This window comes from Gemmiger sp. An194, from assembly GCF_002160145.1.
In the GTDB taxonomy this organism is placed as follows: Bacteria; Bacillota; Clostridia; order Oscillospirales; family Ruminococcaceae; genus Allofournierella.
Window position 1 is genome coordinate 1 of sequence record NZ_NFKA01000010.1, and the last position, 57,671, is coordinate 57,671.

At 60.1% G+C, this 57,671-nt stretch carries 41 protein-coding genes, 2 tRNA genes, 3 other RNA genes and 1 pseudogene (1 of these 47 running past the window's edge); 14 read left to right on the plus strand and 33 right to left on the minus strand.

The features are described from left to right. Window positions 1-140: 140 nt before the first annotated feature. On the minus strand, window positions 141-653 hold the full coding sequence (locus B5F28_RS07765) for a hypothetical protein (protein ID WP_087294980.1): 513 nt from the start codon (window positions 651-653) through the stop codon (window positions 141-143). Between the two features lie 185 nt (window positions 654-838). On the opposite strand from B5F28_RS07765, the gene B5F28_RS07770 reads away from it, so the two are divergent. The 4 genes and pseudogenes from B5F28_RS07770 to B5F28_RS07785 all read left to right on the plus strand — a co-directional run bounded on the left by B5F28_RS07770 (window position 839) and on the right by B5F28_RS07785 (window position 6,183). Beyond that, window positions 839-1,528, plus strand: a complete 690-nt coding sequence (locus B5F28_RS07770) for a LysR substrate-binding domain-containing protein (RefSeq protein ID WP_158097548.1) — start codon at window positions 839-841, stop codon at window positions 1,526-1,528. A 345-nt stretch (window positions 1,529-1,873) separates the two neighbouring features. After that, entirely contained in the window at window positions 1,874-2,896 is a 1,023-nt protein-coding gene (pheS, locus tag B5F28_RS07775) for a phenylalanine--tRNA ligase subunit alpha (RefSeq protein WP_087185090.1), read from the plus strand. Between the two features lie 12 nt (window positions 2,897-2,908). Beyond that, entirely contained in the window at window positions 2,909-5,350 is a 2,442-nt protein-coding gene (gene pheT, locus B5F28_RS07780) for a phenylalanine--tRNA ligase subunit beta (RefSeq protein ID WP_087294984.1), read from the plus strand. Window positions 5,351-5,484: 134 nt separating this feature from the next. Next, a pseudogene (locus B5F28_RS07785) lies at window positions 5,485-6,183 on the plus strand (DUF6198 family protein). A 109-nt stretch (window positions 6,184-6,292) separates the two neighbouring features. On the opposite strand, the gene B5F28_RS07790 reads toward B5F28_RS07785, so the two are convergent. Beyond that, on the minus strand, window positions 6,293-6,703 hold the full coding sequence (locus B5F28_RS07790) for a hypothetical protein (RefSeq protein ID WP_087294986.1): 411 nt from the start codon (window positions 6,701-6,703) through the stop codon (window positions 6,293-6,295). A gap of 347 nt (window positions 6,704-7,050) precedes the next feature. On the opposite strand from B5F28_RS07790, the gene B5F28_RS14455 reads away from it, so the two are divergent. Further along, complete coding sequence (locus B5F28_RS14455; protein WP_143424712.1) at window positions 7,051-7,632, plus strand: hypothetical protein; 582 nt, start codon at window positions 7,051-7,053, stop codon at window positions 7,630-7,632. Window positions 7,633-7,742: 110 nt separating this feature from the next. Here B5F28_RS14455 and B5F28_RS07805 read toward each other — a convergent pair whose 3' ends face one another. Beyond that, on the minus strand, window positions 7,743-13,967 hold the full coding sequence (locus tag B5F28_RS07805) for a CehA/McbA family metallohydrolase (protein WP_087294992.1): 6,225 nt from the start codon (window positions 13,965-13,967) through the stop codon (window positions 7,743-7,745). A gap of 461 nt (window positions 13,968-14,428) precedes the next feature. On the opposite strand from B5F28_RS07805, the gene B5F28_RS07810 reads away from it, so the two are divergent. From B5F28_RS07810 to B5F28_RS07820, 3 genes are read left to right on the plus strand one after another with little or no spacing between them, the layout of a single operon-like run. Beyond that, entirely contained in the window at window positions 14,429-14,725 is a 297-nt protein-coding gene (locus B5F28_RS07810) for a helix-turn-helix domain-containing protein (protein ID WP_087294994.1), read from the plus strand. Continuing rightward, complete coding sequence (locus B5F28_RS07815) at window positions 14,718-16,595, plus strand: HsdM family class I SAM-dependent methyltransferase (protein ID WP_087294996.1); 1,878 nt, start codon at window positions 14,718-14,720, stop codon at window positions 16,593-16,595. Before B5F28_RS07810 ends, B5F28_RS07815 begins: the two co-directional genes overlap by 8 nt. Next, window positions 16,576-17,541: a restriction endonuclease subunit S gene (locus tag B5F28_RS07820; RefSeq protein ID WP_087294998.1), complete on the plus strand. Its 966-nt coding sequence runs from the start codon at window positions 16,576-16,578 to the stop codon at window positions 17,539-17,541. The genes B5F28_RS07815 and B5F28_RS07820 overlap by 20 nt, the downstream gene beginning before the upstream one ends. 115 nt (window positions 17,542-17,656) lie before the next feature. Here B5F28_RS07820 and ssrA read toward each other — a convergent pair. The 6 genes from ssrA to ffs form a co-directional block, all read right to left on the minus strand. After that, window positions 17,657-18,006, minus strand: a transfer-messenger RNA (tmRNA) gene (ssrA, locus tag B5F28_RS07825). A 56-nt stretch (window positions 18,007-18,062) separates the two neighbouring features. After that, window positions 18,063-18,530 carry an SsrA-binding protein SmpB gene (gene smpB / locus B5F28_RS07830; protein WP_058965841.1) on the minus strand — a complete coding sequence of 156 codons (468 nt, stop codon included), beginning with the start codon at window positions 18,528-18,530 and terminating at the stop codon, window positions 18,063-18,065. 78 nt (window positions 18,531-18,608) lie between these two features. After that, entirely contained in the window at window positions 18,609-19,208 is a 600-nt protein-coding gene (gene recR / locus B5F28_RS07835) for a recombination mediator RecR (RefSeq protein ID WP_087295000.1), read from the minus strand. Window positions 19,209-19,220: 12 nt separating this feature from the next. Beyond that, entirely contained in the window at window positions 19,221-19,559 is a 339-nt protein-coding gene (locus B5F28_RS07840; RefSeq protein WP_087295002.1) for a YbaB/EbfC family nucleoid-associated protein, read from the minus strand. Window positions 19,560-19,577: 18 nt separating this feature from the next. Beyond that, complete coding sequence (dnaX, locus tag B5F28_RS07845) at window positions 19,578-21,413, minus strand: DNA polymerase III subunit gamma/tau (RefSeq protein WP_087295004.1); 1,836 nt, start codon at window positions 21,411-21,413, stop codon at window positions 19,578-19,580. Between the two features lie 84 nt (window positions 21,414-21,497). Next, an RNA gene (gene ffs / locus B5F28_RS07850) (signal recognition particle sRNA small type) lies at window positions 21,498-21,596 on the minus strand. 190 nt (window positions 21,597-21,786) lie between these two features. Here ffs and B5F28_RS07855 point away from each other — a divergent pair. The 3 genes from B5F28_RS07855 to B5F28_RS07865 all read left to right on the plus strand — a co-directional run bounded on the left by B5F28_RS07855 (window position 21,787) and on the right by B5F28_RS07865 (window position 23,841). Beyond that, window positions 21,787-23,055 (plus strand): amidohydrolase family protein, encoded by a 1,269-nt coding sequence (locus B5F28_RS07855; RefSeq protein WP_087295006.1) that lies wholly within the window; start codon window positions 21,787-21,789, stop codon window positions 23,053-23,055. A 399-nt stretch (window positions 23,056-23,454) separates the two neighbouring features. After that, window positions 23,455-23,530: transfer RNA gene (locus tag B5F28_RS07860), tRNA-Ala, on the plus strand. A 235-nt stretch (window positions 23,531-23,765) separates the two neighbouring features. Further along, a tRNA-Ala gene (locus B5F28_RS07865) sits at window positions 23,766-23,841 on the plus strand. A gap of 127 nt (window positions 23,842-23,968) precedes the next feature. On the opposite strand, the gene B5F28_RS07870 is transcribed toward B5F28_RS07865, so the two are convergent. From B5F28_RS07870 to gdhA, 8 genes are all read right to left on the minus strand, one after another. Then, the gene (locus B5F28_RS07870; RefSeq protein WP_087295008.1) at window positions 23,969-24,997 is read right to left on the minus strand and encodes a WG repeat-containing protein; all 1,029 of its coding nucleotides are present in this window, start codon (window positions 24,995-24,997) and stop codon (window positions 23,969-23,971) included. A 145-nt stretch (window positions 24,998-25,142) separates the two neighbouring features. Next, entirely contained in the window at window positions 25,143-25,628 is a 486-nt protein-coding gene (gene rlmH, locus B5F28_RS07875) for a 23S rRNA (pseudouridine(1915)-N(3))-methyltransferase RlmH (protein ID WP_087295010.1), read from the minus strand. A gap of 5 nt (window positions 25,629-25,633) precedes the next feature. Continuing rightward, window positions 25,634-26,422, minus strand: coding sequence for an MBL fold metallo-hydrolase (locus B5F28_RS07880; protein WP_087295012.1), 789 nt, complete (start codon window positions 26,420-26,422; stop codon window positions 25,634-25,636). Window positions 26,423-26,498: 76 nt separating this feature from the next. After that, the gene (locus B5F28_RS07885) at window positions 26,499-27,782 is read right to left on the minus strand and encodes a UDP-N-acetylglucosamine 1-carboxyvinyltransferase (protein WP_087295014.1); all 1,284 of its coding nucleotides are present in this window, start codon (window positions 27,780-27,782) and stop codon (window positions 26,499-26,501) included. Between the two features lie 330 nt (window positions 27,783-28,112). Then, window positions 28,113-29,936: a peptidoglycan DD-metalloendopeptidase family protein gene (locus B5F28_RS07890; protein ID WP_087295016.1), complete on the minus strand. Its 1,824-nt coding sequence runs from the start codon at window positions 29,934-29,936 to the stop codon at window positions 28,113-28,115. Window positions 29,937-30,251: 315 nt separating this feature from the next. Next, window positions 30,252-32,048, minus strand: a complete 1,797-nt coding sequence (locus tag B5F28_RS07895) for a peptidoglycan DD-metalloendopeptidase family protein (RefSeq protein ID WP_087295018.1) — start codon at window positions 32,046-32,048, stop codon at window positions 30,252-30,254. A 166-nt stretch (window positions 32,049-32,214) separates the two neighbouring features. Beyond that, entirely contained in the window at window positions 32,215-33,075 is an 861-nt protein-coding gene (locus B5F28_RS07900; protein WP_087295020.1) for an RluA family pseudouridine synthase, read from the minus strand. 118 nt (window positions 33,076-33,193) lie between these two features. Continuing rightward, window positions 33,194-34,543, minus strand: coding sequence for an NADP-specific glutamate dehydrogenase (gene gdhA / locus B5F28_RS07905; protein WP_087295022.1), 1,350 nt, complete (start codon window positions 34,541-34,543; stop codon window positions 33,194-33,196). Window positions 34,544-34,844: 301 nt separating this feature from the next. Here gdhA and rnpB point away from each other — a divergent pair. Beyond that, window positions 34,845-35,182, plus strand: an RNA gene (rnpB, locus tag B5F28_RS07910) — RNase P RNA component class A. Between the two features lie 50 nt (window positions 35,183-35,232). Here rnpB and B5F28_RS07915 read toward each other — a convergent pair. The 16 genes from B5F28_RS07915 to B5F28_RS07990 form a co-directional block, all read right to left on the minus strand. Further along, a complete protein-coding gene (locus B5F28_RS07915; RefSeq protein ID WP_087295024.1) occupies window positions 35,233-35,487 on the minus strand; it encodes a pro-sigmaK processing inhibitor BofA family protein in 255 nt (84 codons plus the stop codon). Continuing rightward, window positions 35,484-35,768 carry a hypothetical protein gene (locus B5F28_RS07920; RefSeq protein WP_087295026.1) on the minus strand — a complete coding sequence of 95 codons (285 nt, stop codon included), beginning with the start codon at window positions 35,766-35,768 and terminating at the stop codon, window positions 35,484-35,486. Before B5F28_RS07920 ends, B5F28_RS07915 begins: the two co-directional genes overlap by 4 nt. Window positions 35,769-35,901: 133 nt before the next feature. Further along, on the minus strand, window positions 35,902-36,579 hold the full coding sequence (locus tag B5F28_RS07925) for a cyclic nucleotide-binding domain-containing protein (RefSeq protein WP_087295028.1): 678 nt from the start codon (window positions 36,577-36,579) through the stop codon (window positions 35,902-35,904). A gap of 9 nt (window positions 36,580-36,588) precedes the next feature. Next, complete coding sequence (locus tag B5F28_RS07930; RefSeq protein ID WP_087295030.1) at window positions 36,589-37,758, minus strand: MFS transporter; 1,170 nt, start codon at window positions 37,756-37,758, stop codon at window positions 36,589-36,591. Window positions 37,759-37,896: 138 nt separating this feature from the next. Further along, on the minus strand, window positions 37,897-39,993 hold the full coding sequence (rnr, locus tag B5F28_RS07935) for a ribonuclease R (protein WP_087295032.1): 2,097 nt from the start codon (window positions 39,991-39,993) through the stop codon (window positions 37,897-37,899). Between the two features lie 91 nt (window positions 39,994-40,084). Continuing rightward, on the minus strand, window positions 40,085-40,336 hold the full coding sequence (gene secG / locus B5F28_RS07940) for a preprotein translocase subunit SecG (protein ID WP_087295034.1): 252 nt from the start codon (window positions 40,334-40,336) through the stop codon (window positions 40,085-40,087). Between the two features lie 146 nt (window positions 40,337-40,482). Continuing rightward, complete coding sequence (locus B5F28_RS07945) at window positions 40,483-42,732, minus strand: DNA gyrase subunit A (protein ID WP_087295036.1); 2,250 nt, start codon at window positions 42,730-42,732, stop codon at window positions 40,483-40,485. An 18-nt stretch (window positions 42,733-42,750) separates the two neighbouring features. After that, complete coding sequence (locus B5F28_RS07950; RefSeq protein WP_087295038.1) at window positions 42,751-44,727, minus strand: DNA gyrase/topoisomerase IV subunit B; 1,977 nt, start codon at window positions 44,725-44,727, stop codon at window positions 42,751-42,753. A 374-nt stretch (window positions 44,728-45,101) separates the two neighbouring features. Continuing rightward, entirely contained in the window at window positions 45,102-46,103 is a 1,002-nt protein-coding gene (locus tag B5F28_RS07955) for a hypothetical protein (RefSeq protein WP_087295040.1), read from the minus strand. Between the two features lie 21 nt (window positions 46,104-46,124). Beyond that, window positions 46,125-48,209 carry an ATP-dependent zinc metalloprotease FtsH gene (gene ftsH, locus B5F28_RS07960; protein WP_481808390.1) on the minus strand — a complete coding sequence of 695 codons (2,085 nt, stop codon included), beginning with the start codon at window positions 48,207-48,209 and terminating at the stop codon, window positions 46,125-46,127. A gap of 155 nt (window positions 48,210-48,364) precedes the next feature. After that, window positions 48,365-48,910: a hypoxanthine phosphoribosyltransferase gene (gene hpt, locus B5F28_RS07965; protein WP_087295044.1), complete on the minus strand. Its 546-nt coding sequence runs from the start codon at window positions 48,908-48,910 to the stop codon at window positions 48,365-48,367. Between the two features lie 6 nt (window positions 48,911-48,916). Next, on the minus strand, window positions 48,917-50,302 hold the full coding sequence (tilS, locus tag B5F28_RS07970; RefSeq protein ID WP_087295046.1) for a tRNA lysidine(34) synthetase TilS: 1,386 nt from the start codon (window positions 50,300-50,302) through the stop codon (window positions 48,917-48,919). Further along, window positions 50,292-51,689, minus strand: a complete 1,398-nt coding sequence (dnaB, locus tag B5F28_RS07975) for a replicative DNA helicase (RefSeq protein ID WP_087181990.1) — start codon at window positions 51,687-51,689, stop codon at window positions 50,292-50,294. Before dnaB ends, tilS begins: the two co-directional genes overlap by 11 nt. Window positions 51,690-51,854: 165 nt before the next feature. Further along, complete coding sequence (gene rplI, locus B5F28_RS07980) at window positions 51,855-52,298, minus strand: 50S ribosomal protein L9 (protein ID WP_087295048.1); 444 nt, start codon at window positions 52,296-52,298, stop codon at window positions 51,855-51,857. A gap of 75 nt (window positions 52,299-52,373) precedes the next feature. Beyond that, entirely contained in the window at window positions 52,374-54,359 is a 1,986-nt protein-coding gene (locus B5F28_RS07985; protein WP_087295050.1) for a DHH family phosphoesterase, read from the minus strand. Between the two features lie 28 nt (window positions 54,360-54,387). Next, the gene (locus B5F28_RS07990; RefSeq protein ID WP_087295052.1) at window positions 54,388-56,220 is read right to left on the minus strand and encodes a ribonuclease J; all 1,833 of its coding nucleotides are present in this window, start codon (window positions 56,218-56,220) and stop codon (window positions 54,388-54,390) included. 452 nt (window positions 56,221-56,672) lie between these two features. On the opposite strand from B5F28_RS07990, the gene rnhA reads away from it, so the two are divergent. Both rnhA and mnmA read left to right on the plus strand, forming a co-directional pair. Next, entirely contained in the window at window positions 56,673-57,122 is a 450-nt protein-coding gene (gene rnhA / locus B5F28_RS07995; protein WP_087181994.1) for a ribonuclease HI, read from the plus strand. 33 nt (window positions 57,123-57,155) lie between these two features. Next, window positions 57,156-57,671 carry the beginning of a tRNA 2-thiouridine(34) synthase MnmA gene (gene mnmA, locus B5F28_RS08000; protein WP_087295055.1) on the plus strand. It continues 555 nt past the right edge of the window, so the window shows 516 of its 1,071 coding nt (coding positions 1-516); its start codon is at window positions 57,156-57,158; its stop codon lies off the right edge, out of view.

Genomic DNA, 57,671 nt, shown 5'->3' on the forward strand with positions numbered 1-57,671 from the left:
TATTGTAGCAAAAGGAGGTTCTTTTTTTACCGTTTCAACGCTCGTGCTCTTCTCGTCCACAAGCATAGCTTGTGGTTTTCTAGTTAAATCAAAAGGAGCAGCTTTCCGGCACAAACTGCCGGAAAGCTGCTCCTCTTTTTTCAAACCACAACCATCTGGTTTTCCTGCTCCAGATATCGGCAGAACACAAACACCGCGCAGATCGCCCAGGGCTCAAATTCCGGGCCGCATTCGATCCGCCAGCCTCCCGCAATGCCCCGGTGCAGCACACAGAGAGCCACCTCTCCCTGCCGGTTTTTCATCAGATAATTTTCGCAGCTTACCATCTCCAGACTGTAGGTCTTTTTCTGCCAGGTCAGCTCTGCCCGGTCCACCTCCGGCGTGCGGTTCAGCGGCCAGCCTGCCTGCGCCGGTTCCTGTCCCCGGCGGTAGCAGGGCACCGCCCGCATCAGCTGCTGCCCCTTTTTGCCGCGCAGGCAGTATTCCCGGCCGCTGCAGCGCTCCTCCGGATGCTCCAGCGGCTGCGCCCACACCTGATATTCCGCCGTTCCCTGGCTGATGGTGTGCCGGCTGCCGCACAGCCATCCCCCGATTCTGCAAACCGGCTCCTTTTCGCCCCGGTAAAGAACTCCGCCCTTCATCAGATACTCCATCCTGCAATCCCCCTCATCAATGAATAACACACCAGGCCTGCCGCTCCGCAGCAAACCATTACTCCAATGGGATTCGGCTTTTTCCAGCGCATGGCCGCAAACGCTGCCGCAAACAGCACGGTGGCCACCCAATCCACCCCGCCGGACAGCGCCTGAAGCAGCAGGCCGGGCAGCTGCTTCAGCAGGTGGACCGGATAGAAAAGAGCCTTCTGGGCTGCGACGACGTGGGCCCGCTGCGGGTGGGGTCCACCGTGACCATCGGCTCACAGTTTCTGCCCTGCTATGTGGACACCTATCAGAACCTGCGGCCCCAGACGCGGGTACAGGTGTGCATCAGCCCGGGTGAAACGCTGGAGCAGCGTCTTCTGCACAATGAACTGGACCTTGCCCTCATCGAAGGCGGCGTGCACTCCCATGAGCTGATCGCCGAGCCCTATCTGGAGGACACACTGTTGCTGATCTGTGCTCCGGGGCGGCCCTTCGCCTCCGGCCAGACCGTGACACTGGAGCAGCTGCGTGGTCAGCCCTTCCTTTTGCGGGAAAAGGGCAGCGCCACCCGGGAAACCTTTGATGCCGCCGCACCGGCCGCCGGCTTTTCGGTAGAGCCCGCCTGGGAAGCCAGCAGCACCACCGCCCTTGTCAATGCCGCGGTGCACGGGCTGGGCATCGCGGTGCTTCCCCGGCGCATGCTCTGGGGTCCGCTGGAGCGAGGGATCGTCGCCTCCTTCCGGGTGCCGGAGCTGGACCTGCACCGCCGGTACTGGATCGTCTACCACAAGGACAAATTTCTCACCGCCGCCGCCCAGCATTTCATCACGCTCTGCAAAAATTACGAGCTGGATTACCCCGCTCCCCATTACAACGGATTGTACTGATGATCCCTCTGTCCCCCGCCCCTTGACAGAAGCTTTCCAAACGAGTATACTTTATAAAGTTAAAATGCTGAGATGGAGACAGCGCACCGCACCCCTGGGTACAGAGAGAAGGTTCACCGGCTGAAAGGCCTTCCGAACAGAGCGATGCGAATTCCCTCCGGAGCAGTTCGTGCCAACGGGCCCTTGCGGCCTCAGTAGTGCGGAACGGTTCGCCCCGTTACCGGCGCCGAAAGTGCCGTCGCGTTTTGCGGCGGAATATGGGTGGTACCACGGAGTTTACAGCTTCGTCCCGTTGTGTTTGCGGGGCGGGGCTGTTCTTTTTTATCATCGAAAATGAGGTGTATTATGGAAGCAAAGATCAATGCTCTGAAAGAGCAGATGGAGATTTCGCTTGGCGCTGTGCAGTCTCAGGAAGAGCTGGCCGAATTCTGGCAGGCTTACCTGGGCAAAAAGGGCAGCATCGCCGGGCTGATGAAGGAGCTGGGCAAGGTTTCCGCCGAGGAACGGCCCGCCATGGGTAAGTTCATCAACCAGTTCAAGGCCTACGCCGAGCAGCGCTACCAGGAAGTGCGCGCCGAGATGGACCGCAAGGAGCTGGAGGCCCGCAACAAAAACGAGCAGGTGGACATCACCATGCCCGCCGTGAAGCGGCCCATGGGCTCGCTGCATCCCATCACCATCGTGAAGGACCAGATGGTGGACGTGTTCGCCGGCATGGGCTTTGAAATTTACGAGGGCCCCGAGATCGAGGACGACGACCACAACTTTACCCGGCTGAACGTGGCGAAGAACCACCCCGCCCGTGACATGCAGGATACCTTCTACGTGGCCGAGGACATCGTGCTGCGCACCCACACCAGCCCCGGACAGATCCGCGTGATGGACGCCGAAAAGCCCCCCATCAAGGTGCTGGTGCCCGGCCGCGTGTTCCGTTCTGACAGCGACGCCACCCACTCCCCCATGTTCCATCAGATGGAAGGTCTGGTCGTGGACAAGAAGATCACCCTGTGCGATCTGCAGGGCATGCTGGATGAGTTCGTGAAGAAGATTTTCGGCAGCGAGGTGAAGACCCGCCTGCGTCCCAGCTACTTCCCCTTCACCGAGCCCAGCGTGGAGGTGGACGTGAGCTGCTTCGAGTGCGGCGGCAAGGGCTGCTCGCTGTGCAAGGGCACCGGCTGGATTGAGGTTCTGGGCGGCGGCATCGTGCACCACAAGGTGCTGGAGAACTGCGGCATCGACCCCAACGAATACTCCGGCCTGGCCTTCGGCATCGGCATCGAGCGTATCGCCATGCTGAAATACGGCATCAACAACATCGGCCTGCTTTATGAGAACGATCTGCGGTTCCTGAAGCAGTTCAAGGACTAAGGAGGCAAACCCATGAAAGTACCATTCAGCTGGCTGAAGGAATATGTAGACATTGACGTAACCGCCCAGGAGCTGGAGGAAAAGCTCTTCAGCTGCGGTTTTGAAGTGGAAGAGCTGATCCCCGTTGGCAAGGACATCTCCGGCGTGGTGGTCGGCCACGTGGTGGAGTGCGAGAAGATTCCGGACACCCATCTGTCCCTGTGCAAGGTGGATGCAGGCACCGGCGAGCTGCTGCAGATCTGCTGCGGCGCGGACAACGTGCAGGCGGGCGGCAAATACCCCTGCGCTCTGGTGGGCGCCACCGTGCTGGCCACCGGCAAGGACCACAAGACCGTGGAGGGCGTTCTGACCATCAAGAAGGGCAAGCTGCGGGGCTACGAGAGCTGCGGCATGCTGTGCAGCGGCGTGGAGCTGGGCCTGAACGACGATCTGTACCCCGGCGCCGATTATTTCGGCCTGCTGGTGCTGCCTGAGGATGCACTCGTTGGCGCGGATGTGAAGCCCCTGCTGGGCATGGACGATTACATCTTCGACATCTCGGTCACCGCCAACCGTGCGGACTGCCAGTCCGTGCTGGGCATTGCCCGCGAGGTGGCCGCCGTGCTGAACAAGCCCCTGAAGATGCCCGCCACCGACTACACCACCAGCGATTACACCTACCCCGGCCTGAACATCACCGTGGAGGCGCTGGACCTGTGCCCCCGTTACCTGGGTCACGGCGTGCGCAACATCACCCCCGGCCAGTCTCCCCAGTGGATGCGCCGGTACTTGGCTCTGTGCGGCCTGCGCAGCATCAGCAACGTGGTGGACATCACCAACTTCGTGATGCTGGAGATCGGCCAGCCCATGCACGCCTTTGACATGTCCACCCTGGAGAGCACCCAGATCATCGTGCGCCGCGCCCGCAACGACGAGTCCATCGTCACCCTGGACGGCAAGGAGTTCCAGCTCAGCGACAGCAATCTGGTCATCTGCGACGGCGCAAAGCCCGTTGCCCTGGCCGGTATCATGGGCGGTCTGAACAGCGAGATCACCGAGAACACCACCCAGCTGCTGTTCGAGTCCGCCAAGTTCATGCGGGACAACATCCGCAAGACCTCCCGCAGCCTGGGCCAGAGCACCGATGCCTCCAGCCACTACGAGAAGGGCATCTCCGAATACACCTGCGAGCTGGGCATGGCCCGCGCCCTGCACCTGATCCAGGAGCTGGGCTGCGGCGAGGTGACTGCCAGCGCCTTCGACGTGAGCGCCGGTGCTCCCCGTGAGGGCAAGCGGTTCACCGCCACCATCAGCGGCATCAACCGCATTCTGGGCATCGAGGTGCCCGCCGAGGCCATTCTGGACATCCTGCGCCGTCTGCAGTTCGAGGTGAAGCAGGACGGCGACGTACTGGATGTGACCGCGCCCCGCTACCGTGAGGACATTGAGATCGGCGAGCCCGACCTGGCCGAGGAGGTCATCCGGGAATACGGCTACGAGCATATCGTGCCCACCTTCCTGCAGGCCTCCAGCGTGACCAACGGCGGCCTGAACGCCGCCCAGCAGCGCCGTGCCAAGCTCAAGCGCACCCTGTGCGGTCAGGGCTACTACGAGATTTCCACCCTGGCCTTCTACGCAGACGCCGATCTGGACGCGCTTCATCTGGCCGAGGACGCTCCCGAGCGCCGGGTGATTCGTCTGCTGAACCCCATTACCTCCAACCTGACCATCATGCGGCCCCTGCTGGCTCCCTCCATGCTGAACACCGTGGTGGAGAACCTGAAGAAGGGCAACAATGCCGGCCGCATCTTTGAGCTGTCCAACGTGTACGCACCCAAGGAGCTGCCCGTGACCCAGCTGCCGGACGAGATTCCCCACCTGGGCTTCGCTGCCTTCGGCGACGACGAGGACTTCTTCACCGTGAAGGGCACCATGGAGGCCCTGGCCGAGGCCTTCGGCGTGCGCTTTGACTATGAGCGCGCCGAGGATGTGCCCTACCTGCACCCCGGCATCTCCGCCTACATCCTGTGCGACGGCAAGCGGGTGGGCGTGTTCGGCAAGCTGGCTAATCAGGTGACCGGCGAGCTGAAGCTGCCCAAGGACAGCAAGGCCAACCACAAGATCTTCCTGGGCGAGATCGACTACAACGCTCTGTGCGCGCTGCTGCCTGAGAGCATGCGCTACCAGCCCATCTCCGAATTCGCCACCGTGACCCGTGACCTGGCGCTGGTGGTGGAAGAGGGCATGACCTGCGGCACTCTGGTGGAGACCATCCGCTCCGCCTGCAAGCAGGTGGGCGACGTGGAGCTGTTCGATGTGTACCGCAGCGAGCAGATCGGCGAAGGCAAGAAGAGCATGGCCTTCAAGATTTTCTTCGTTCCCGAAGACAAGGCGCTCACTCCCAAGGACATCGACCGCTTTATGAACAAGATTCTGGGCAACCTGAAGCACAAGCTGAACATCGACATGCGCTGATTGGCCTGCCCGTTCTACCGGTTCATCCCCGGCAGCTTCGCACCGTTTTTTCGGTGCGAAGCTGCTTTTTGTTTGCCCCCGCCACGGGACAGCGGCCGATGCTTTGATTCCAAGCAAGAAAGAAGATCATTTTATTGAACAAGCAGAGTTTTTACCGCATTTTCTTTTATATTCTGGGCCTTCTGATCCTGGCCCTGGGTCTGACCCTGAACACCAAGGCCGGGCTGGGCGTTTCCCCCATCATTTCGGTTTCCTACAGCGTTGCCCAGATCTTTGAGCTGAACTTCGGCAACACCACCCTGTTCCTCTACTGCGTGTTTATGCTGGTCCAGCTGGTCCTGCACGCCATTCAGTGGAGGCTGCACCCCGAAACCGATTACCGCCTTGTGCTGCTGATGGACGTGCTGCAGATTCCGCTGAGTCTGGTATTCACCCGGTTTCTCAACCTGTTCGGCGCCTTTTTCCCGGATCTTTCCGCCGGGGCTGACGGCTGGACCGACCGGCTCCCCCTGCGCCTTGCGGTGCTGCTGGCCATCCTGTGCACCGGCGTGGGGGCGGCGCTGTCGCTTTCTATGCGCATCGTGCCCAATCCGGGCGACGGCATCGTGCAGACTCTTGCGGACTGAACCCACCAAAGCGTGGGCCTTACCAAAAACTGCTTTGATCTGTGCAGCATCACTCTTACCATCCTGCTGGGTCTGCTGCTCACCGGGCATCTGGTGGGCATCGGGCTTGGCACGGTGCTCGCGGTGGTTGGCGTGGGCCGTGTGATCGCCCTGTTCCAGCATCTGGCGGACAAAAAAATTGCCCGGCTCTCCGGCATGGCCGCCTGAGTTTTTTCTTCCTGCCGCTGCATCCAAAAACGCCTGCCCGGCTTATATTTTCCGGGCAGGCGTTTTTGGATGATATTGATGGGTTCAATCACTGAGGGGGGACACACGGTCACTCCAAGATTTCTGCGGAAAAGCCGCCTTTGTGCTGGTCAGCGGTGAAGCGCACAACCACATCTCCGGGTACATCCACATCAAAGGCTGAGGTTTGGAGATCTTCCTGTGCAAATAGAATTTCTCCATCGGCGCTTTTGATCTGGAGCGCGCAGCTGCCCGCATCGGTCTGCACCGTTACGTGAAGTGTAGCAGGCTGCGTGGTTGGGTGTAAGGTCCGCTGCTGCCAGCCATCCCATAAAATATAATCCGCCGACCAGCTTTGAGCATTGCTTTTTTCCCAATAGCCAATTTTCAGATGCGCGGAAGATTTCTGAACTCCAATGCCCAGAGTCCCCATCACCTGGAGGAGCAAAACGATCCCCACCAAGATAAGAACCGCCGTTTTAAAATTCATTTGTTTTCGCATTCTCTTCCCTCCTGCTTCCGGAATCCGGCCGTCTGTTTGCTCACAGCAGTCACCTTTATTATAAAAGTCACCCCGATTTTTTACAATCTGCAGGCTACAGTTCGTCGCAGCAGTTTCTCCTTCCAGACGCTGGAAATCATCATCCAATTATGGTACACTATGGATAGCAATACGCCGCTGAGATGCTCCGGCAAGTCCACAAACGGTTCCTGCGTTTTCCCTTCCGGCCAAAAAGTGCGCAGAATGGGCAAGAACGTTGGGGTGGACCATCCCACTTTTGACAAAAAGGCATTGACTTCTGCCTCCTGTTTGTTAAAGTATTTTATTTTTCTATTGAGGTGATTTTCATGAAATTTTCCTGCACTCTTCTGGCTGCGGTTTTGGCCCTCACTCTGTCCGCCTGCTCGGCTCCGGCTTCTAGCACACCTGCCTCCAGCGTACCGGCTTCTGCCCCGGAATCCTCCAGCGCGCAGTCCACTGCTCCCGCATCCTCCAGCGAAAAAACCTCCTCGCCGGAATCCTCCAGTGCCATTCACTTCGATTATTTCTATGTTACCGAGTCCGATTCTTCCGCCTCGGATTTGACAGACGCATCTGTCTCCGCGCCAGATCTTCCAACCCCCGATTCCGATGCCTTCACTCGCTTTGAGGCCGGGCTTTCCAACCTTGGGATCTCCTTCTCCGAGCGTGTCACCATGGACGCGACATATGTCGGCGGCGAAGCCGGATACAAGTACAAGTGCGACGGCTATAAGATTGAGCTGTATCAGTTCGACCCGGAGTCCGACGCATACAAGAAGGCGGAATCCGAAGGCATTGTGACCCTGGATGGCTTCGGCGATTTCTCGGTCCTTGCCCACGACGGCCTGGTGCTGCTGAACAACGGTTCCCTTCCTCAGGAGGTCATTGATCTGTTCAACGCCTTATAAGCTTTCGGTCACAGTAAGCCTCGGCAAAAAAGCAGCCCGCGCAGGACGCGTTCAACGCACCTGCGCGGGCTGTTTTTTTACGGTTGAGCCGTTATCCGGTCAATCCGGGGTCATTTGGTTTTGTTGTGCTGCACATTCCGGGTGCGGCGGCTGATCTCCAGTGCAGCAAGGGCTGCCACTGCCAGCACGACCACCGCGCCTGCAACCAGCATCACATTGCCGTCGCCGGTCTGGGCACCACCGGTGATAACCGGAACCGGTGTCGCTGCCGGGGCATTGGTGCTGCCACCGCTGCTGCCACCGCTGCCCTGGCCACCGTCAGCCTTTTCGGTCACCTTCCAGCTCAGGCCAATGGGCGACAGGCTCTTGACCACAAAACGGATGCCCGTCTCGGTCTCGTAAACCTGCAGGGTCTCCACATCGCCGGGCTTATGGCCATCCCGCTCTTCCGTGAACATGTGGGTCACCACGAAGTCGTGGGTGTCCCGGCTGGTTCCTGCGGGATAGGGCAGCTCGACCACCACACCGTCCTTGGGGAAGTTGGCCGGGTCCACCGGTACCCACTGCCCCAGAGCGTTGCGGGTCATCAGCGTAATGTCGTATACCAGCATGTTTTCCGCCTTCAGGCCGGACAGCACTGTGGCCGCCACGCGGTACAGCTCATTCTTGATCTTTTCCGCAGTGTTGAAGGCAGTGTTTTTCAGCGATTCCGGAACGTTCACAATGCCCTGCTGGATATCCAGCGCCAGGTCGGTGCCCGGCTTCGGGGTTTCCTCAGGCTTCGGGCTGGTTTCCGGCTGCTGGGACGCCGTGCAGATCACATCGCTGCGATCCCGCACGCGAATGCGCGGGAAGGGACCTTCCGGTGCATTGAAGGTGTTGTCGTAGGAGGCAAGGCCGGTGACCGTGATCTCACAGCCCTCTTCCAGATCCTTCACATCCTCCGCGGTGTCGATGTAACCGTCGATGAAGACGCGGCCCAGATTACCGGCGGCATCCTTCACCATGATGGTCTGAACCAGACCGTTCTCCTTGGCAAAGGATTCCACGGTACCCTTCAGGGTGACCAGACTGCCCAGGACCGAACCGTCGTTCAGCTGGCTGGCTGTGATCTGTTTGGGCGCGGGGGCGCTCTGCTCGCCGATCTTCTCGATCTGCATCACGTTGATCTGCCGTTCTCCCTGGTAGGAGGAGGTGGTGCCGGTGATGCGGACCACATCGCCCACCTTGTAGTTGCCCGCCACCGGGAAGGCGTTGACGCCTGCGGTGTCGTCCTGCAGGTAGATGCAGTCGAAGAAGGCGGTGTTCTTGTCATAGCCGGAGGCATTGGAGGTGACCACACCCTCAATGGTGAACTTGACGCCCTCCAGCTCCTCGGCCTGTACCTGCGCAATGGGGCTGATTTCCACCGGGTTCAGGCTGCTGACCAGATTTGCACAGATATTGTAGTTGGAGTAGTTCTTCTCAGCGGAGCTGTCCTCCACTTCGGCCTGGACCTCAAAGTTGGACATAAAGGCCGCACCGGATACCAGAATCATGCCCTTGCCCTCCAGCTGCTCGCTGGCCAGAACCATCAGGCGGTTATCGCCCTCTGCCACCGGATACTTGGGCATTGCCTCGCCGCCCAGTCCGTCCTTGTCGCTGTCCGTGGAGTAGGTGGTGGCGTGGCCGTAGACCACCGGCGATACCGTTGCGGGAAGCTCACTGGTGGGGTTGCCGTTCTCATCCACCACGTAGACGGAAGCGCCGCCATACTGGCTGAACAGCTGGGAATACATGTTGTCGTTGGGATGCTCTGCGTCGTACTCCACACCATCCATCAGGAAGCTGTCCCAATTGTAGGTGGAGAAGTACAGCCGCTGGGTCTGGCCGCCGTTCAGGGTGTCGTCGTTGGTGGCATCGTCACCGATGCGCAGCGAGGAGCCCAGGGCCTCCAGCACCTTGTTCTGCTGAGCCGCCATATGGTCGGCTGCGTCAAATGCTGCGTAGCTCTCGTAGTAGTCGGACCAGCCGGCCAGAACCACCACGCCGCCCGCGGCGTTAAATTTCTGAATGGCCTGGATTTCCTCATCCGAATAGGTTGCATAGGGATCGCGCAGGGCATTGCCGTCGCGGCGGGAGGGCGCGGTCAGGATCAGCGCCTTGTACTTGCCGCCTTCGTTGGCGCAGGCCTCCAGCAGCTGCTCGCTGGTGTTCAGCTGCACGGTACGCACCGAGTAATCCGCCGCCAGCGCGCCGAAGTTGCCCATAGAGTCCTTATAGTTGCCCGCCACATATTCGTTGTAGTGGGAAGCATCAATGCCGATGTACACCAGTTTGGAGGCATCCTGCACATCCAGAGAAACGTCCTTGGTGTAGGTGTAGGAAATACCGTCCACCTCCAGCTCCACGGCCACGGTGATGGTCATAACGCGGGCCACGGTGGGGGTGTAATCCCATTTTACCTCCTTGGTGGAGGAGGCATCCAGGGTGCCCAGATCCTTCTGGGTGTCCAGAACCTGCCCGTCGCAGCTGTAGGTCACCGACTTGATGGTGGCCGCGCTCAGCTCGCTGTTGAACAGGCTGGTGGTCAGGGTCAGCGCTTCACCGGTAACCGGGATCGCGGTGCCGCATTCCACGGAGGAAACGCCCAGCTTCATGGTTTCGCCCACCCAGACAGGCGCGGTCACGGCAACATCGCCGTCGCCCTGGGTCACACGGATGAAATAGTAGCTGTAATCCGCCGGGATGGCGCATTCCATGGTTCCGGAGGCGATCTCCGCCGGGGTCCAGGAATGGGCCACGGTGCCGGAGTTGACCACCACTTCCACCTTGGAGATGGAATCGCTGGTGTCCGGGTCATAGACGCTCACGTCGATCTCCACGGTCTCGGGAACCTCTTCGATGATGGAGCCCATCACCTGATCGTTCAGGGTGTAGCTGATTTCCAGGTTCTTGTCCTCCGAGGCATACACGCGGTAGGCGCGGATAGCCTCGTAGATGCTCTCCTCGGTGAGGGCATCGGCCAGGATCACATCGCGGGCATCGTTGGCGTTGCCCCATTTGCCCTTGTGGTTATCCTGGTTGTTGGTGGGGGCCACATGCCAGCCCTTGTCCAGGGCCATGGTGTAGTACTGGTAGCTGGGGAAGTAGCCGCCGGAGCCGATGGCGCCTTCGCCGTTGCCCACCTCCAGCAGATAAACGCGGCTGTCGATCACTGCATCGTAATAGGCAAAGTCCGCAAAGGTGCCGAAGGTGGTGCCGGGATGGTTGAACTGGCTGATGGCATCCACGCCCTCCGGCTGGCTCAGCAGCTTGTAGTAAGCCTGCAGGCCCGCGTCGCCGGTCTTGTTGTTCAGGGTGGTGTTGTTGCGGGACACAATGCCGGGGGTATTGAAGGTGTTCATGTGGCCGGGACCGCCGGACCAGGTCATCTCAAAGCCCGCCAGCGCCAGCACATCGGACTGGCTGGCGTTGAACTCGGCCACAGTGTTCTTGTATTCCGCCCACAGCTGCCGGCTGTATTCCGTGGCCAGGCTCATGTCGTACAGAGCGCCTTCCGGGTTGGCCTCGCCGGACTTGTCAAAGTAGTTGGAGTGGTCGGTGAAGGCCACAAAATCCACCTGCTCATTGTCGTGCAGGTTCTTCACATAGTTCAGTGCATCCTGCAGGGTGCCGGAACCATCGGAATAATTGGTGTGAGAATGCAGCTGGCCGAAGTACAGCTGATATTCCGCTTCGCCCACGGTGAAGTTCCAGCTGCGTTCCACGGTCTTGCCGGTTTCGGTTTCAAGCTTTACCGTCACCGATGTACGGCCCTGGGCCAGGTCTGCATCGGGGGTATAGACCGCCTGATCCGCTTCCACCTTGGGGGATACCTCTTCCCCGTTCACGGTCATGGTAACGGAGGGGTTCTTGCCCGCGTTGGCAAACTTCACGCCGATCTGGGGCCGAAGTTCTTCGCCGGTCTGGCTGTTCGCCGCCGGGAATACCTCGGTGATCACCGGTTCGTTCTTGACCTGAATGGAAACGGTTCCCTCAAAGGCCACGCCTTCCTTGTCCGTACCGGACACGGTCACCTGGATGGTCTTCTCTTCCGTCAGCTCTGCGGCAGGAATGGTGATGGAATAGCCCGCCTCATCCAGCTTGGGCTCCTGGGTCTTGCCCTCATAGCTCGCCTGAATGCTCTGCACGCCGAACACGGAATCCACTGCAAAGAACAGGCTGTAGTCCATACCCACATTTGCATCGGTGGGAGTGCCGAAATCCACCTTGGGCATGTTGACCACGCCCTTGGTGACCGACACACTCGCTGCCACCGGATAGAACCGGAAGGTGAAGATATCCTTATCGGTCACCTTATTCATGCTGTAGGTCTTGTAGCTGCTGCTGAAATACTCCAGGAACTGGGAGTATTTGCCGTTGAATTTTGCGGTGCGGCTTTCCAGGGTATAGCCGCCGTTGTACTCGGCCAGCGTCCAGTCCGCGTCCTCGCTGGCCTCCTTGGAGTAGAAGGCGTTGTTGCCGGTGCCGTTGGAGCACAGGTAGCCGTCATATTCCGTCTTAAAGCGGTAATAGTCGCCGTTCTTCTCCACGGTGAAGACGCGGGCGCCATTGCTGATCTCCATAATGGTCTTTGCTTCGGTGGCCGGCGCACTCAGAATGGAGGGGCTGGTCTCGTTGCCGTCCGGCCCGGCCAGCACGCCCTTGGCGGACAGGTTGTAGATCACTACCTGGTCGCCATCCTCCAGCGCACCCTGTCCCGGTTCGGGATCGGGAATTTCGCCGGTTACCTTGTAGAAGGCCAGTGCAAACAGTCCTTCGCTGCCTGCACCGATTTTACCGTAAGAGCTCCAGTTGTTTTTGTCGGCGTACCATTCCATATAGGAATTGCGCACCGTGTTTTTGATGTAATACAGGCCCTCGCCTGCCTCCTCCAGCACCCAGCGGTCATTTTTCTCGCCCAGGGGCATGCTGGAGAAGGAATCGCCCATACCGATGTTCTGGCCGTTGTAGGCGAAGGAGAAGCTGCCGTCGCCGTTGTCCTTTACGGTCCACACATCCGCCTCCGAGAAGCCGGTCAGCTGACCATCGCTCAGGGTCACATCGGTGCCGTTGTTGTAAAAGCCGTTGTAGGTAGCAGAAAGCGCCTTATTGTAAGCGGGGTTGTAGATAACCACCCGGTCGCCATCCGCAATGGGGCCCTGGGGCTCCACCGGCTGGCCGCTTTCCTTCACGATCTCATTGGCATTGGTGTTGCGCAGCTGCAGAGTCGTATTATAAACGCTCACCGCCGCGCTCACGGTGATGGTATCGTCCACCGCAACAGCCCAGCTGCCATCCTGCTGCTTGTCCACCACCGCTTTGTAGATCTGGATGGTGTTGGTGCCGTCGGTCACGGTGATGTTCGGCTGAGAGTATGCGCCGTTGTTATCGTACACCTCGGTCACGGTCAGATGCTCCAGCTTCACATAGCTGCAGATGTCGGCCGTGGTCAGCGCATCCATGGTGGTGGTCTTTGCCGCCAGCGTCATGCCTTCGCCCTTTTCAAAGGTCGCGTTGTTCAGCTGGGGCAGGCCGTTGTAGTCCCCTCTGGTTCCGGTGGCGGTAACGGTATCGCCCAGAGCAATGCCGTCAGCCGCGCCGCGGGCGCAGATCGCTCCGGTGGTATCCTGCAGATAGATATTCTGCCCGTCCACCAGAGTGACCACACCGGTCACCCGCAGATCAGCGGTGCCGCTTGGTGCCGCCAGTGCTTCTGCAATGGTGATGGAAACAGGCGTTTCCGGATCGGGTTCAGGCGTTACAGAACCTGCCGGTACCTGATACAGAGTGAAGTTGCTGGGGTATCCGTTGGGATTTCCATTGATCGTATCATTTTTGTAAGCACGGAATTTATTGTCTGAACCGGTGTTGGATGCCAGACGGGTTGTGTCCTCCCCCACGCCGGAAAACTGGAACGCGCCATTTTCAAAGGTGACCGCCCAGCGGTAATCTCCGGCTTGGATTCCATTGGTGTTGCCGCCCTTGGGTGCAACGGTTACTCCGTTGGAATCAGTCAGAGAAACGCCGTCGGAATTCACATCCAACGTCCAGACCAGTGCTGCTTCCGGACCAGACAGAATTGCTGTCTCATCCGTCCCGGCCGCAGTCAGCCATGTACCGTCGAGCACACCCACTGCTTGCCCGTTTTCGCAAAGCAACACATACTGACCGGTAACCAGCTCGTCGGCACTGGTCAGCTTATGAATTTCCGATTCTGCTCCCGATTCTGCGAATACTGTTCCCGGAACAAACGAGAACAGCATGGCAACGGTAAGCAGCAACGAAACAACTCGCTGCAGCAATTTGTCCATCTTCATCTTCCTTTCCGTTGTGCGGTGAATTCCTGCAAGAAAATGCAGCCGTAAATCTTCTATAAGATTATCACAATTTGAACACATTCGTCATCAGATTTATGTAATCTCTGTGTAAAATACCGTATTTTTTCTACGTTTTGCTGTTTTTTACCTGCCACTTAAATAGGAAGAACACCTGTTTTTGGGACTTATTTGAGAATTTAGACCTTTCCTCAAATATACTCAGATCCAGGCCCTGATTTCCCGGCGCAATCATCCAAAGCGTTTTCACAAAAAAACGCCCACCCGAAGCAAATGCCCCGGGCAGGCGGTGTGAGTGAAGAGTGAAAATGAGAGAGGGAACAGCTGACGCTGCTCCCTCTTTTTGTGCTCTTGACACTATAACTTTTTATAGTATAATATACTATATTAAACCATTAAAATCCTATAAAAAATTATAGGAATGAGGTGATGTCGCTGTGACGGACAAGTCCATACAGTTGTTCGGCTCAAAAGAGTACCACTTTCTGAACTGGTTGAAAAGTCAGGAACAGAAAACCTCTCGCGGCACGACTATCAACTTTTCGCAAGAAGAGATCGCTGCCGAATATGGCAGTAGCCCGGCGACGGTAAACAAGTGGTTGCAGGCCTTGCAGTCGGTAGGGTGCGTAGAGCAAAAGAAAAAGGGCAGTTACCGCGTTACCAAAACCGGAGACGCAGTAATTGCCCAGATGGGAAAAATAGAGAAACTTATTGGAGGAAATAAAAATGGCTAACGAAAGATTGACGGAAAATATTGTCAGAGATCATTTTAAATCCGATCCTCTGTTTTCCTCCGTAAAGTTTGAGGAACAGAAATCGACAAATATGCGTATCGCAGAGTGCTTGGCTACTGCATCAAAAAGCGGCAAGGACAGGCCAGGCAAACCAGAGTTTATTATAACCTTTCCAACACAAAGTTCCGATTACTTGATTGTAATTGAGTGCAAGGCAAAGACTGACAAGCACGAAAGTGCGAACCATGATCGGGCAAAAGACTTTGCGGTCGATGGTGTTTTGCATTATGCCAAGTTCCTATCTGTCGAGTTCAATGTCGTTGCCATTGCGGTCAGTGGCGAAAGTTCTGAAACCATTGTCGTCAGCAATTTTCTTCACAAGAAGGGAGATGAGGCCGCAACTGAGTTGCCCGACAAAAAGTTGTTGGGTATCTATGACTATGTCAAGACATTCCGAAACGAGCAGTTAAACTACAATTTAAAAGACGTCAATATTGTTGAAAAGGCTGTTAAACTGAATGACGATTTTCATAGCTGTTCAATTTCGGAAAGCATGAGAAATACACTTGTGAGCGGTATACTTCTTGCTTTGCAAGACAATATTTTCTGTGCATCCTATAAGGAGGCTGCGTCCTCCAAAGATTTGGCCGAGGACGTATTAATCCCTGCTATTCGTCGAGTCCTATCAAAAGCAAAAGTTCGAAAACTTGAAGATATGATGGGCGTCTACAGCAAAATACTGGATGAACCTCTTGTCAAGGACATTCAAATCAAGAAGAAAAAGAAGCCTATTCTCACTGTCGCATTTTTCAAAGAAACCATTCAGTATCTTGAAAAACAAGTATTCCCGTTGACCAAGTTGGAGGAAAGCGGTTACGATGTGCTGGGACGTTTTTACACCGAGTTTGTGAGATATGCGGCCAGTAAACAAAAACAAGGACTTGTTTTAACCCCCTCCCATGTCACAGACTTATTCTGTGATCTCGTAGAACTTAAAGTCGATGATATTGTATACGACCCATGTTGTGGCACTGGAGGTTTCCTCATTGCTGCAATGAAGCGGATGTTACAGTTGGCTGGCAATGATGACGAGAGAAAAGAAAACATCCGGAAAAATCAATTACTTGGCGTAGAAGTAAGGCCGGACATGTTTACTTTCGCCTGCTCTAATATGATGTTGCGGGGTGATGGCAAATCCAACATAGATCGGGGAGATTGTTTTGATTCCGAAACGATTAAGCGTATCAAAAAACTTAAACCAACTGTGGCATTCCTCAATCCTCCGTATGACCAAGGAACTGACGTTCAGTTGGAGTTCATCGAAAAAGCGTTGGAAGCAGTCGCTTCCCAAAACGGCCGTGTGGCAGCAATCGTCCAAATGAGTTGTGGGTTAAAAGATGATGCTGCTACTGTTGCGGTACGAAAGCGCTTACTCGACAAGTTTACATTACGGGCCGTTATCTCTATGCCAAATGATTTGTTTTATCCCGTTGGTGTGGTGACATGTATAATGGTTTTTGATGCTTCTCGTCCAAATGGTGATAAAAAAACTTGGTTTGGATATTTAAAAGACGATGGCTTTGTCAAACGGAAAAATAAGGGAAGAATTGATTTTTACTCCAAATGGAACTATTTGAAATCTACATTTTTGGATTCATATATCAATTGCGATGAGGTTATAGGATTCAGTGTCAAAAAAAGTGTACAACCAGCAGATGAATGGTGTGCAGAAGCATATATGCAAACAGATTATCAAAAGCTTTCAAAAGATGATTTTGTTGATATTATGAAACGATATGCCGTGTTTAAAGTAGTCGGTGCCATCGGTGGAGATGAGGTGACAGAAAACAATGAAGACGATGCAGATTAAAGATTTGTTCCAAGTCACATCAGGTAACAAGCTCGATTTTGGCAAAATGGCAACAACCCAAAACGGAGTTGCTTTCGTTTCAAGATCATCCAGAAACAATGGTGTTGTTGGATACGTAGAGAAAATCGGTAATGTTTCACCATTTGAAAGTGGGTTGATTACTGTATCACTAGGTGGCACATATGTTTTGTCATCCTTCGTTCAGCCCACCGAGTTTTATACTGCACAAAATGTCGCCGTTTTAAGGCCTTTAGTTGAAATGTCTATTCAAGAAAAGTTGTTCTATTGTATGTGCATTTCTGCTAATCGTTTTCGGTATAGTGCCTTCGGTCGAGAAGCAAATAGAACCCTAAAATATCTCGAAGTACCAACGCGTGAAGAAATCCCAGAATGGGTTTCATCCGCTACCATACCAGATTATTCACACATCAAAAAAAGTTACTCACAGTGCGAATTCGATATTAATTCAGTTCCTCATGGGCAGTTTAGGATTTGTCAGTTATTTAATATTGAATACCCTAAATCTTTAGTGTACTCGAATACAACGCCCCAAAAAGGTGGTATAAATTTCGTCAGTTCGAAAGCTACGGATAATGGTGTCGTCGGTACAGTAGAGAAAATAGGCGGAGTGAAAATATATCCTGCTGGATGTATTACAGTTCCACTAAAGGGATCCGTGTTAGAACCGGCACTCCAAGAAGCAGAATGCTATGTTGCACATCAAATTGCTGTTCTCACGCCCAAGAATCTTATGTCGACGCTTTCAAAATTGTATATGTGTACACTCATTAAAGCCAATAGATACCGTTTCAATTATGGAAGGCAAGCGGATAAAACACTCAAAGACTTAGAACTATCACTCCCCATCACCGAAAACGGAGATGTTAATTATTCTGCGATAGAAACATATATGCAATCACTTCCATACAGCAACAACTATGTTTAACAGAAAGAGCGGCCAAGGCTAAAAACCTTGACCGCTCTTTCTGTTGTCGGCACTACAACCACACCGTCACGGCGAAGCCGCCGCGAAAATAATAGGTGTTCGTGTAGTACCCTTGTGGTGGAGATGGCGGGAATCGAACCCGCGTCCGAAAAGAAGTCCACGAGAGTATCTCCGGGTGCAGTTTGTCTACAACATTTCCTTTGTGCCAGGCCGGCAAACAGGCCGACACATTGGTAGCTTCATGAGTTCATGGCCGCCCGCAAAGCTTAAGGCTGCTCACGTTCAGTACCTAATCGATGCCCTGGCCCTGTTCGGTACTAAGACAGGCAGGACAGCCGCCTATAATTAGGCAGCGACAGCTAATTTATTGTTGTTAGCTATTTTTTCGGAGGCGTTTAAAGTGTGGCCCCCATCCACTACCCGCTGCTCGCGCTTTCCTCTCCCCGTCGAAACCTTTACATCCCCATAAAAGGGCGGAAATTCCGCCCGGAAAGCGAATGTTGCGCTTTTTGAATGCGGCCTTACCGCCGCTGTGTTTTCATGGCCCGGTCAATGTCCCGCTGGGCGGCGCGCTGGGCCGCGGTAGCCCGCTTGTCGTACAGCTTTTTGCCCTTGCACAGGCCAAGCTCCAGCTTTACCCTGCCATGCTTGAAATAAAGCGAAAGCGGAATCAGAGTATAGCCCTGCAATTTGATCTCCTGCGCCAGCTTGCGGATCTCATTTTTATGAGCCAGCAGCCGCCGGGGCCGCAACGGGTCCCGATTGAAGATATTGCCTTTTTCGTAGGGGCTGATATGCATTCCGTACACGATCAGCTGCCCGTTCTCCACATCCACCCAGGAGTCCTTCATGTTCACCTGGCCCATGCGAAGACTTTTCACCTCGGTGCCCACCAGCTCGATGCCTGTTTCCAGGCTTTCCATGACGAAATACTCGTGCCGTGCCTGCCGGTTGGCGGCGATCTGTTTGGTTTTCACCTGCTCGGGCATTTCGTCACCTCCTCCGGTGTGCGCCCTCGGCTTCTGTTTACAAAGTATAACCCGCTGCGGTCGGCTTTGTCAAGCCGGTCACAGCTCGCCCCGGCCGCTAAGCGCCTTATACAGGGTGGTCTCATCGGCATATTCCAGGCTGGAGCCCACCGGCAGTCCGTAGGCCAGGCGGGTGGTCTTGATGCCCAGGGGCTTGATGAGCTTCGCCAGATACATGGCGGTGGCTTCGCCCTCCACGGTGGGGTTGGTTGCCATGATGACCTCCTGAACCTCGCCGTCGTGCAGGCGGGCCAGCAGCTCCTTCACGCAAAGCTGATCGGCGCCGATGCCGTCCATGGGCGAGATCAGGCCGTGCAGCACGTGGTACAATCCATTATACTCCCGGGTGCGCTCGAAAGCGGTCACATCCCGGGGGCTTTCCACCACGCAGATCACCGAATGATCCCGCTTGGGCGAGGAACAGACCTTGCACAGCTCGTTCTCGGTGTAATCCTGGCAGATTTTGCACCGGTGCAGCTTGGTGTGCGCCTCCTCAATGGCCTTGGCCAGCTCCGCCGCCTCGGCGGCGGGCATGCTCAGTACCTGATAGGCCATGCGGGTGGCGCCTTTGCGCCCGATGCCGGGGAATTTGGAAAACTGTTCCACCAGCCGCTCCAGCGGCGCGGCGTTGTATCCCATGCTGATCGCTCCTTACAGGCCGGGGAAGTTGGCGTTGCCGGTCAGCTCCTGCATGGCCTTGTCGGAGTCAGCGTCCACCACGCGAACAGCCTCGTTCACGGCAGCGGCCACCATATCCTCCAGCATCTCGATGTCGTCCTTGTCCACGATCTCGGGATTGATCTTGAGGGAGGTGATCTCGTGCTTACCGGTCATGGTGATCTGAACCATGCCGCCGCCAGCGGAAGCCTGGTACTCGGTGTTCTCCAGCTCCTCCTGCTTGGCCTTCATCTCTTCCTGCATCTTCTGGGCCTGGCGCATCAGGGCGTTCACGTCGGGCTTGCCATAGCCCTTGGGCAGTCTTGCTTTCATGGTTGTTCTCTCCTTAGCTTATTTGTCGTTGTAGACCACGTCGACCCCTTGGGCCGCGAGTTCTCTGAGTGTATCTTCCACCGTATGAACCGCACCGTCCGTCCCGGTCTTGGCCACATAGGGGCCAATGCCGCAGCGCACACCGGTCACCTCCTGGATGATCTGCTTGAGGATCTCCTGAGATTCTCGGTTCTTACGAATGAAGTCACGGAAGGTCGGCCCGCCTTCGATCAGCACCCGGCGGCCGTCGTACACGGCGCGGGACTTTTTCAGGTGGGAATAGAGCTGCCGGTCCCGGGTCTCCAGAATGGCGACCACCTGGGGCCAGGGCTCGAAGGGCTGAGGCGGCTCACCCTTGGCGGGGGCCGCAAGGCTCTGCCGTTTTGGCTGGACCTGCTCCACCGGGGGCGGGACCTCCTTTTGCTGGATGGGCTCTGCCTCCCAGGGCAGGGGTTCCGGCTGTTGGGCCGTCTCGATGGGCGCGTCCGCCGGTTTTGCCATCTTCCGGATCTCCTGCGCGCTCACAGGAGGGGCATCCAGCTCCCAGGGGGGAAGGTCCTGACTCTGGGGCGCGGCATTTTGCGCAGCCGCCTTGGGGGCAGCTGCTGCCGGGGCCGCGGCTTCCGGCTGGCGCACCGCGAAGGGTGCGGGATCAGCGGCGGCAAAGGGCGCTGCCGCAAAGGGGGCCGCGCTCTGCTGGCCAAAGGCCGGGGCCTGCTGCTGGGCCGATGCTGTCTGCACCGGGGCGGCCTGCACCGGCTGCTGGGCAGCCTGCGGCGTTTCGGTCAGGGCAAAGAGGGCCAGCTCCAGCTCAATGCGCTGGTCGGTGCCCCGGCCCATCTTTTCCAGCGCGGAGCCCAGCAGGCGCACGGCCCGCACGCTCTCGCCCTGGCGGATGGTTTCAGCGGTTTGCAGATACTGGGCTTCCTCCTCCGGGGCCACCCCGCTGAGCAGGGCCTTGCCGCCGGGAAGTGCCGCCAGCATCAGGTTGCGGTAATGGGCGATCAGCTCCTCGCACAGGCGCTTCATGTCCACCGACTGCTGACGCAGCTGGGCCACCTCGGCCAGAGCCTCGGTGGCGTTTTTGCTGTGCAGCGCGTCGCTGATGCGGAACAGGTAGCTGCGGTCGGTCACACCGGCCATCCGCCGCACCAGCTCCTCGTCGATCTGGGTGGAGACACCGGCGCAGGTGTCCAGGATGGACAGCGCGTCACGGAGCGCGCCGTCCGCCAGGCGGGCGATCAGTGCCGCCGCACCCTCGGTCAGCTCCAGCTGCTCCTGAGCGGCCACGTAGCTCACCCGGGCGGCGATGTCCTCCGGCTTGATACGGCCGAAGTCGTACCGCTGGCAGCGGGACAAAATGGTGGCCGGCACCTTGTGAATCTCGGTGGTGGCCAGAATGAAGATCACATGACTGGGCGGCTCCTCCATGATTTTCAGCAGCGCATTGAACGCCGCAATGGAGAGCATGTGCACCTCGTCGATGATATATACCTTATAGGCACAGGCGCTGGGGGTATAGGCGGTCTCATCCCGCAGGTCGCGGATGTTGTCCACGCCGTTGTTGGAGGCGGCGTCGATCTCCACCACGTCCAGGATGGAGCCGTCGTCGATGCCGGTGCAGATCTGGCAGACGCCGCAGGGGTCCGGGCTGGCCTTGTCCTGGCAGTTCACCGCCTTGGCGAAGATCTTGGCGCAGGTGGTCTTGCCGGTGCCCCGGGTGCCGGTGAACAGGTAGGCATGGCCCACCCGGCCGGTGGCGATCTGGTTTTTCAGGGCCGACACAATGCCCTGCTGGCCCACCACGTCCTCGAAGGTGCGGGGCCGCCATTTGCGGTAAAGCGCCCGATACATCCTGCCGTGCCCTCCTTTCTGCCGGTACAAAAAACGGACAGGCCCGCAAGCGCCAATGCGCCTGCCTTTGCGCTGCTTGGCATACGGATGCAGGCTGCCTGCGGCGCACAGGGCAGACCACTTAATGCTGCTCGGTTCCCCGCCTGACATGGTTCATGGGGCCCCATCGCACAGGGCCCGCATCCGTATGCCGAACAGCGCACCGTTTTGGCTCTGTCCGAACAGTGCTATTATATAATAAAACCACCATAAATGCAAGAGATTTTCTGTTGCATTTTCCCCTTGCCCTTTTGCGTGAATTCCGTTATAATATTCGGCGGCCGTTTTTCAAGATGTTTTTTTGCATATATAATGTAATTATAAGGAGTACTTCATGAACAAGACCTCTTTTGCCCTGAAGGGCAATATCTTCTTCACCCCCGCTCCCGGCCAGCTGGCAATCTATCCGGAAAGCTATCTGGTATGCGTGGACCAGAAGGTGGCGGGCGTATTCGCCCAGCTGCCCGAGCAGTACAAGGACCTGCCTGTGGAGGACTACAGCGGCAAGCTGATCCTGCCCGGCCTGGTGGATCTGCACGTACACGCCAGCCAGTACGCCTACCGGGGCCTGGGCATGGACATGGAGCTGCTGCAGTGGCTGGAGGCCAACGCCTTCCCGGAAGAAAGCAAGTTCGCTGACCCGGAATATGCCGAGAAGGCCTACAGCATCTTCACCCAGCAGCTGCTGCACAGCGCTACCACCCGCGCCTGCATCTTCGCCACCATTCACCGGCCCGCCACCCTCAAGCTGATGGAGCTGCTGGAGAAGGCCGGCCTGTGCTGCTACGTGGGCAAGGTAAACATGGACCGCAACAGCCCGGACATTCTGCGGGAGACGAGCGAGGAATCCCTGGCCGAGACCCGCCAGTGGCTGCTGGACAGCGCCGCCTTCACCAAAAGCAAGCCCATGCTCACTCCCCGCTTCACCCCCAGCTGCACCGATGAGCTGATGGCCGGTCTGGGCAAGCTGCAGAAGGAATTCGGCGTGCCTATGCAGTCCCACCTGTCGGAAAATCTTTCCGAGATCAAGTGGGTGAGCGAGCTGTGCCCCGGCACCCGGTTCTACGGCGAGGCCTATGAGCAGTTCGGCCTGTTCGGCGGCGAGTGCCCCACCGTGATGGCCCACTGCGTCTGGAGCGGCGCGGAAGAGCGGGCCCGCATGAAGGAGAACGGCGTGTTCATCGCCCACTGCCCCCAGTCCAACATGAACGTTTCCTCCGGCATCGCTCCCATCAAGAGCTTTTTGATGGAGGGCCAGAAGGTGGGCCTTGGCAGCGATGTGGCCGGCGGCGCGCATCTGTCCATCTTCCGTGCCATGACCGACGCCATCCAGTGCTCCAAGCTGCGTTGGCGGCTGGTGGACCAGAACACCCCCGCCCTGACCATGCCCGAGGTGCTGTATCTGGCCACCAAGGGCGGCGGCGCCTTCTTCGGCAAGGTGGGCAGCTTTGAGCCCGGCTATGAGTTCGACGCCATCGTGATGGACGATTCCAACCTGCCCACCACCCGGCTGTGCAGCCTGCCCGAGCGGCTGGAGCGGATGGTCTACCTGGGCGACGGCGCTCCCTGCGCCAAGTACGTGCAGGGCCAGCGGCTGTTCTGATTGTTCTGTATATGCTATAAACGCCGAGGGCGGCGCCGGAAGCAAACCGGCGCCGCCCTCTGGCGTTTTCGTTATGGAGGGTCATGTGATTGGGTGGATCGTTTTCCCGGCCCGCCGCAGCGCGGCATCCCCAAAAGCCGGTGGACGACTCCATTAAGTTAGCATCAACTAACCTTGTGGTATTATCATAGCGCTTCCTGCCTCATCCGTCCATCAAATCCTTGCACTGGACTTTTTCATCCTTGGCCCATTCCCCCTGCACAGCTTGCTCAAAACAGCACGATCGAATGCTTTCGGGCCCTGCGCCGAAAAAAGTAAAATTTTTTCAAATTGGGTATTGACGATTGGGATAAGTCCTGATATAATAATCAAGCAGTCGAAAAACGGCGGCAAACATCTGGGGGTATAGCTCAGCTGGGAGAGCGCTTGAATGGCATTCAAGAGGTCAGCGGTTCGATCCCGCTTATCTCCACCAGAAAGACCTGAAACTTCGGTTTCAGGTCTTTTTCTTTTCCACTGCGAATCGTCTCCACGGTGAAAAACAAATCCGTTGCAGTCGATATTCCGCAATGAAAAGCTTCTGTTTTCGCCTTTTTCCAAGTGCCGTTTGCTTTTTTTATTTTTTCCGAAAAAACTTTTCTTTTTCTGTTGACACGCCCTATATTTCCTGCTATAATAATTAAGCATTCGCAAAACGGCAGCAAACATCTGGGGGTATAGCTCAGCTGGGAGAGCGCTTGAATGGCATTCAAGAGGTCAGCGGTTCGATCCCGCTTATCTCCACCAGAAAGACCTGAAACTTCGGTTTCAGGTCTTTTTCTTTTGTTTCAGGCTGCCCTCTTCCGCAGCAGAAAAGCCCACCGGCGCGAATGTGCGCCGGTGGGCTTTTGCCTTTATTCCTTGATTGTTTTGCTCAGCTGGCCTGCGGAGGGTAGTCGCTCAGATTCACCACGCCCCAGCCCTGGGCGGTACGCACCCAGGCGGTGGACTCATCCGCCGCACTGGCCGCGCCCAGAAAGTCCATACTGGTCTTCTGGCGGCCGGTCAGGCTGATATAGCCCCAGCCGCTCTCGGCCTTCACCGCGGCCCGGTCACCGTTGAAGGGCAGGGCCTCCAGATACTTGCATTCCACCATCTGCTCGCCGGTCTCCTGGTTCACATAGCCCCACAGGCCGTTCTGCTTCACCGCGAAGGTTCCGGTGCTGGCCCGCTGGATCTCCTCATAAACCTGCTTGTTCAGGGCGGTGCCGTCCGGCTTGAAGAGCATATAGCCCTCAGTCTCGCCCACGATCACCGGGGCAGACTCATCGTTCAAAAAGCTGCCCTTCCAGCTTGCATCCTCCTGGGTGGTGGGGGTGATGGTCACCACAGTGGCAATCACCGGCTCCAGCGTGTTCAGCATTTCCTGGTTCCAGGAGACCAGCGTCTCCATGTTTTCCAGGTACAGGGCCTTGGTCTTGGTGTCGTAATAGATGGGGGTTTCAAACTGGCCATGCCCGCCGGAGCCGATCACCTCGCCCTTGGCGTTGTAGATCTCGGTCTCGCCCTCATTGGTGATGCCGCACACCGGGCACCAGTGTACATCCTTTTCCGCCGGGATCACGATATTGCCCTTCAGGTCGATCACGCCGGTTTTTCCGTTCTGGGTGAAGAAGGCCAGCTGTTCCCGCTCCTCCAGGCTCAGCTGGGTCTGGGAGGGCGCGGAATAGTCCGCCAGCGAACCCACGATGTCGATATCCTTCACCGGTCCCACCACAAAGCCCGCCTGAGGCTTGGGGGTGGCGGTGGGCGCGGCGCTGGCCTGAGGCTGCACGGTGGAGGGCGCGCTGGTCTTTTCCGGGCCGATCTCGGTCACATCGTAGCCGTCGTTTGACTTCTTGCAGGCGGTAAAGCTCACCGCCAGGCACACCGCCAGCGCGGCGGCGATCCATTTTTTATTCAAGGGGGATTCTCCTCTCTGTGATGGCCCTGCGTGCCGCTGCAGCGCGGGCCGGATTTCTGTTATTGTACCACGAAACTGTGAATTTTTCAAAAACGGAAGCTTTCAAAACGCAAAGAGGCCCACCGGAACCGGCAGGCCTTCTGCATTACTTATGATACTTGATGTGGTTGTTGATGGCAAACGCCCGGTAGAGCTGCTCGGTGAGCACCAGGCGGGCCAGCTGATGGGGCAGAGTAACCCGTCCCAGGCTGATTTTCATGGTCGCCGCCTGCTTCACCATGGGGGCCAGACCGTGGGAGGAGCCGATTACAAAGGCCATATCCCCCGCGCCGCTCATGGCCCGGTCCGCGATGGCCGCCGCCAGCTCCTCGCTGGAAATCAGCTTGCCTTCCACACACAGTGCCACCAGAGCCGCACCCTTGCGCACATTGGCCAGGATCGCCCGGCCCTCCTTTTCCAGTGCTTTGTCGATCACCGCCTGGCTGGCGTTCTTCTCGCTGATGGTCTCCTCCGGCAGCTCGATGATGCGAAACTCACAGAAGGCCCCCAGCCGCTTCTGGTACTCGGCCACGCCCGCGGCAAAATAGCTGGCATTCAGCTTGCCGATACAAATCAAATCGATCTTTTGCATACTCGTTAAAACTCCATCCAATCACTGGGCTCGTTGCGGTTCTGGGCCTGGATGACCACATTCTCGCCGGGCTTGAGCCCCGCGCACAGAATCGCCTCCCGCACCGTGGCCAGCGCCAGCTCGGGGGTATTGTTCTCCCGGCTCAAATGGCACAGGGCAATTTTCTCGCAGCCGTCCTGTAAAAGCTCCAGCACCTTGGCGGCACACTCCGCGTTGTCCAGGTGGCCCCGGTCGGACTGGATGCGCCGCTTCAGATGATAGGGATAGGAACCCATCATCAGGCAGTTGCGGTCGTAGTTGGACTCCAGCGCCGCCAGCTTCACCCCGGCCAGCGCCTGGTGCACCTGGGGCGTGAGCACGCCCAGGTCGGTGGCGATGGCCATGACTCCGCCGTCCGGCGTGCGGATGCGATAGCCGCAGCAGGGTACATCGTGGCTGGTGGGGAATGCCTCCACCACAAAGCCGCCGATCTCCTCCGGCCGGCCCTCAATGGCGATCAGCTCGGCCGCCGGGGGCACCAGCTCCATGTCCAGCAGGTTGTCCAGCGTGGCGCTGCAGCCGTAGACCGGCACATTATAATGCTTCAAAAACACCCGCAGGCCCTGGATGTGGTCGGAATGCTCGTGGGTGACCAGAATGCCCTGCATATCCGCCACGGCCAGGCCCATCTCCTTCAGGGCGTTCAGGGTGGTGCGGCAGCTTTTGCCCATATCAATAAGCAGATACTTGCCCTCGCAGCGCACCACCGAGCAGTTTCCGGAGGAACCGGAATAAAGAGAAGTAAAAAATGCCATGAATTCTCCTATATGTATACAAAAGGCCGCGGAAAACGCAGCTCCGCGGCCTTTTTCTTCTTCGGTCAGAGGTGGATTACAGTGCCTGCGGCAAACCGGTGGCGGGCTTTTCCACCCGGCGGATATCCGCGCCCAGCCCCTGCAGCTTTTCCACCAGGTCCTCGTAGCCGCGCTCGATGTGCGCGATCTCCGATACCTCGCTGGTGCCCTTGGCGCTCAGTGCGGCCATAACCAGCGCAGCACCTGCCCGCAGGTCGGAAGCGCGCAGCGGCGCAGGCTGCAGCTCGGGCACGCCCTCGATCACAGCCACCTGGCCGTCCACCTGGATGTTCGCGCCCATGCGCACCAGCTCATCCACATAGCGGAAGCGGTTCTCCCAGATGCCCTCGGTCACGATGGAGGTGCCCTTGGCGGTGGTGAGCAGCACGGTCATCAGAGGCTGCATATCGGTGGGGAAGCCCGGATGGGGCATGGTCTTGATCTTCAGCGGCATCAGGTCGCCGGTGCGGCATACACGGATGGAGTCGTCATACTCCTCCACGGTCACGCCGGCCAGCTCCATCTTGGCGGTGATGGGCTCCAGATGCTTGGGGATCACGTTCTTGATGAGCACGTTGCCCCCGGTGATGGCGGCGGCCACCATGTAGCTGCCGGCCTCGATCTGGTCCGGGATGATGGAATAGGTGCAGCCGTGCATGCTCTTCTTGCCGCGGATACGGATCACGTCGGTGCCCGCGCCGCGCACATCGGCACCCATCATGTTCAAAAAGTTGGCCAGGTCCACGATGTGGGGCTCCTTGGCCACGTTCTCCAGCACGGTCTGACCCTCGGCCAGCACGGCGCTGAGCATGGCGTTCATGGTGGCACCCACCGACACATTGTCAAAGAACACATGCGCGCCCTTCAGGGGGCTGCCGCTCACCTTAATCATGCCGTACTCCACCGAATCGCCTGCGCCCAGAGCGCTGAAGGCCTTCAGGTGCTGGTCAATGGGGCGGGGACCCAGGTTGCAGCCGCCGGGCATGGCGACCTGGCCGGAGCCGAACCGGCCCAGCAAAGCGCCCAGGAAATAGTAGCTTGCCCGCATCTGACGGGACAGATCGTCCGGCACCTCGGTGCTGTTGATGTGGGTGGTGTCAATTTCGTAGGTATTTTTATTGAGCATCCGCACCTTAGCGCCCAGGGCGGTGAGGATCTCCAGCGAGACGGCCACATCGCTGATGGCGGGCACATTCTCGATCACGCATTTATCGGCTGCCAGGATAGTGGCGGGCAAAATGGCTACCACCGCGTTCTTTGCACCGCTGATGGTCACTTCGCCCTGAAGGGGTTTGCCCCCGTTGATAACAAATTTCTCCACGATAACTCTCCTTTGCGCGCTTTGAGGCGTTCTGCTTCAACTGCATCACAACTGTTATATTATACACCGGATCTCCGCGGAATGAAAGGTTTGAGAGTAGTATTTACGCATTTTGTAACCTCTATGCGCCAGCTGCGCACACACATCCGGGAGCTATGTTTTGGTTCAGACAATGTTTTTCATGGAAGTGCATCTTTTTAACCGGATGCGGGAATTTCCACAGAAAAACCCCGGACTCTGCTGGGAAATCCCAGAAAAGTCCGAGGTTAATCATAGCAGTTTTTTCGGCTTAGCGCAAGCCTTTTTGCGGGTTTTCAACCGGTTTTCCACTTATTTGTAGGGGAACCACTCACGGGCGGAGCGGCGCACGCCGTTCACATACACCTCAAAGTGGCAGTGGTTACCGGTGGAATTACCGGTGGAGCCCACATAGGCGATCACATCGCCCTGGCTTACCGCCTGGCCCACATGCACGTTCAACCGGCTGGCATGGGCGTACAAAGTCTGGTAGCCGTTGCCATGGTTGATAATGACATAGTTGCCGTAGCTGTAATGATAGCCGGCGGTGGTCACCACGCCGCTGTCCGCTGCGTAGATGGGCGTGCCGTAGGGGGCACAGATATCCGCGCCCTTATGGTAGCTGCTCATCCAGCGGCTCACGTAGCTGTAGCCGGGCACCGGCCACATAAGGCTGCCGCTGCCGGTGCTGGCCAGGTCGCCGTTGGCCAGCTTCTTGCCCTTGGCGATGATCTTGGTCACCGGCTCCTGCAGCACCACCCGGTCGATGATGGTGGTCTCGCTGGGGGTGGAGGAATCGCCGTAGAACACCTGCTGCTGGGTCACCTCAGCCAGGCCCTCCGCACCATCCTGAATGATCTTGGTGGAACCGAAGGCCAGCTCGTTGTCCTCCTGCTCCTCGGTGCTGTAGGGGATGGTCTCCTGATAGGTGCTGATGAGGGTGCGCTTCACCTGCAGATAGGGCATGGCCTGGCTGATGGTCAGCTGCCCGCCCACCGGGAAGCCACTGCTCGAATTAAAATCAAACTGCGGATTCTGGGCCTGCAGCTGATCCACGCTGATGCCAAAGCTGCCCGCCACGGTCCAGGGGGTGTCACCCGACTGAATGGTGTAGTAGACGGCTCCCTGCTCTTCCCCGTGGAACTTCTCGATGATCTGCTCCACCGGTACGATGGTATCGGTAAAATAGAGGCTGTTTTCCAGCCGGATATCCTTGGTGAATTCCACCGTCAGGTTCGGATTGTCCGGGTCCTCATAGGGGGCCGTCATGCTGTCCAGGTCCGCCTGCAGCACATCGCCCTCGGTGGTCACCGCCACCAGCTCATCGTTCACGTAAACACCGGTGGCGTTCTGGATCTCGTCGCTGGAGCTTTCCAGAATGGCGGCCGCCATCTGGTTTTCGTCCATCACATCCTCGCCCACGGCGATCTGGTAGGAGGGCTCTACGGTCCAGCCTTCCCGGTCGGTGCCCGCGTAGTTGATACGCTGGGCCACCTCTTCCTTGGCGGAGTCGAACACCTGCTCGGTCTGCACGTAGCCCACCACGCTGCCGTTCACTTCCACCGCCAGAACATAGTTGTATTCCAGCACGGTATGTACCGTATAACCAAACACCGCCAGTGCCGCCACCGGCAGCACATAGGCCACCGCACGCCCCAGCAGCGGGAAATATTTGTGTACGCCGGAAACAAAGTAGCGCAGGCCCTCCTTGGCCGCGTGGGCTGTGCCTGCCTGCTTTTCCTCCTGCACCCGGGCGCGGATGTTCTTCGCGCCGTTTGCCATACGGGCAAAGGGTGCCGTCAGGTCCTGCGCGCCGGTTTTCAGCGCGCCCTTGACCAGGCCTGCCACCCGGCCCCAGATCCAGGCAATACGCTCGCCCGCCTTCCGGATGCAGTTCCATGCGAAACGCACCATCCGCCGGGCGGTATATTCGCCCCAAAAGCCTACGTTATATAAAAACTGCCCCAGCACCGCTGTTTCCGGGTGCCGTTTGGCCCGCTCGATCCAGGGGCCAGCCTTCTGCAGGATTTTCTGTTTGATCGCTTCCCATCTGCCCGGGCCTTTGCCGGGAGAGGGGGAGCCGGTCTGCTGCTCTTGTTGGTTGTTCTTTTCTTCCGTTTCCGGGGTCTTTTCCAAAATCGCCAGCCTGACCGCCCTCCTTCCTTGCTTTTATACATCCCCCATTATAGCGCGAAAAGGGGCAAAAGGGCAAGGATTTGGCAGTTTTTTTCACACTCCTTTCAAATCCGGTGGAAAAATACAAGCAAAAAGCAAAGGCAATACCGCACAATTCCAGGTGGTGGAGCGCGCCGGAAATTTTTTGTGATATGAACCAAAAAGCACAGCCAAGCCTTGGTGGCTTGGCGAGCATTTTTGGAAAATAGCACGGAAAATTTTGGCGCGATACGCCGCCTGAGCCGTCAGGCGTGAATTGTGCGGGGTTGCCTAAAATTATTTATTGGGGAAAAAGTCCCGTGGCTGCTGGCGCGCACCGTTCAGCCGAATCTCGAAATGGCAATGATATCCAAAGGAATTTCCGGTGTTGCCCACATAGGCAATCACCTGGCCCTGGGTCACGGTCTGGCCGGCCCGCACCGCCAGGCGGGTGGCATGAGCATACAGCGTTTCATACCCATTTCCATGGCTGATGACCACATAGTTGCCGTAGCTGGGGTGATACCCGGCAATCCTCACCAATCCCCCGGCCGCGGCCAGAATGTCGGTGCCTGCTGCCGCCCGGATATCCACACCGCCGTGAATCTGGCCGCTGGAGCCGATCATCCACCGGCTGATGCCCCGGTAGGCGGGCACCGGCCAGATCAGGGTGCTGCCATCGGAAAGATAGGCGATGTTTTCCGCCGGGACGTACTGGCCCATGGCCACGATCCGGGTCACCGGCTCCTGCACCACCACCCGATCGATGACCGTGGTTTCGCTGGGGGTGGAGGAATCGCCGTAGAACACCTGCTGCTGGGTGATCTCGGCCACGCCCTCGGCCCCCTCCTGCACCACCTGCACGGTGCCCATGGGCAGGGTGGAGTCCTGCTGCTCTTCGGTGTCGTAGGGAATGGCTTCCTGATAGGTGCTGATGAGGGTGCGCTTCACCTGCAGGTAGGGCATGGCCTGACTGATGGTCAGCTGACCGCCCACCGGGAAGCCGGAATTGGAGTTAAAATCATAGTCCGGGTTCTGAGCCTGCAGCTCGTCCACACGGATGCCGAAGCTGCCTGCCACAATCCAGGGAGTGTCCCCTGTCTGGATGGTGTAATACACAGCGCCCTGCTCCTCGCCGTGCAGCCGCTGGATGACCTCTTCCACCGGCACGATGGTACTGGTGAAGTAGATGCTGTCCTCGCAGCGCACCTCCTTGTTGAAGGACACGGTCAGATTCGGGTTGTCCGGGTCCTCGTAGGGAGCGGTCATGCTGCTCAGCTCCTGGCGCAGCCGGTCGCCCTCGGTGGTCACCGCTACCAGCTCCCCGTTCACATACAGGCCGGTGGCGTTCTGAATTTCATTGCTGGAGCTTTGCAGAATGGCATCCGCCATCTGGTTTTCGTCCAGCACCTGCTCCCCCACCGCGATCTGATAGGAGGGCTCCACGGTCCAGCTCTCCTCCCCCGCGCCCGCGTAGTTGATGCGCCGTGCTACCTCTTCCTTGGCGGAGTCGAACACCTGCTCAGTCTGCACATAGCCCACCACGCTGCCGTTCACTTCCACCGCCAGAACATAGTTGTATTCCAGCACCGTATGTACCGTATAGCCGAACACTGCCAGTGCCGCCAGAGGCAGCACGTATGCCGCCGCGCGGCCCAGCAGCGGGAAATATTTGTGTACGCCCAGAGCAAAGTAGCGCAGGCCCTCTTTGGCCGCGTGTGCCGTGCCTGCCTGCTTTTCCTCCTGCACATGAGCGCGGATGTTCCTCGCGCCATTTGCCATGCGGGCAAAGGGTGCCGTCAGGTCCTGCGCGCCGGTGTTCAGCGCGCCTTTGACCAGGCCTGCCGCCCGGCCCCAGACCCGAGCGCAGCGCCGCCCCAGAAGGCAGCAGGCCTTCCAGCCTCCCCGTGCCAGCCGCCGGGCGGTGTATTCGCCCCAGAAGCCCACATCGTAGAGAAACTGCCCCAGCACCGCCGCACCCCGGCCAAAGCGCAGCCGCTTTGCCAGACGGACCGCCTCCGCCCGCAGCCGGAGCCACCGCTCCCTGCCGTTTTTCTGCCCGTTGGGGGTCTTGTTTTCCACGCATTGTGCCATAAAAAAGCGCCCGCCGCCTTTCTTCTACAAAGTGTACAGCATTATTATAGACAACTTGTAGAAGAAAACGCAACCGGCAGGCGGCCATTTTCACAGGGTTTTCAAACTTTTGGCACAAGCAAAGGGCGGCGCAGCCCCTTCGAGGGGACGCGCCGCCCTTGTGATTTTATTCCAGCAGGCTCTGCATATCCGGCGGAAGCGGGCTTTCCACCACCACGGTTTTTGGGGTGCCCGGCTCGGTGAATTCCATCCGGGCGCAGTGCAGCGCCTGGCGGCCGATATGCTCCCGGCTGCCGCCGTACAGCTCATCCCCGGCCAGCGGGCAGCCGATGTGGGCAAAGTGCACCCGCAGCTGGTGGGTGCGGCCGGTAATGGGCACCGCCGCCACCAGGCACAGGCCGTTTTTCTCCTGCTCCACCTGATAGCGGGTGTGGCTCGGCTTGCCCTCCGGGGCCACCTGCCGCAGGATGATGCTCCCCGGCGCCCGGGCGATGGGCGCGTCGATCTGCCCCTCTTTCTGGGTCGGACAGCCCTCCAGCACCGCCCGGTACACCTTGCTCACCCCTTTGGCCAGCAGCGGCGCGGCATAGGCGTTTTTGGCGCAGAGCACCAGACCGGAGGTGTCCTTATCAATGCGGTTCACCGGCCGGAACACGCCCTGCTGGCCCCGCTGACGCAGCAGGCCCATATAGGCGTTGGCCAGGGTGCCGTCCGCATAATTCAGGGTGGGATGCACCGCCATGCCCGCCGGCTTTTCCAGCACCATCACGTGCTGGCTCTCGTAGGCGATGGTCAGCGGAATGTCCTGCGGTTCCACGGTGGTGGGCTTTTCCGGCGGAAGGACAAAGGTGACCATCTGCCCGGCGTGCACCGTGTCACAGGTTCGGGCGGGGCCGTCCTCCACCCAGAAGCCGCCGGTCTCATTTTTCACCGCCTTGATCAGCGTGGCCGACACGCCGCTGGCCCGCAGAAAATCCCGCAGACAGCCGCCCTCAAAGCGGGGCGGAACAATAAAGCTCAGTTCCATGGGGTCGTTTCCCTCTTTCGTTGGTTTTGCTGTTGTACTGGCATTATAGCATTTTCCCCCGCCGGCGGGCAAACAAAAAGGGGCACCCGAGCGGGGTGCCCCAAAGAAAATGCGATGATTAGTAGGCGATGCCCTGAGCGATCATGCTGTCGGCCACCTTGATGAAGCCGGCCACGTTGGCGCCCACCATCAGGTTGCCGGGAGCGTCGCAGGCAACGGAAGCATCGTAGGCAGCGTGGAAAATGCCCTTCATGATGCCCTTCAGGCGCTCGTCCACTTCCTCGAAGGTCCAGGACAGGCGCAGGCTGTTCTGGCTCATCTCCAGGCCGCTGGTGGCAACGCCGCCGGCGTTGGCCGCCTTGGCGGGACCATACAGCACGTTGTTGGCCAGGAAGATCTCGATGGCCTCGGGAGTGCTGGGCATGTTGGCGCCTTCGCACACCACGGTGCAGCCGTTGGCAACCAGAGCCTTGGCGCTTTCGCCGTCCAGCTCATTCTGGGTGGCGCAGGGCAGAGCGATGTCACAGGGGATGGTCCAGATGCCCTTGCAGCCCTCGGTGAAGGTGGCGCTCTCCTTGGCGTTGGCGTACTCCACGATGCGGGCACGGCGAACCTCCTTGATGTCCTTCATCAGGTCCAGATCGATGCCGTTGGGATCGTACACATAGCCGGTGGAATCGCTCATGGCGACTACCTTGGCGCCCAGCTCGGTGGCCTTCTGGCAGGCGTAGATGGCCACGTTGCCGCTGCCGCTCACCACAACGGTCTTGCCCTCAAAGCTGTCGGAACGCATGCACTGCAGGGCTTCCTGAGTGAAGTAGCACAGGCCGTAGCCGGTGGCCTCGGTGCGGGCCAGGCTGCCGCCCCAGTTCAGACCCTTGCCGGTGAGCACGCCGGTGAACTCGTTGCGCAGGCGCTTGTACTGGCCGTACATGTAGCCGATCTCACGGGCGCCCACGCCGATGTCGCCGGCGGGAACGTCGGTGAACTGACCGATGTGCTTGCTCAGCTCGGTCATGAAACTCTGGCAGAAACGCATGATCTCGGCATCGCTCTTGCCCTTGGGGTCGAAGTCGGAGCCGCCCTTGCCGCCGCCCATGGGCAGGCCGGTCAGGCTGTTCTTGAAGATCTGCTCGAAGCCCAGGAACTTGATGACAGAGGCGTTCACGCTGGGATGCAGGCGCAGGCCGCCCTTGTAAGGGCCGATGGCGCTGTTGAACTGAACGCGGAAGCCGCGGTTCACCTGGACCTTACCGGCGTCATCCACCCAGGAAACGCGGAACTGGATGAAACGCTCGGGCTCCACCAGGCGCTCCAGAACGCCGTTCTTCTCATATTCCGGGTGCTTTTCCACCAGGGTCTGCAGGCTTTCCAGAACCTCGCGAACGGCCTGCAGGAACTCAGACTCGTTGGGGTTGCGGGCTTCCACCTGTGCATATACACGGGCCAGGTAATCGTTTTTGAACATAACGTACTTCCCCTTTCAAACGATCATCATTGATAGGCAGCGGATCGGAATCTATCGCCTATGGCGCACAGGGCCCAAAGCCCTGCTTCACTGCTATGCATTTTATTATAAAACCGTATTAAAGTGTTTGCAAGAAAAAACTTTTCCCGGCAAAGCAGTTTTTTCGGGCGCCTCGGCCAATATTTTTTGTGCAAATCTACAAAACACTTTGTCGAATCAGTCATACTTTTCCTAAAACGCCCGGGTTTTCGGCCCGGGCTTGCGCCGGGCGGCGTTGTGTGATACAATATGGAACGGAAAACGAGTGGAACATACGGCAGCGGGGCGGCATTGCGTTCGCTCTGAGGAAAGTCCGGGCTTCACAGGGGAATGGTAACTGCTAACGGCAGCCGGGGGCGACCCCAGGGATAGTGCAACAGAAAGAAACCGCCGCGTTTTGCGGTAAGGATGGAAAGGCGAGGTAAGAGCTCACCAGCGCACTGGCGACTTTGCGGCTATGTAAACCCTACCAGAAGCAACACCCGTATGGGGCATACAGCGCTCCCCGCGCGCCCCGGAGGTGGCATGAACCCTGCGGCAACGCAGGGTCTAGACAGATTGCCGTTTAATACAGAACCCGGCTTACGGTCCGGTCGTTTTCTATCAAAAAGGGCGTGTTTCCCGTTTGGGAAACACGCCCTTTTTGATGTTCAGAGCCCCAAAAGCAGATCCAGCAGCAGCAGGGTGACGACCCCCGGCGCGCCCAGCACCACCGCCATGAAGCTGGTGGCCCAGTTCAGCGCCAGGCTCACGCCGGTGACCGGCGCCAGCAGATTCACCGCCCCCAGCGCCCCCATTCCGGTGAGCGCCGCACTCAGCGCCGTGCGCAGCGGGCGGCGGCTGTGCCCCGCGGCCAGCCCCACCGCCACCAGCAGCACGGCTGCTCCCAGGGCCAGCGCCGTCACAGAATGGCCCGCAGCCCCTGGGCCCGGGCCTTGCGCTGGTAGTAGCGGTAGCGGCTTTGAATGGCCTGATACTCATAGATCAGCGCGTCGATCAGCTCCGGCTCGGTCTCCAGATCAAAGCACATCTGGTTCTGGCGCATCTGCCAGAGGCAGCGGCGCAGCTGCTCCTCCAAAGGCAGCACCTGGCAGGCCTCCCGGTCCAGCCGCTCCTGCCGGCCCTCGCTCAACGCGCGGGCCATCCGCTGCAGTGCGGGCGGCCGTTTGGCGGCGGCTTCCATCATTGCGATCCACTCCCTTCGAATCCTTCCTGTTTATGGATATGCTTCCAGTATGGCCCGGTAGACCCGGTTCGATTCCCTCTGCATGCAAAAAATAACCGCTCGCTTTGCAACACACAAAGCAAACGGTTATTTTTTACTCTTTGGTGCGGGGAACGCTCCATTCCCCTTCCTCCTGCTGCCGGTCCAGCTCCAGCGGCTGCAGGATGCGGTAGCCGCCCCGGATCTTTTCCAGAATGCCCCGGGCGCACAGCTCGTTCATGGTGCGCAGAAGGTGCCGGTAGCTCACCCCAAGATATTCGGCGGTCTCAGTGAGGCGGCCGCTGAACACACCCTCTCGCTGGCTTCGTGCGATGTAGGCTCGCAGCCGGGTCTCCAGCGGAGCCAGGATGTTAAGGGTATCGTTCACCGCGTTGCGGGCCACGATCTGGGCCAGCATGTGGGCCACCCGGTTCATAAACCGGATGTTCCCCCGCAGGCTGGCGGCGTATTTTTGCATGGGCAGCGCCACGCAGCGCACGGTGCTGTCCGCCTGAATGCTGGTGGTGACGGCCTCGCCGGTCATCAGCTCCACCTCGCCCACCAGGGTACCGGGTCCGTTGTAGCAGAACAGCAGGGTCTTGTCCGCCGGGGTGACGGTACACACCTTCACCCTGCCCTCCACCACGAAGAGCAGCTCCTCCATGGGGCAGCCCTGACGGCAGAGGAAATCCCCCCGCCGGTATTGGCGCAGGCGGGCATCCGGGTAATCCTTCCGCTCCAGCCCAAAATCCTCCAGCTGCTTCCAGTATTGTTCCAGCCGGTTGTTTTCCATTCTTTTCCCTCACTTTTCCTGTGTGCCCTGCAGCGGGGCCTGAGGCTTGCGGCTGGCCAGCGCCGAGCCCAGCGCACAGGCAAGGCCCAGCACACCCGCGACCCGGAACACATCCGCCGGGCTCTCCCCCACAAAGCCCGCCAGAAAGCCGGTGATGTAGGGCGAGGCAAAATAGCCCACGTTCACCACCGTGAGCACCGCCGCGGTGACAGCGGCCAGGCGGCGGGGTCCCGCACAGCGGGAGAAGCCCAGCATCAGGTTGGGGCTGAACAGACCCATGCCCAGAAACGCGCCCGCCACGCACAGCGCCGCGCCGGGCAGGCTGATCCACAGGCTGCCCGCCAGATACAGCGCGCCCAGAATGGCGAAGGCCCAGGTCATGGTGAAGCGGCCGGTACGGCGCTCGAACCAGGCAAAGCCGGTGGACATCAGCCCCGCCAGCACGCAGCCCACTGCACTGATCACACCGGTGAGGGCGGTATCGCCCAGGCCGTAGCCCTCCACGTACAGGGAAAGATGAGTGTTCACCATGTAAAAGAGCGCCGCGAAGGCAAAGCCCTCCACCGCCAGCCGAACCGCGCCGGACAGACTGAACCAGTCACCGCCCTCCCTGGGGCCTTCCTCATGGTGGCTCTGCCGGGGCAGGAACAGCACCGCCAGCACCAGCGGCACCAGCACCGCCAGAAAACACAGGTACACGTTGTACCAGCCGCTGCGGGCCAGCACACCGCCCACCAGAGTGGCCGCCACCCGGCCCAGCTGCAGCATACCGGTGACCATGCCCATCACCCGGCTGCGCTCCTCGCCTTCAAAGCCGTCGTTCACCAGCAGCGGATAGAGGGTGGCCTGCATGCCATAGGCCGCGCCCATGACCACACTGGCGGCGATCAGGGCGGGCAGATTTTCCCGCAGCACAAAGCTTGCAAGGCCCGAGCCGAAGAACACGGCCAGCGCCGTGATGGAAAGCTGGCGGCGGCTGAACCGCTTCTCCAGCCAGGGCTCGGCCACAATACCCGCGATGCCGGTCAGGTTGGGCAGGGCGAGCAGCAGCAGCACCGTATTCTGGGGCTGGTCCGGGAAGGCGGCCACCATGCCGGACACCGCCACCGACGGGATCATATACAACAGATTCACAAAACAGATGGCCCCGATGGCCACCTTCAAGGGGGTACGCTTCATCAATGCTTCTCCTTTTTTAGGGGTGGGACGGCAGTCGACCGCCGCGTATGCTTTATTTTACCACGACCTCCACCCTGCTCTGCAAGGACATCCGTCACAGAAAACGGGCGGGCCTGTCTGGTCCGCCCGTGTTTGGGGTTACTCGGTTTCTTCCAGGGCAAAATCCACCCGGCCCAGGGCCACGTCCGCCCGGTCCACCCGGACGCGGACCCGGTCGCCCAGGCTCCACGCACGGCCGCTCACCGGGTCCTTCAAACGCATGGATTCGATCAGCTGGGGCTCGCCCTTGCAGATGCTCTCGGCGTGCACCAGACCCTCCACAGTGTTTTCCAGCTCCACATAGATGCCCTGGGGCGCCACGCCGCAGACCACGCCCTCGAACACCTCGCCCAGATGGGCATGCATGTATTCCGCCTTGTAGCAGGCCTCGGCGGACCGCTCCAGCTGCATGGCCGCCACCTCGCAGGTGCTGGACTGGGCGCTGGCCTCCCGGGCAAACCAGGTGTAGCGCCGGTTCAGCTCCTCCAGGCTGGTGCCGCCCAGCCAGTCGCTGAGGATGCGGTGGATGGCCAGGTCCGGATAGCGGCGGATGGGGCTGGTGAAGTGGGTGTAATCCTCCAGCGCCAGGCCGTAATGCCCCTTGGGCTCCGGCTCATAGCAGGCCTTGGCCATGGCCCGCAGCACGCCGGTGTGCACCACCGGCTGCAGGTCGGTGCCCCGGGTGGAATCCAGCAGAGCGGCCAGCTCCTTCTGGGTGGGCGCTTCGCCGGCAAAGTGATCCGGCAGGCCGCACACCCGCAGCATACCGGTCAGCCGCTCCACCCGCTCCGGGTTCGGGGCCTCGTGCACCCGGTAAACAAAGGGCAGCTGGTTGCGGCGGGCCAGCTGGGCCGCGCACTGGTTGGCCAGCAGCATGAACTCCTCAATCATGCACTCGGTCACCCCGCGGCTGCGCCGCTGGATGTCCACGCAGCGGCCCTCTTCATCCAGCACCAGCTTGGCCTCCTCGGTCTCCAGCTCGATGCCGCCCCGCTCCCGGTGCATCTTGGCCCGCTGCTCGTAGAGCTTCTTCATCAGGGGCAACTGGGGCCATACCTCCTCGTATTTTTCCCCCAGCTCGGGGGTCTCCTCTCCGGCCAGCAGCTGGTTCAGCTCGCTGTAAACGCCCTTGACCCGGCTGCGGATCACGGTCTTTTCAAACCGGAAGTCCCGCAGCTGGCCATCCTCGGTCAGCTGCATGATGCAGGAGAAGGCCAGCCGGTCCTCGCCCGGGTTCAGGCTGCACAGCCCGTTGGAGAGCTGACGGGGCAGCATGGGAATCACGCTGTCCGCGTAATAGATGGAGGTTCCCCGGCGCATGGCCTCCTTGTTCAGCTCGCTGCCCGGCTTCACATAATGGCTCACATCCGCGATGTGCACCCCCAGCTCCCAGCCGTTTTCCACCGCCATCAGCGAGATAGCATCGTCAATGTCCTTGGTGGAGGCGGCGTCGATGGTGAAGATGGGCCAGCTGCGCAGGTCGGTGCGCTTTTTCAGGTCCGAGGACTGGATGCCCTCCAGCCTGCGGGCCTCAGCCTTCACCTTTTCGGGGAAGTGCCGATCCACACCGGCGGCGTACAGCAGCGCCTTGGCGCAGTTCTTGGCGGCCTGGGCACTGCCGAAGCGCAGCGCCACGCCCACCCGGTGGTCCTCATAGTCCTCGCCCCGGCTCAGCAGCTCCACCGCCGCCTTGTCGCCGTCCGACGCGCCGCCCGCGGCGCTCTTTTTCACCTGCAGGCGCACGAATGGGCATTCATCCGGCAGCAGATACAGCCGCTCCTTCTCCTTCAAAATGGTGCCCACAAAGTTTTTGCGGGGCTGCACCACTGCCAGGATCTCGCCCTCCCGGGAGCCGGGAACCCTGGGCTTGTCGAACAGCTTCACCAGCACCCGGTCGCCGGGCAGCGCACCGCACAGCGCCCGGCCGGGGATGAAGATATCGCCCTTCTGGTCGTTTTCCGGCGCGGCAAAGCCGAAGCTGGGCCCCAGCTTGACCAGCACGCACTCCAGCGTGCTTTCGGCCTTGGCGTCCTTTGCCAGAAAATAGGCGCCGCTCTTCTGGCGGATCTTTCCCTTCTTGTGCAGCTCGTCCACAGTCTGCTGCACCTTTTTGTCGTTGCCCAGCTTGTTCTTCAATTCTTTGAGACGCCTGGGCTTTTTCTCCAGCTCCCGGAGGATCTTGGATCGAATGGACATGACATTTCCCTCCCTCTTGGCGGCCCTGCACCCCTCGTACCGAGCCATGGAAAGACAAAAAGGGCCCGCGCAATGCGGGCCCTCTTGCTTGTTAGTTCATGCTCATAACGCTCAGCACGCTGACCGCGATCATGACAACAAAGAAAACGATGCCCACGATCTTGGTGTACTTGGCGAGCCTCACGTCCTTGGCACGGGTACGGCCGGCTTCCATCATGCCGCCCTCGCCGGCGATGGCACCGGACAGGCCGCGGCCCTTGGACTCCTGGGACAGGGTCAGAAATACGATCACGATGGCGGCCAGGATCAGCACGACACCGCTGATGATCTCGATAATACTCATAGTGTAAACGCTCCTCCGCTTTTTATACGCGCTAATATGCAAGTATGATGATACCACACAGCCCCGCAAAATGCAAGGGCAACACCGCACAATTCGCGGCAAATGCCCGGATTTCTGCGGGCTTTTCCCGGGGCAGCAGGCCGGTTTTACTGGCCCAGCTGCAGCTGCTCGGCCACATCCTCCTCCCGCACCAGAGCGCCTGCGGCGGGCAAGCTGCGCACCCGGTACCGATGGGGGTTGGCCAGCTCCAGCGCACCGGCGGGCTTGACCCATTCGATGTGCTGGTTCTTTTTCAGGGTGATCACCGCCACGCCCGCGGTGTCGCGGGTCTGCTTCTCGGCGATCTGGGTGGTGTGGGCCAGCAGCATCCGGCCGCCGCTGGTGCGAACCGCCAGCTCGGTCTCCTCAGGCAGCTGCACCATGCAGGCCAGCTGCTCCTTGTCGCTGTAGGCCTTGAGCAGCTTTTTGCGGTTCTGCTTGGTGGCGTAGCTGTTCATGGGGATCTTGGCGAATTTGCCGTTGGCGTAGGCAAACAGCATATAGCCCTTGTAATCCAGGGTGACCGCCATGTAGACCGGCAGCTCGCCCTCGTCCATGCCCAGGCTGGCCGCCACGAACTCGCCCATCACGCTGGCCTTGGTGTCGGCAAAATCCGCCGCGCGGCACTTGTACACCTGCCGCTGGTCGGTGAAGAACAGCAGCCAGGCGTCGTTGCGGGTCTCGATCTGCTGCACCACTTCGTCGCCTTCCTTGAGCTTCTGCTCGCCGCTCATACGCAGCGACTGGGGGGTGATCTTCTTGAAGTAGCCCTCCCGGGTGAAGAAGACGGTGACCGGGTAATCCGGCAGGCTCTCCTCCTCGGCGGCGGAGTCCGCGGTCTCCACGTCGTACAGAATCTGGCAGCGGCGGGGCTGACCGTATTTCTTGGCCACCGCGTTCAGCTCTTCGATGATGATGCGGCGGATCTTGGCCTCGGATTTCAGGATATCCTCCAGGCGGGCGATCTCGGCCTCCAGGTCAGCGATCTCCTGGGTGCGCTTGAGGATGTATTCCCGGTTCAGATGGCGCAGCTTAATCTCGGCCACGTACTCGGCCTGGGTCTCGTCGATGCCGAAGCCGATCATCAGGTTGGGCACCACCTCGGAATCCTCCTCGGTTTCCCGCACGATGCGGATGGCCTTGTCGATGTCCAGCAAAATGGCCTCCAGGCCCTTCAAAAGGTGCAGGCGCTTCTGCTTGCCCTGCAGGTCGTGATAGGTGCGGCGGCGCACGCATTCCACCCGGAATGCCACCCACTCGTTCAGGATCTGCCGCACGCCCAGCACACGGGGCTGGCCGCCGATGAGCAGGTTGAAGTTGCAGGCGAAGCTGTCCTCCAAAGGAGTGGTGCGGAACAGCTTCTGCATCAGCTTGTCCGGGTCCTGGCCGCGCTTCAGGTCAATGGTCAGCTTGAGGCCGTTCAGATCGGTCTCGTCGCGCATGTCGCTGATTTCCTTGATCTTGCCGGTCTTCACCAGCTCGGCGATCTTGTCCATCACCGCCTCCACCGTGGTGGTGGGAGGAATGCGGGTGATCTCCAGCATGTTGCCGTCCTTCTCGTAACGGTACTGGGCGCGCACCCGCACGCTGCCGCGGCCGGTCTCGTAGATCTTGCGCAGCTCGGCCTCGTTGTACAGAATCTCACCGCCGCCCACAAAATCCGGAGCGGGCAGGGTGGTGAGCAGGTCGTGGTCCGGATGGCGCATCAGGGCCACGGTGGTCTCGCACAGCTCCGCCAGGTTGAAGGAGCAGATGTTGGAGGCCATGCCCACGGCGATGCCCAGGGTGTTGTTGGCCAGAATGGTGGGGAAGGTCACCGGCAGCAGGGTGGGCTCGGTGGTGGTGCCGTCGTAGTTGGGCACAAAGTCCACGGTGTCCTTGTCGATGTCCCGGAACAGCTCCTCGCACACCGCCTCCAGCTTGGCTTCGGTGTATCGGCTGGCGGCGTAGGCCATGTCCCGGCTGTAGGCCTTGCCGAAGTTGCCCTTGGAATCCACAAAGGGCACCAGCAGGCTCTCGTTGCCTCGGCCCATGCGCACCATGGTCTCATAGATGGCCGCGTCGCCGTGGGGGTTCAGGTGCATGGTGCTGCCCACGATGTTGGCGCTCTTGGTACGGGCGCCCTTCAACAGGCCCATGCCGTACATGGTGTACAAAAGCTTGCGGTGAGCGGGCTTGAAGCCGTCGATCTCCGGCAGTGCGCGGGAGACGATGACGCTCATGGCGTAGGGCATGTAGTTCTTTTCCAGGGTCTCGGTGATGGGGCTCTGGATTACAACGCCCGCGTCCAGGATCTCCACGTTATCGCCCAGCTGGGGCCGGGCGGGGGTGGCGCGTTTGGTCTGTTTTTTTGCCATTGCTCTTCTCTCCTCCCCTTACGAAAGATCCAGGTCGTCCAGGTATTCCACGCCGTGCTGGGCGATGTGCTCCTTACGGCCGGCCAGGTTGTCGCCCAGCAGCAGGTCAAACACGGCGGCGGTGTGCTCCACATCCTCCGGGTTCACCTTGATCAAACGGCGGCTCTCCGGGTTCATGGTGGTGAGCCACATCATTTCCGGGTCGTTCTCACCAAGACCCTTGGAGCGCTGAATGGTATACTTCTCCTTGCCGATGCGGGAAAGGATGTTTGCCTTTTCCGGCTCGGTGTAGGCAAAGTAGGTCTTGTTTTTGGTGTTGATCTCGTACAGCGGGCTTTCGGCAATATACACGTAGCCCTCGTTGATGAGGGTGGGGGTGAGCCGGTAGAGCATGGTCAGGATCAGGGTGCGGATCTGGTAACCGTCCACGTCGGCGTCAGTACAGATGACCACCTTGTTCCAGCGCAGGTTGTCCAGGTTGAAGGTGGCCAGGTCCTTTTTGGCCTTGCCGCCCAGCTCCACGCCGCAGCCCAGCACCTTGATCAGGTCGGTGATAACATCGGATTTGAAAATGCGGTCATAGTCCGCCTTCAGGCAGTTCAGAATCTTGCCGCGCACCGGCATGATGCCCTGGAACTCGGAGTCCCGGCTGGTCTTGACCGCGCCCATGGCGGAATCGCCCTCCACGATGTACAGCTCGCGGCGGCTCACATCCTTGGTGCGGCAGTCCACGAACTTCTGCACCCGGTTGGCGATGTCGATCTGACTGGTCATCGTCTTCTTGATGCTCTGGCGGGTCTTTTCCGCATGCTCGCGGCTCTGCTTGTTGATGAGCACCTGCTGGCAGATCTTCTGGGCCTCCTCCGGGTTCTCCAGGAAGTAGACCTCCAGATTGTGCTTCAGAAACTCGGTCATGGCCTGGGCCACGAACTTGTTGGTGATGGCCTTTTTGGTCTGGTTCTCGTAACTGGTGCGGGTGGAGAAGGTGCTGGACACATACACCAGGCAGTCCTGTACATCGGCAAAGGTGATCTTGCTCTCGTTCTTTTTGTACAGGCCCTTGGTCTTTAAAAAGTTATCGATCTGGTTCACAAAGGCGGTGCGCACCGCACGGTCCGGGCTGCCGCCGTGCTCCAGCCAGCTGGAGTTGTGGTAGTATTCCAGCATCTGCACCTTGTTGGAGAAGCAGAAGGCGGCGCTCATCTTCACCCGGTAGTCCGGCTGGTCCTCCCGGTCCCGGCCGGTGGCGGTGGACTCGCAGTAGCGGGCGGGGGTGATGTAATCCAGACCCACGGTCTCGTTCACATAATCCTCAATGCCCTTTTCGTAGCGGAACTCGATGGTCTGCTTTTCCGGCCCGGTCTGGTCCACAAAGACAAGATCCAGGCCCGCGTTGACCACCGCCTGCCGCTTCATGGTGTCGGTGAAATATTCGGTGGGCACGTTCACGTCGGTGAACACCTGGGTGTCCGGCTTCCAGCGGATGATGCTGCCGGTGCGGCGGCCCTTGAAGGGCTCCTTGATCATCTCGCCCGCGGGCTCGCCCTGCTTGAAGTCCAGATGATAGTGGAAACCGTCCCGGTAAATGTCGGCGGTCATCCACTCGCTGGCGTACTGGGTGGCGCACAGGCCCAGACCGTTCAGGCCCAGGGAATACTCGTAGTTGTCCTCCCCGGCAGAGTACTTGCCGCCGGCGTACATCTCGCAGAACACCAGCTCCCAGTTGTAGCGCTGCTCCTTGGGGTTATAGTCCACCGGGATGCCCCGGCCAAAATCCTCCACCTGGATGCTGCCGTCCGCAAAGCGGGTGAGCAGGATCTTCTCGCCGTAGCCTTCGCGGGCCTCGTCGATGGAGTTGGAAAGGATCTCGAAGATGGAATGGGCACAGCCCTCCACGCCGTCCGAGCCAAAGATAACGGCAGGGCGTTTGCGCACCCGGTCCGCGCCCTTCAGGCTGGAAATACTGTCGTTGCCATATTCCTGTTTTTTGGCCAACCTGTTCTACCTCCTGTTGGTTTTGGGGGCTTCTTTCCCCCGTTTTCCCCCTCTGTCTGCGCCAGGGCAGGCCCTTGTGCGCCGGGGATTTTCTCACGTTCTTGAATGCATACCATATTATTTAACCACGCCCCGGCGGAAAATGTCAAGGCGCGCAGGGTGCGGCGGGGCGCTCTGCCGGGCCGTTTGCGGGCCATCGGGTGGCGTTTTTCGAACTTTTCGGCCCTGCTTTTTCGGTTCTTGTCTGGGCGTTCCTCACCGATTGTTACCAGCCCGGCGCCCCACTGAACCTCTTCCACAGCGAAAAAAGGCCTTCCGCACTGCGGCCTGCAATGCGGAAGGTCTTTTTGTTTTGTGATGATTCAGCGCCCAAATCAGGCCAGCAGGAAGCCAATCAGGGCCACGATGGCACACAGCACGGCGGTGATGGGCGGGGCCCAGCGAATGATCTTTTCCGCGATCACATCCCGGGGGTCCATCTCCTCGTCCCCGTATTCCTCGTAGTCGTCCTGGTAGTCCTCCTCATAGCCGCCCTCATCCTCATAGGCATCCTGTTCACGGAAGCCCAGACGGGAAGCGGCATAGCGGCTGCGGCCCCGGTCATCGGCCAGGGTCATGTCCGAGTCATCCTCCTCGTCGGGATGCAGCGGAGGCACATCGTAGCTGGGGTCCGGCTGATTGCGCAGCGGGGGCACCGCGCGGGTGGGCTCCTCCGGGCGAACCGGGGGTACCATGCGGGTGGGCTGTTCATCCGCCGCGGGCTGCTGGGCGGTCTGCGCCGCCTGCAGCATGCTGGACAGGGTGTTCTGCAGCAGGATGCGGTCGGAGCCGCACTCGCTGCACCACACGCCGCTCTCCTCACGGGGATGGAAGGCACCGCAGGCGCAGTACCAGCCCTGGTCCAGCACCTGGGGCACAAACTGCAGCCCCTCCTTGCCGGTGCGCTCGCTCAGCTTTCTGGCCAGGTCCTCCGGCAGCTTTTTGGGCGCGGGCAGGCGGGTGCGCACATAGCCGGTCAGATCCAGCGCGTTGCCGTCGGCCAGATAAGCCCGGAGCAGGTCCACCTCAACACTGCCCACCGGGGCCTGGCTGATGTAGACCGCATCGTCCGAGCCGAAGACCTGACCGCCCGCAGCGTTCAGGCCCTGGTACTCAAACCGGTCCTGGCAGACCACGGTACCGGTGCGGTCCTTGCACTTGAACTCCACCAGCAGGCCGGTGACCGGCTGGCTGGAAATGTTTTTAAAGGACAGGCAGACCGCGATGTCGCCGCTCTGGTCGCCCTTCAGCAGCTCCACCTTCACAAACTGGATGGGGCTGCCCTTGGTGTAATAGTTGGCGCGGGATTGGGCCAAAAGGTCGAAATTCTCTTCCATAAGAGCGTTACTCCTTTCCTGTTACAGGGAGCCCTCGGGCTTTTCGCCCTGGTCCGGCTGCTCCGGCAGAGGCTCGGCAGTCTCGGCGGTCTCGGCAGGCTGAGCGGGTTCGGCGGGTTCCGCAGGCTCAGCAGCCTGGGCAGGTTGAGCGGGCTGTGCCGGCTCAGCGGGTGCTGCGGCCGGGGCGGGCTGCTCGGCTTCGGGCAGGGTGCCGCCCTCCATCAGGGTCTTGAACTCCTCGCCGGACAGCTTCTCCCGTTTGATCAGCTCGGCGGCCACCACATGCAGCTTATCCATGTTGTCGCTCAGGATGCGGCGGGCTCTCTCGTAGGCTTCGTCCACGATGTCCCGGATCTCGCTGTCAATCTCAGCAGCGATGGAATCGGAATAACCCTTGCCCTGGCTGAAATCACGGCCCAAGAAGGTCTCCTCCGGGTCGGAGCCATACACCACAGGGCCCAGCCGCTCGGAGAAGCCGTAGCGGGTGACCATGCTGCGGGCGGTCTGGGTGGCGCGCTCCAGGTCGTTGGAAGCGCCGGTGGAGATATCCTCCAGCACCAGGCTCTCGGCCACGCGGCCGCCCAGCAGGCTCACGATGCGCTCCTGCATGGCGGTCTTGGTCACGTAGCTGGCGTCCTTGTCGGGCAGGTACATGGTGTAGCCGCCCGCCTGGCCGCGGGGGATGATGCTGATCTGATGCACCGGGTCGTTGGTGGGGCAGAACCAGCTGGTGATCGCGTGGCCCGCCTCGTGGTACGCGGTGAGCTTCTTCTCCTTCTCGGTGACCACACGGCTCTTCTTCTCGGGGCCGGCCACCACCTTGATGGAGGCTTCCTCGATCTCCTTTTCCGTGATGGCCTTCTTGCCCCGGCGGGCAGCCAGCAGAGCCGCCTCGTTCACCAGGTTTTCCAGGTCCGCACCGGCGAAACCGGCGGTGGACTGGGCAATGGTCTTCAGGTTCACATCGGGAGCCAGAGGCTTCTTGCGGGTGTGTACCCGCAGGATCTCCTCACGGCCCTTCACATCCGGCAGGCCCACGTAGACCTGACGGTCGAACCGGCCGGGGCGCAGCAGGGCGTGGTCCAGGATGTCGGCCCGGTTGGTGGCCGCGATGACGATGACGCCCTCGTTGGCGCCGAAGCCGTCCATCTCCACCAGCATCTGGTTCAGGGTCTGCTCGCGCTCGTCGTGACCGCCGCCCAGACCGGTGCCGCGCTGGCGGCCCACTGCGTCGATCTCATCGATGAAGATGATGCTGGGCGCGGTCTTCTTGGCCTTGTCGAACAGGTCGCGCACACGGGAGGCACCCACGCCCACATACATCTCCACGAAATCGGAGCCGGAGATGGAGTAGAAGGGCACGCCTGCCTCGCCTGCGCAGGCGCGGGCCAGCAGGGTCTTACCGGTACCCGGAGGGCCCACCAGCAGCACGCCGTGGGGAATGCGGGCACCCAGGCTGTTGAACTGGCTGGGGTTTTTGAGGAACTGCACGATCTCTTCCAGCTCGGCCTTTTCCTCATCCGCACCGGCCACATCCGCAAAGGTGGTCTTGCGCTTGTCGTCGTTCTGGTCCTTCACCTTGGCACGGCCCACATTCATGATGTTGCCGCCCTGGTTGCCCTTGAACATCACGTAGAAAATGAAGATCATGCTGCCCACCATGACCACCATCATCATGATGTCCCAGATGGGCACGCTGCTCTTCACCGGGGTGTAGTCCTGATACATGGGCGCGTCCGAATGGGCCTCGTTGTAGGCCTGGACGTAGGGCTGCACCTCTTCGTAGAAAATGCTGAAATAGGGCACGCGGTATTCCACCTGCCAGATGCCCTCACCGCTGGGCAGCTGATCCACGGTCTCCTTTGCGCCGGTAGCGCTCTGGCTCTGGCTGCGGATCAGATCAAACATGCCGCCCTGGGCCAGCTGGCCGCGGGTGCCGGACTGCTTGCCGGTATCCACCGCGTTAGAAGGCAGCTCCACGCTGCCCTCTACTAGTGCCAGCTTGATGTCGCCGGTGTTCAGGTCCATCTCGAAACCGACCACCTGCTGGGACTGGAAGTAGCTGAGCACCCGGGAGTAGCTCATGGTAGTGGTGGAGGTGTTCATCAGGCTCCACAGATTCAGAGCCAACACGCTCAGCGCCAGCAGCACGACGATGATCATGCCGTTGAATTTTGGTTTACGCTGCAAAGACTTCATCTCCTATTCCGCACGGGAGCCCGGCCGCGGTTCGGCCGTTGCTTCGCGCCCCCGTGCGCATGTTATTTGGTGTACACTTCGGGCTTGAGAATGCCCACGTAGGGCAGGTTGCGGTACTGCTCGTCGTAGTCCAGGCCATAGCCCACCACGAACTCGTCCGGCACCTCGTAGCCCACGTAGTCCGCCTGCAGGTCAACCTTGCGGCGGCTGGGCTTATCCAGCAGGGTGGCAATGCGGATGCTGGCGGGGTTGCGGCCCTCCAGCAGGGTCTTCAGATAGCTCAGGGTCATGCCGGAGTCCAGAATGTCCTCCACGATCAGGATGTCCTTGCCGGACAGGTCCTGATCCAGGTCCTTCACGATCTTCACCACGCCGCTGGTCTTCACGCCGCTGCCGTAGGAGGAAACGACCATGAAGTCGATGGCGCAGGGCAGATCGATGCAGCGCATCAGGTCGGCCAGGTAGACCACGGCGCCCTTCAGCACGGTGACCAGCAGCAGGTTCTTGCCCTGGTAGTCCTTGGTGATCTGGGCGCCCATCTCGGCGCACTTGGCCTTCAGCTGCTCTTCGGTGAGTAATACCTGCAGGATATCGTTGCTCTGACTCATTGTTATTCACTGCTCCTTGTTGGTTGGTTCCAGCGGGCGGATCACCAGGATACGGCTGGTGGCGCTTGTGGGGGCAAACCCCTGGGCCACTCCGCCGCCCCACAGCCAGATCACCTGACTGCCCTGGGCCAGAAGGGGCACCAGCGCACGCTGTGCACCGGGAATTCCCGCCTCGTTGAAGTATTTTTTCAAACTTTTGCTCCCGCTGCGCCCCTCCGGCCGGAACCAGTCGCCCGGCTGGCGGGTACGCAGAGACAAACTACTCCTTATTCTATCATAATCCACACAATTGGTTAAGCCTTTTTTCCGGCCCCCGGCAAATTTTTTGATTTGTTCACAATCTTCGCCTTCCACCAGCTCCAGCCGCAGCCGGTAGCCGCCGGGCAGCCGGTATTCCCCCGGCTCGGCGGGCTGCGGAGCAGCAGGCTCTTCTTCGCAGCTCTGCGCCCAGCGCAGCACCCCGGCGCACCGCTCAACGCGCACGCCGCCCGCCAGCTGGGCCGCACGGCTTTCCCCCGCGATCAATGCCTCCAGCTTGGGCAGATCCGCCTGGCGCAGGGTCGTTTTCTCCTCCACCAGACAGCGCAGCGCCTCAGCCCGGAGCACCGGGTCCGCCTTTTGCAGCACCGAAACGCTCCAGCCGTCGCCGCAGCGGGCCGTTTGCAGCAAGTGTTCCCCCTGGCGGCGAAAATATTGCAGCCAGCCCTGGGCCCGGCGGCAATATTCCCCCAAAGCCCGCTGGGCCTCCGGGTTGATCTGCTCCAGCTGGGGCAGCACCTGATTGCGCAGCCGGTTGCGGGCGTATTCGTCGCTTTCGTTGGTCTCATCCAGCACGAAGGGGGTGCCGGTGGCCCGGCAATAGGCCTCGGTGGCCTTACGGGGCAGTTCCAGAAGCGGCCGGATGAAGGGCCCCCGCACCGGCGGGATGCCCGCCGCGCCCGCCAGCCCGGTACCCCGTGCCAGCCGGAACAGCAGCGTTTCCGCCTGATCGGTGAGGGTGTGGGCGGTGGCGATCTTCACCGCCGGGTCTTTTTTCCGCAGCTGCTCAAAGAAGTCGTAGCGCAGCTGCCTTGCCCATTCCTCGCTGCGCCGCTCGGTCTGCCGCCCGGCACGGTGGCAGTGCAGCTTCACGCCTTCTTTTGCACAGAATTCCGCCACAAAGGCCTCGTCCGCATCCGCCGCCTCCCGCAGGCCGTGGTTCACATGGGCTGCTTCCAGCGTGATGCCCAGCTCCCGGCCCCGGCGCAGGAAAAAGCGCAGCAGGGCCATGGAATCCGCCCCGCCGGATACCGCCGCAATCACCCGGTCGCCGGGCTGCAGCAGGTTCTGGCTTCGGATGCTCTCCAGCGCCTGCTCCTCAAAGGCCGCGGCGCTCATCGGCTCATCCCGCATGGTTGTAGTCCACGTTCACGAAGCGGGTGTGCGCGCCGTCCCAGCCCAGGTCCACCTTGCCGGTCTCACCGTGACGGTTCTTGGCGATGATGCACTCGGCGGTGCTGGAATCGCTCTCCTCCAGACTCTCGCCGCTCATGGAGGTGTAGTAGCCCTCGCGGTACAAAAAGAGCACGATGTCGGCGTCCTGCTCGATGGAGCCGGAGTCACGCAGGTCGGACAGCTGGGGCCGGTGGTCGGACCGGCCGCTGCTCTTTTCCGCCGCACGGGACAGCTGGGACAGGGCGATGACCGGCACGTTCAGCTCCTTCGCCATGATCTTCAGGTTTCGGGTGATATCGCTGATCTCCTGCACCCGGTTCTCGGTGCGCTTGCCGCTGGTCATCAGCTGTAAGTAGTCGATGACCACCAGGCCGATGGGGGTCTTCTCCGGGTCCTGGTTGATCTTGCGGATCTTGGCCTTCACCTCGGGTATGGTGATGCCGGAGGTGTCGTCCATGAAGATGGGCACATCGTGCAGCACGTCCATGGCGTGGGCCAGGTCATCCCAGTCGTTGCCGCTCAGCGCGCCGGAGCGGAAGGAGTGGCTGTCCACACCGGCCTCGGCGGAGAGGATACGGTTGGTCAGCTGCTCCTTGCTCATCTCCAGACTGAAGATGGCCACCGGGATGTGGCTCTTTTTGGCCACGTTGGTGGCGATGTTCAGCGCGAAGCTGGTCTTGCCCATACCGGGGCGGGCGGCCAGAATGATCAGGTCGGACCGGCCCAGACCGGTGAGAATGGAATCCAGATAGGTAAAGCCGGTGGGAATACCGGCATATTTGTCCTTGTTGGGGCCCGCAATCTTCTGCAGGGTGGCCATGGTCTCCAGGAACGCGTCGGACAGCTTGGTCAGCTCCTCCCGCTTCTGGTTGGAGCGGATGTCGGTCAGGCGCTGCTCCACGCTCTCCAGCAGCATATCCGCGTCCGGCTGGGCGCTGGACTGCTTGAGGATGTTCTGGGCCAGCTGCATCACCTGGCGGGTGAGGTATTTCTCCTCCACGATGCGGGCGTAGGCGGAGAAGTTGCTGATGGAGGGCACCACCTCGCCCAGACGGGCGATGTAGACCTTGGCGGCCTCCATGCTCTCGAACACGCCGGTGGAGGCCACCGCGTCGATCAGGGTCACCGCGTCCAGCTGCTCGGTGCCGGAATACAGCTCCACCATCTGGCTGAAGATCTCGGCGTTCTGGCGGGAGTAGAACATCTCCGGCTTGAGGGTATTGATCAGCGCGGGCATCACCCGCTCGCTGTCCAGCAGGGCGGCGCCCAGCACCGACTGCTCCGCCTCCATATTATACGGCTCGGCCAGGTTCATGCTGTCCAGCTCAAAATTTGTATCCTGCATCAGGCATCGTTCCCTTTCGCTACGGTTGGTTTTTCAGGCAAAAGCGCATCGCTTCGAACCGGGCGAAGCGTGCGTTTCTGCTTTCAGCAAGCAGCGCCCAGCGGGCGCAGCCTTCGGGGCCATTCTTCCCCATGGCCGCCCCACTGGGCGCAGCAGTTCCGTTTTTTACTGCTCCTCGACCTTCACCTTAAAGGTGCTGGTCACGCCGGGGTGCAGCTTCACGGTGGCGTTGGTGGTGCCGAACTCCTTGATGTCCCGCTCCAGCTCCACCTTGCGCTTGTCGATCTCGGTGCCCACCATCTGGCTCAGGTGCTGGGCCACCTCCTTGGAGGTGATCTTACCGAACAGACGGCCGCCGTTGCCCTTGCTCTTGATCACAACGGTCTTGTCCTTGATGGTGGCGGCCAGCTGCTGGGCAGCGGCCAGAGCCTCGGCAGCGTGATGCTCCTTGGCCTCGTTCTTGGTGCGCACCAGATTCAGCGCGCTGGCGTCCGCCTCGGCGGCCAGGCCGCGGGGGAACAGGAAGTTGCGGGCGTAGCCGTCCGATACTTCGTGGATCTCGTCCTTTTTGCCGATGTTCTTCACATCCTGCTTCAGAATGACCTTCATTGGTATCTCTCTCCTTATGTGCGCGGCCACTTGCATGCAAGCACCGCGTATTTTGGCCGGCCGCTGGGGCCGGGTTTATCTTTTTTTGCCCGAGCGGGCCTCTTCCTCGGCCTGCTCCTGCCGGTAGCGGGCAATGGCCTGACGGATGCGCTTTTCCGCTTCGTCGATGGTGGTGTCTTTCAGCTGCGCGCCCGCCATGGTCAGATGACCGCCGCCGCCCAGCTGCTCCATGATGACCTGCACGTTCACGGCGCCCATGCTGCGGGCCGAGATGTTCACCCCGCTGCCCTGCTGCACCGCCACGAAGCTTGCCCCCACCCCCTGGATGGTGAGCAGGTCGTTGGCCGCCTGAGGCACCGCCACCGCCATGTCCGGCGGCAGCTCGCCGGAGACCGACACCGCACAGCCCATATAGATATCGGCGTTTTCCACCAGATTGGACTTGGCGGTGTATTCCTGCAAGCTGGAATTGAACAGCAGCTTCACCCGCTCGGTCATGGCGCCCATGCGGCGCAGATAAGCCGCCGCCTCAAAGGTGCGCACGCCGGTGTGGATGCCGAAGTTGCGGGTGTCCAGCATGATGCCGGCCAGCAGCGCCTCTGCCTCCAGCTGAGTGGGGCGGAACTGCTGCCCCTCCACATACTGCAAAAGCTCGCTTACCAGCTCACAGGTGGAGGAAGCATAGGGCTCGTGGAAGAACAGCACCGCGTTGTCGATGTGACCCACCGCCTTGCGGTGATGGTCGATCACCGCCACCTGGCGGCATTTGCGGTATACATCGCCGCTTTCCAAAAGGCCCTTGATGTGGGTATCCACCACCAGAAGCAGGGTGTTGTCGGTCATGCCGTCCAGCGCAACCTCCGGCGAGATGAAATCCTCGCCCAGGCCCGCTTTCTGGAATTCCTCCAGCACGCTCTGGGCCAGCGTGGCCTCTCGCCGCACCACAATGGCGGCGGGAGCGTCCAGCCCCTTGCAGATGCGCAGCACACCGATGGCTGCGCCCACACAGTCCAGATCGCTCATCCGGTGACCCATGATGAGCACGCTGTCCGCCTGGCGGATCAGATCGCACAGGGCCTTGGCCACGATGCGGCTCTTGACCCGGCTGCGCTTTTCCACACTGCGGGATACGCCGCCGTAGAAGGCAAAGCCCTCGGGGGTCTTGACCGCCGCTTGGTCGCCGCCGCGGCCCAGGGCCATGTCCAGCGACTGGCGGGCCATCTCCTCGCACTGGCGCAGGGTATCGCCGCCCCGGCCCACGCCGATGGACAGCGTCACGTTCACCTCGCCCTCCAGGGCGCGGATCTTGTCCAGTACATCAAATTTTGCCGCCACCATTTCCTTCATGTGGCGTTCCTCCACCACCGCTATGTAGCGGGCGTTGCTTACCCGCTGCAAAAAGCCGGTGGTGCGGCCGATGTAGGTTTCCAGCACCCGGTTGATGCCTTCCAGCACCCGGGCCTTTTCCGAGTCCTTCAGCTCGGCCAGCTGCTCGGCGTAGGCGTCGATCTCGATGATCATATACGCCGGACGGGTGGCGTCGTATTCCGCCGCCCGCTGGCGCAGATCGGTCTCGTCCACCAGGTACAGCACGGTGAGTGCCTCACGCCCGGCGGTGGTCGACGCAAAGATATTGTATTTGCGGCCCCCGTGCTCCAGCACCTGGCCCGCAGGCTCGCCGCACTGATGCAGGTCCAGCCCGCAGAGCACCTTGCCCACCGGAGCAAGCAGCCGGTCCTCATCCGCCAGAATGCGCTGGCGGAAGGGGGTGTTATACCACACCAGGGTCTTGCCGCTGAGCAGCGCCACCGGCAGGGTCAGCGCCCCTAGGCTCAGCTGGGTCTGGCTGTTTTCAAATTTCTCGCACTGCAGCGCCCGGGCAAGCCCACGGCGCAGCCGCCGCGCCAGCAGCAGGACAGCCAGCGCCACCAGTGCCGCCAGAGGGATCAGCACCCAGAGCAGCCGCGGCTCCAGCAGGCCCACCAGAACGGCCAGCAGCGCGCACAGCACCACCAGCCCGCCAGTGAAGACCTCCATTGTAAAACGGGGTTTCAGATCCATGGCCCAACAGCCTCCTTTGCGTTTGGGGTCAGACCTCCATGAGGATGGGCAGGATCATGGGGCTGCGCTTGGTCTTGCGGTAGATGTAGGAGGACAGCGCCTCCCGCACGCGGGTCTTCACGCTGTTCCAGTCCCGCACGTTCTCGGCGGCGCACCGCTCGAAGCACTGGCTCACCAGGCGGCGTGCCTCGTCCATCAGCTGCTCGCTCTCGCGCACATACACAAAGCCGCGGGAGACCAGATCCGGCCCGGCCATGACCTGACCGGTGCGGGAGTTGACGGTGGCCACCACGATCACCAGACCGTCCTCAGACAGATGACGGCGATCCCGCAGGACCACGTTGCCCACGTCGCCCACGCCCAGACCGTCCACCATCACGGCGCCCGCAGGCACCGGCTCACCGGTGGAAAGACCGTCGGCCGAAAGAATGATGTCCTGGCCGATCTCGGCGATGTGGATGTTCTTCGGGGGAATGCCCAGCTTTTCGGCGGTGATGGCATGCTTTTTCAGCTGCTTGTACTCGCCGTGCACCGGCAGGAAATACTTGGGTGCTGCCAGCGTGAGCACCAGCTTCTGCTCCTCCTGGCAGGCGTGGCCGGACACATGCACATCGTACATGGATTCATAAATGACCTCCGCGCCCAGCAGCAGCAGACCGTTCACCACCTTGGTGACCATCTTCTCATTGCCGGGGATAGGAGTGGCGGAGATGATGATGAAATCGCCGGGACCCACCCGCACGTTGCGGTGGCTGGCGCTGGCCATGCGGGACAAAGCGCTCAGCGGCTCGCCCTGGCTGCCGGTGGTGATCAGCACGATCTGCTCCGGCGGATATTTGTTGATCTGCTCCAGGTCGATGAGCACGCCCTCCGGCGCATGCAGGTAGCCCAGCTCCAGGGCCATCTGGGTGTTGTTGGCCATGCTCCGGCCGGACACCGCCACCTTGCGGCCGTTTTCCACCGCCAGATCGATGATCTGCTGCACCCGGTAGATGTTGGAGGCGAAGGTGGCAATGATAATGCGCTGTTTGTCCGCCCGGCGGAACAGGTTGGCAAAGCTGTCGGCCACCTTGTGCTCGGTGGCGGTAAAGCCCGGCCGCTCGGCGTTGGTGGAGTCGCTCAGCAGGGCCAGCACGCCCTTCTTGCCGTATTCCGCAATGGTCACCAGATCGGTGGGCCCGGCGGACAGCGGGGTGTAGTCGATCTTGAAGTCGCCGGTCTGGATAATCACACCCGCCGGGCAGTCGATGGCCAGGGCCACTGCGTCCGGGATGGAGTGGTTCACATGGATGGGCTCGATGGTGAAGCAGCCCAGCTTGAACTTGTGGCGGGGATGGATCTCCACCAGCTTGGTGCGGCCCAGCAGATTGTGCTCTTCCAGCTTGTTCTTGATCAGACCGATGGTCAGCTTGGTGGCGTAGATGGGCAGGTTCACCTGCTTGAGCAGGTAGGGCAGCGCGCCGATGTGGTCCTCGTGGCCGTGGGTGATGACCACGCCCTTGATCTTATCCTTGTTCTGTACCACATAGGTGAAGTCCGGGATGACCAGGTCGATACCGAACATATCGCTGTCCGGGAAGACCAGTCCGCAGTCCACAATCAGCATATCGCCCTGGCATTCATACAGGGTGATGTTCTTGCCCACTTCGCCCAGACCGCCCAGGGGGATGATGTGCACCGGCACGGCCTCTTCCTGCTTGGCGTGGTTCTTGGCGGCGGGCTTGCGGCCCCGGGAATAGAAGGGGCGGCGGCGCTGGGCGGGCTGCTGCGCGCCCGCGTTCTCGGCCTTGGGCGCGGCCGGCTTATGGGCAGCGCGCGGCTTTTGGGGTTCTTTTTCCTTTGCGTTTTTTTGTTGAGTCATAGATCTCCTCCGTAAAATTGCGTACGCCGGAAGAGCCCGTTTTTCGTTCCGATGCAAAAACGGCCGGGCGCACGATTGATTCAGTTTGATGATGCTTGTGGTGTTGGGCACGATGGGTCCATTTGTTCAATGCGACCGGGCCCCGGACGGATCACGCACACAGAGCAGCAGCAACGGGCCGCTGCTCGGCCAAGGCTGGCAAACTTCTCCAACCTAAAGTTGGTTTTATTATACCCTCTTTGTATGCTTTCTGTCAACAAAGTGCCAGGAGCGGGGCAAAATAATCCGGAAGGGGTCTTTGTTCAGTATGGGCGGGCCCGGGCCCGCTTACACTTGCCGCCAACGGGCAAACCCGGTATAATAATGCCATTGGGCGTTGACCGGCTACCTGTTCACAACAGACCGCACCCCGAAACACACAGCCCGCCCTTGTACGCGGGCAGGAGGCAGCAATGAAACAGATCGAAATTTTTACCGACGGCGCCTGCAGCGGCAACCCCGGCCCCGGCGGCTGGGGCGCGGTGCTGCGCTATAAACAATTTGAAAAGGAGCTTTCCGGCGGTGAGGCCGAGACCACCAACAACCGGATGGAGCTCACCGCCTTTATCCGGGCGCTGGAGCAGCTGAAGGAGCCCTGCGAAATTACCCTGTGCAGCGATTCCAAATACGTGATCGACGGGCTGGAAAAGGGCTGGGCCAAGGGCTGGCGGGCCCGGGGCTGGAAAAAGAGCGACAAATCCCCTGCCCTCAACCCGGACCTGTGGGGCCGTTTGCTGGACCTGTGCGAGGGGCATGTGATCCACTATAAATGGATCAAGGGTCACGCCGGCCACCCGGAGAACGAGCGCTGCGACCGGCTGGCGGTGGAGCAGAGCAAAAAATACGGCGGCCGCCAGGCCTGACGGCCGCTCAGAGCACAATAAGGAGCAACGATTATGAGCGATATTTTATTCCCCGGCAACGATTTTTCCACCTACGAAAAGCAGGACAAGGTGCTGGTGGGCGTATCCGGCGGTGTGGATTCCGCGGTGTGCGTGCACATTCTGCGGGAGCAGGGCTTCGCGGTGACCGGCGCGGTGATCCGCTTCTCTCCTGCCCATGATAAAGCAGTTGAGGAGGCCCGCAAGGCGGCCGCCTCGCTGGGCATTCCGCTGGAGGTCATTGAGGCGGGCGAGGAGTTCGAGCGCCAGGTGGTACAGCCCTTCTGCCAGGCCTACTGCGCCGGACGCACCCCCAACCCCTGCGTGCTGTGCAACCCCACCGTGAAGTTCAAGCTGCTGGCCGCCCGTGCCGATGAGCTGGGCATCCCCTTCATCGCCACCGGCCATTACGCCCGGGTGGAGCAGACCGCCGCCGGGCAGTATCACATTGCCCAGCCCGCCAGCGTGGCCCGGGACCAGAGCTACATGCTCTACCGCCTGGGGCAGGATATTCTGGCCCGGCTGTGCCTG

What these genes read in the sequence shown, in the direction of transcription:
- B5F28_RS07855 (WP_087295006.1), top strand. Translation starts at nt 21,787, where the DNA reads ATGAACAAGACCTCTTTTGCCCTGAAGGGCAATATCTTCTTCACCCCC.
- B5F28_RS07900 (WP_087295020.1), bottom strand. Translation starts at nt 33,075, where the DNA reads ATGGAACTGAGCTTTATTGTTCCGCCCCGCTTTGAGGGCGGCTGTCTG.
- hpt (WP_087295044.1), bottom strand. Translation starts at nt 48,910, where the DNA reads ATGAGTCAGAGCAACGATATCCTGCAGGTATTACTCACCGAAGAGCAG.
- B5F28_RS07945 (WP_087295036.1), bottom strand. Translation starts at nt 42,732, where the DNA reads ATGGCAAAAAAACAGACCAAACGCGCCACCCCCGCCCGGCCCCAGCTG.
- rlmH (WP_087295010.1), bottom strand. Translation starts at nt 25,628, where the DNA reads ATGCAAAAGATCGATTTGATTTGTATCGGCAAGCTGAATGCCAGCTAT.
- B5F28_RS07840 (WP_087295002.1), bottom strand. Translation starts at nt 19,559, where the DNA reads ATGAAAGCAAGACTGCCCAAGGGCTATGGCAAGCCCGACGTGAACGCC.
- B5F28_RS07925 (WP_087295028.1), bottom strand. Translation starts at nt 36,579, where the DNA reads ATGGAAAACAACCGGCTGGAACAATACTGGAAGCAGCTGGAGGATTTT.
- rplI (WP_087295048.1), bottom strand. Translation starts at nt 52,298, where the DNA reads ATGAAGGTCATTCTGAAGCAGGATGTGAAGAACATCGGCAAAAAGGAC.
- B5F28_RS07805 (WP_087294992.1), bottom strand. Translation starts at nt 13,967, where the DNA reads ATGGACAAATTGCTGCAGCGAGTTGTTTCGTTGCTGCTTACCGTTGCC.
- B5F28_RS07990 (WP_087295052.1), bottom strand. Translation starts at nt 56,220, where the DNA reads ATGACTCAACAAAAAAACGCAAAGGAAAAAGAACCCCAAAAGCCGCGC.
- secG (WP_087295034.1), bottom strand. Translation starts at nt 40,336, where the DNA reads ATGAGTATTATCGAGATCATCAGCGGTGTCGTGCTGATCCTGGCCGCC.
- recR (WP_087295000.1), bottom strand. Translation starts at nt 19,208, where the DNA reads ATGGGATACAACGCCGCGCCGCTGGAGCGGCTGGTGGAACAGTTTTCC.
- pheS (WP_087185090.1), top strand. Translation starts at nt 1,874, where the DNA reads ATGGAAGCAAAGATCAATGCTCTGAAAGAGCAGATGGAGATTTCGCTT.
- gdhA (WP_087295022.1), bottom strand. Translation starts at nt 34,543, where the DNA reads ATGTTCAAAAACGATTACCTGGCCCGTGTATATGCACAGGTGGAAGCC.
- B5F28_RS07790 (WP_087294986.1), bottom strand. Translation starts at nt 6,703, where the DNA reads ATGCGAAAACAAATGAATTTTAAAACGGCGGTTCTTATCTTGGTGGGG.
- B5F28_RS07955 (WP_087295040.1), bottom strand. Translation starts at nt 46,103, where the DNA reads ATGGAAGAGAATTTCGACCTTTTGGCCCAATCCCGCGCCAACTATTAC.
- rnhA (WP_087181994.1), top strand. Translation starts at nt 56,673, where the DNA reads ATGAAACAGATCGAAATTTTTACCGACGGCGCCTGCAGCGGCAACCCC.
- tilS (WP_087295046.1), bottom strand. Translation starts at nt 50,302, where the DNA reads ATGCGGGATGAGCCGATGAGCGCCGCGGCCTTTGAGGAGCAGGCGCTG.
- smpB (WP_058965841.1), bottom strand. Translation starts at nt 18,530, where the DNA reads ATGCCCGAGCAGGTGAAAACCAAACAGATCGCCGCCAACCGGCAGGCA.
- B5F28_RS07985 (WP_087295050.1), bottom strand. Translation starts at nt 54,359, where the DNA reads ATGGATCTGAAACCCCGTTTTACAATGGAGGTCTTCACTGGCGGGCTG.
- dnaX (WP_087295004.1), bottom strand. Translation starts at nt 21,413, where the DNA reads ATGTATCGGGCGCTTTACCGCAAATGGCGGCCCCGCACCTTCGAGGAC.
- B5F28_RS07895 (WP_087295018.1), bottom strand. Translation starts at nt 32,048, where the DNA reads ATGGCACAATGCGTGGAAAACAAGACCCCCAACGGGCAGAAAAACGGC.
- pheT (WP_087294984.1), top strand. Translation starts at nt 2,909, where the DNA reads ATGAAAGTACCATTCAGCTGGCTGAAGGAATATGTAGACATTGACGTA.
- rnr (WP_087295032.1), bottom strand. Translation starts at nt 39,993, where the DNA reads ATGTCCATTCGATCCAAGATCCTCCGGGAGCTGGAGAAAAAGCCCAGG.
- B5F28_RS07920 (WP_087295026.1), bottom strand. Translation starts at nt 35,768, where the DNA reads ATGATGGAAGCCGCCGCCAAACGGCCGCCCGCACTGCAGCGGATGGCC.
- B5F28_RS07930 (WP_087295030.1), bottom strand. Translation starts at nt 37,758, where the DNA reads ATGAAGCGTACCCCCTTGAAGGTGGCCATCGGGGCCATCTGTTTTGTG.
- B5F28_RS14455 (WP_143424712.1), top strand. Translation starts at nt 7,051, where the DNA reads ATGAAATTTTCCTGCACTCTTCTGGCTGCGGTTTTGGCCCTCACTCTG.
- dnaB (WP_087181990.1), bottom strand. Translation starts at nt 51,689, where the DNA reads ATGCAGGATACAAATTTTGAGCTGGACAGCATGAACCTGGCCGAGCCG.
- B5F28_RS07880 (WP_087295012.1), bottom strand. Translation starts at nt 26,422, where the DNA reads ATGGCATTTTTTACTTCTCTTTATTCCGGTTCCTCCGGAAACTGCTCG.
- B5F28_RS07765 (WP_087294980.1), bottom strand. Translation starts at nt 653, where the DNA reads ATGGAGTATCTGATGAAGGGCGGAGTTCTTTACCGGGGCGAAAAGGAG.
- B5F28_RS07815 (WP_087294996.1), top strand. Translation starts at nt 14,718, where the DNA reads ATGGCTAACGAAAGATTGACGGAAAATATTGTCAGAGATCATTTTAAA.
- B5F28_RS07820 (WP_087294998.1), top strand. Translation starts at nt 16,576, where the DNA reads ATGAAGACGATGCAGATTAAAGATTTGTTCCAAGTCACATCAGGTAAC.
- ftsH (WP_481808390.1), bottom strand. Translation starts at nt 48,209, where the DNA reads ATGAACACCTCCACCACTACCATGAGCTACTCCCGGGTGCTCAGCTAC.